Origin of the sequence: Jeotgalibaca sp. MA1X17-3, from assembly GCF_021513155.1 — a bacterium.
Taxonomy (GTDB): domain Bacteria; phylum Bacillota; class Bacilli; order Lactobacillales; family Aerococcaceae; genus Jeotgalibaca.
The window spans coordinates 1,800,277-1,857,947 of record NZ_CP090983.1; the positions used below are offsets into that span (position 1 = coordinate 1,800,277).

General features: G+C 35.4%; 53 protein-coding genes, 3 pseudogenes and 2 other annotated features (1 of these 58 running past the window's edge). Of the genes and pseudogenes, 10 read left to right on the top strand and 46 right to left on the bottom strand.

Annotated features, from left to right (window positions below; translation table 11 throughout):
* The 9 genes from LZ578_RS09045 to LZ578_RS09085 all read right to left on the bottom strand — a co-directional run.
* A protein-coding gene (locus tag LZ578_RS09045) for a YqeG family HAD IIIA-type phosphatase (protein ID WP_235144845.1) crosses the window boundary here: on the bottom strand, positions 1–345 show its 5' portion. 183 nt of this gene lie to the left of the window's left edge; the window shows 345 of its 528 coding nt (coding positions 1–345); its start codon is at positions 343–345; the stop codon falls past the left edge of the window.
* Positions 346–585: 240 nt separating this feature from the next.
* Positions 586–1,452: a homoserine kinase gene (thrB, locus tag LZ578_RS09050; protein WP_235144846.1), complete on the bottom strand. Its 867-nt coding sequence runs from the start codon at positions 1,450–1,452 to the stop codon at positions 586–588.
* 36 nt (positions 1,453–1,488) lie between these two features.
* Positions 1,489–2,298, bottom strand: a complete 810-nt coding sequence (locus LZ578_RS09055; protein WP_235144847.1) for a homoserine dehydrogenase — start codon at positions 2,296–2,298, stop codon at positions 1,489–1,491.
* Positions 2,262–2,762, bottom strand: a complete 501-nt coding sequence (locus tag LZ578_RS09060) for a hypothetical protein (RefSeq protein ID WP_235144848.1) — start codon at positions 2,760–2,762, stop codon at positions 2,262–2,264. The genes LZ578_RS09055 and LZ578_RS09060 overlap by 37 nt, the downstream gene beginning before the upstream one ends.
* A 194-nt stretch (positions 2,763–2,956) precedes the next feature.
* Positions 2,957–3,187, bottom strand: a complete 231-nt coding sequence (locus LZ578_RS09065; protein WP_235144849.1) for a YkuJ family protein — start codon at positions 3,185–3,187, stop codon at positions 2,957–2,959.
* A gap of 119 nt (positions 3,188–3,306) precedes the next feature.
* Entirely contained in the window at positions 3,307–4,173 is an 867-nt protein-coding gene (locus LZ578_RS09070) for an NAD(P)-dependent oxidoreductase (protein WP_235144850.1), read from the bottom strand.
* A gap of 40 nt (positions 4,174–4,213) precedes the next feature.
* A complete protein-coding gene (locus LZ578_RS09075) occupies positions 4,214–5,485 on the bottom strand; it encodes a glycosyltransferase family 4 protein (RefSeq protein WP_235144851.1) in 1,272 nt (423 codons plus the stop codon).
* A gap of 153 nt (positions 5,486–5,638) precedes the next feature.
* Entirely contained in the window at positions 5,639–7,369 is a 1,731-nt protein-coding gene (gene ptsP, locus LZ578_RS09080) for a phosphoenolpyruvate--protein phosphotransferase (protein WP_235146438.1), read from the bottom strand.
* A complete protein-coding gene (locus tag LZ578_RS09085; RefSeq protein WP_235144852.1) occupies positions 7,369–7,635 on the bottom strand; it encodes a phosphocarrier protein HPr in 267 nt (88 codons plus the stop codon). The genes ptsP and LZ578_RS09085 overlap by 1 nt, the downstream gene beginning before the upstream one ends.
* A gap of 417 nt (positions 7,636–8,052) precedes the next feature.
* On the opposite strand from LZ578_RS09085, the gene LZ578_RS09090 reads away from it, so the two are divergent.
* Both LZ578_RS09090 and LZ578_RS09095 read left to right on the top strand, forming a co-directional pair.
* Positions 8,053–10,260, top strand: a complete 2,208-nt coding sequence (locus LZ578_RS09090) for an ATP-dependent Clp protease ATP-binding subunit (RefSeq protein WP_235144853.1) — start codon at positions 8,053–8,055, stop codon at positions 10,258–10,260.
* 127 nt (positions 10,261–10,387) lie between these two features.
* A complete protein-coding gene (locus tag LZ578_RS09095; protein ID WP_235144854.1) occupies positions 10,388–10,681 on the top strand; it encodes a DUF1827 family protein in 294 nt (97 codons plus the stop codon).
* A gap of 57 nt (positions 10,682–10,738) precedes the next feature.
* Here the strand turns inward: LZ578_RS09095 and LZ578_RS09100 are convergent.
* From LZ578_RS09100 to LZ578_RS09120, 5 genes and pseudogenes are all read right to left on the bottom strand, one after another.
* A pseudogene (locus tag LZ578_RS09100) lies at positions 10,739–12,267 on the bottom strand (peptide chain release factor 3).
* 328 nt (positions 12,268–12,595) lie between these two features.
* Positions 12,596–13,957 carry a hemolysin family protein gene (locus LZ578_RS09105; RefSeq protein WP_235144855.1) on the bottom strand — a complete coding sequence of 454 codons (1,362 nt, stop codon included), beginning with the start codon at positions 13,955–13,957 and terminating at the stop codon, positions 12,596–12,598.
* 47 nt (positions 13,958–14,004) lie between these two features.
* The gene (locus tag LZ578_RS09110; protein WP_235144856.1) at positions 14,005–15,435 is read right to left on the bottom strand and encodes a bifunctional UDP-sugar hydrolase/5'-nucleotidase; all 1,431 of its coding nucleotides are present in this window, start codon (positions 15,433–15,435) and stop codon (positions 14,005–14,007) included.
* Between the two features lie 241 nt (positions 15,436–15,676).
* A pseudogene (locus LZ578_RS09115) lies at positions 15,677–17,005 on the bottom strand (FAD-dependent oxidoreductase); the annotation flags it as partial.
* A gap of 217 nt (positions 17,006–17,222) precedes the next feature.
* On the bottom strand, positions 17,223–18,344 hold the full coding sequence (locus tag LZ578_RS09120) for an AI-2E family transporter (protein ID WP_235144857.1): 1,122 nt from the start codon (positions 18,342–18,344) through the stop codon (positions 17,223–17,225).
* A gap of 233 nt (positions 18,345–18,577) precedes the next feature.
* Here LZ578_RS09120 and LZ578_RS09125 point away from each other — a divergent pair, with 233 nt between their 5' ends.
* Entirely contained in the window at positions 18,578–19,015 is a 438-nt protein-coding gene (locus tag LZ578_RS09125; protein WP_235144858.1) for a GNAT family N-acetyltransferase, read from the top strand.
* Positions 19,016–19,076: 61 nt separating this feature from the next.
* Here the strand turns inward: LZ578_RS09125 and mgtE are convergent, their stop codons facing one another.
* The 5 genes from mgtE to LZ578_RS09150 form a co-directional block, all read right to left on the bottom strand.
* Positions 19,077–20,417 carry a magnesium transporter gene (gene mgtE / locus LZ578_RS09130; protein ID WP_235146439.1) on the bottom strand — a complete coding sequence of 447 codons (1,341 nt, stop codon included), beginning with the start codon at positions 20,415–20,417 and terminating at the stop codon, positions 19,077–19,079.
* A 25-nt stretch (positions 20,418–20,442) separates the two neighbouring features.
* Complete coding sequence (locus LZ578_RS09135) at positions 20,443–21,363, bottom strand: RluA family pseudouridine synthase (protein ID WP_235144859.1); 921 nt, start codon at positions 21,361–21,363, stop codon at positions 20,443–20,445.
* 154 nt (positions 21,364–21,517) lie between these two features.
* Entirely contained in the window at positions 21,518–22,474 is a 957-nt protein-coding gene (locus tag LZ578_RS09140; protein ID WP_235144860.1) for an NAD(P)-dependent oxidoreductase, read from the bottom strand.
* Between the two features lie 29 nt (positions 22,475–22,503).
* Positions 22,504–23,334, bottom strand: coding sequence for an NAD kinase (locus LZ578_RS09145; protein ID WP_255763856.1), 831 nt, complete (start codon positions 23,332–23,334; stop codon positions 22,504–22,506).
* A 17-nt stretch (positions 23,335–23,351) separates the two neighbouring features.
* Positions 23,352–23,987, bottom strand: coding sequence for a GTP pyrophosphokinase family protein (locus LZ578_RS09150; protein WP_235144861.1), 636 nt, complete (start codon positions 23,985–23,987; stop codon positions 23,352–23,354).
* Positions 23,988–24,243: 256 nt separating this feature from the next.
* Between LZ578_RS09150 and LZ578_RS09155 the strand changes: the two genes are divergently transcribed.
* Positions 24,244–24,825 carry a CYTH domain-containing protein gene (locus LZ578_RS09155; RefSeq protein ID WP_235144862.1) on the top strand — a complete coding sequence of 194 codons (582 nt, stop codon included), beginning with the start codon at positions 24,244–24,246 and terminating at the stop codon, positions 24,823–24,825.
* Between the two features lie 270 nt (positions 24,826–25,095).
* Positions 25,096–25,794 (top strand): DsbA family protein, encoded by a 699-nt coding sequence (locus LZ578_RS09160; protein ID WP_235144863.1) that lies wholly within the window; start codon positions 25,096–25,098, stop codon positions 25,792–25,794.
* Between the two features lie 91 nt (positions 25,795–25,885).
* Here LZ578_RS09160 and pepF read toward each other — a convergent pair whose 3' ends face one another.
* Together pepF and LZ578_RS09170 are read right to left on the bottom strand one after the other, a co-directional pair.
* Entirely contained in the window at positions 25,886–27,700 is a 1,815-nt protein-coding gene (gene pepF, locus LZ578_RS09165; RefSeq protein WP_235144864.1) for an oligoendopeptidase F, read from the bottom strand.
* Positions 27,701–27,919: 219 nt separating this feature from the next.
* Entirely contained in the window at positions 27,920–28,942 is a 1,023-nt protein-coding gene (locus tag LZ578_RS09170) for a competence protein CoiA (protein ID WP_235144865.1), read from the bottom strand.
* Between the two features lie 141 nt (positions 28,943–29,083).
* Here LZ578_RS09170 and LZ578_RS09175 point away from each other — a divergent pair, with 141 nt between their 5' ends.
* Complete coding sequence (locus LZ578_RS09175) at positions 29,084–29,794, top strand: helix-turn-helix domain-containing protein (RefSeq protein WP_235144866.1); 711 nt, start codon at positions 29,084–29,086, stop codon at positions 29,792–29,794.
* On the top strand, positions 29,701–30,642 hold the full coding sequence (locus tag LZ578_RS09180; protein WP_235144867.1) for an IS3 family transposase: 942 nt from the start codon (positions 29,701–29,703) through the stop codon (positions 30,640–30,642). Before LZ578_RS09175 ends, LZ578_RS09180 begins: the two co-directional genes overlap by 94 nt.
* A 131-nt stretch (positions 30,643–30,773) precedes the next feature.
* On the opposite strand, the gene LZ578_RS09185 is transcribed toward LZ578_RS09180, so the two are convergent.
* Positions 30,774–31,424, bottom strand: a complete 651-nt coding sequence (locus LZ578_RS09185) for an adaptor protein MecA (RefSeq protein ID WP_235144868.1) — start codon at positions 31,422–31,424, stop codon at positions 30,774–30,776.
* Between the two features lie 282 nt (positions 31,425–31,706).
* Positions 31,707–32,108, bottom strand: coding sequence for a transcriptional regulator SpxA (gene spxA, locus LZ578_RS09190; protein WP_235144869.1), 402 nt, complete (start codon positions 32,106–32,108; stop codon positions 31,707–31,709).
* Between the two features lie 390 nt (positions 32,109–32,498).
* Between spxA and trpS the strand changes: the two genes are divergently transcribed.
* Positions 32,499–33,491, top strand: coding sequence for a tryptophan--tRNA ligase (gene trpS, locus LZ578_RS09195; RefSeq protein WP_235144870.1), 993 nt, complete (start codon positions 32,499–32,501; stop codon positions 33,489–33,491).
* Positions 33,492–33,593: 102 nt separating this feature from the next.
* Positions 33,594–34,502 (top strand): DUF368 domain-containing protein, encoded by a 909-nt coding sequence (locus LZ578_RS09200; RefSeq protein WP_235144871.1) that lies wholly within the window; start codon positions 33,594–33,596, stop codon positions 34,500–34,502.
* 60 nt (positions 34,503–34,562) lie between these two features.
* Here the strand turns inward: LZ578_RS09200 and LZ578_RS09205 are convergent, their stop codons facing one another.
* The 21 genes and pseudogenes from LZ578_RS09205 to pepA all read right to left on the bottom strand — a co-directional run bounded on the left by LZ578_RS09205 (position 34,563) and on the right by pepA (position 55,197).
* Complete coding sequence (locus LZ578_RS09205) at positions 34,563–35,108, bottom strand: O-acetyl-ADP-ribose deacetylase (protein ID WP_235144872.1); 546 nt, start codon at positions 35,106–35,108, stop codon at positions 34,563–34,565.
* A 29-nt stretch (positions 35,109–35,137) separates the two neighbouring features.
* Positions 35,138–36,145 (bottom strand): lipoate--protein ligase, encoded by a 1,008-nt coding sequence (locus LZ578_RS09210; protein WP_235144873.1) that lies wholly within the window; start codon positions 36,143–36,145, stop codon positions 35,138–35,140.
* A 31-nt stretch (positions 36,146–36,176) separates the two neighbouring features.
* On the bottom strand, positions 36,177–36,917 hold the full coding sequence (locus LZ578_RS09215; RefSeq protein ID WP_235144874.1) for an MBL fold metallo-hydrolase: 741 nt from the start codon (positions 36,915–36,917) through the stop codon (positions 36,177–36,179).
* A gap of 124 nt (positions 36,918–37,041) precedes the next feature.
* Complete coding sequence (locus LZ578_RS09220) at positions 37,042–37,416, bottom strand: hypothetical protein (protein ID WP_235144875.1); 375 nt, start codon at positions 37,414–37,416, stop codon at positions 37,042–37,044.
* 86 nt (positions 37,417–37,502) lie between these two features.
* Positions 37,503–38,492 (bottom strand): NAD(P)/FAD-dependent oxidoreductase, encoded by a 990-nt coding sequence (locus tag LZ578_RS09225; protein ID WP_235144876.1) that lies wholly within the window; start codon positions 38,490–38,492, stop codon positions 37,503–37,505.
* Positions 38,493–38,675: 183 nt separating this feature from the next.
* On the bottom strand, positions 38,676–39,035 hold the full coding sequence (gene rplT, locus LZ578_RS09230; protein ID WP_235144877.1) for a 50S ribosomal protein L20: 360 nt from the start codon (positions 39,033–39,035) through the stop codon (positions 38,676–38,678).
* Positions 39,036–39,092: 57 nt separating this feature from the next.
* A complete protein-coding gene (gene rpmI, locus LZ578_RS09235; protein ID WP_235144878.1) occupies positions 39,093–39,293 on the bottom strand; it encodes a 50S ribosomal protein L35 in 201 nt (66 codons plus the stop codon).
* Positions 39,294–39,317: 24 nt separating this feature from the next.
* On the bottom strand, positions 39,318–39,839 hold the full coding sequence (gene infC, locus LZ578_RS09240; RefSeq protein WP_235144879.1) for a translation initiation factor IF-3: 522 nt from the start codon (positions 39,837–39,839) through the stop codon (positions 39,318–39,320).
* A gap of 25 nt (positions 39,840–39,864) precedes the next feature.
* Positions 39,865–40,001, bottom strand: a sequence feature (ribosomal protein L20 leader region).
* 56 nt (positions 40,002–40,057) lie between these two features.
* Positions 40,058–41,248 carry an amidohydrolase gene (locus tag LZ578_RS09245; protein ID WP_235144880.1) on the bottom strand — a complete coding sequence of 397 codons (1,191 nt, stop codon included), beginning with the start codon at positions 41,246–41,248 and terminating at the stop codon, positions 40,058–40,060.
* A gap of 29 nt (positions 41,249–41,277) precedes the next feature.
* Positions 41,278–43,211 (bottom strand): annotated as a pseudogene (gene thrS, locus LZ578_RS09250) (threonine--tRNA ligase).
* A gap of 64 nt (positions 43,212–43,275) precedes the next feature.
* Positions 43,276–43,513: a binding site (T-box leader), on the bottom strand.
* 49 nt (positions 43,514–43,562) lie between these two features.
* Positions 43,563–44,489, bottom strand: coding sequence for a primosomal protein DnaI (gene dnaI / locus LZ578_RS09255; RefSeq protein ID WP_235144881.1), 927 nt, complete (start codon positions 44,487–44,489; stop codon positions 43,563–43,565).
* On the bottom strand, positions 44,489–45,934 hold the full coding sequence (locus LZ578_RS09260; RefSeq protein WP_235144882.1) for a replication initiation and membrane attachment family protein: 1,446 nt from the start codon (positions 45,932–45,934) through the stop codon (positions 44,489–44,491). Before LZ578_RS09260 ends, dnaI begins: the two co-directional genes overlap by 1 nt.
* Before the next feature lie 2 nt (positions 45,935–45,936).
* Positions 45,937–46,467, bottom strand: coding sequence for a transcriptional regulator NrdR (nrdR, locus tag LZ578_RS09265; protein WP_235144883.1), 531 nt, complete (start codon positions 46,465–46,467; stop codon positions 45,937–45,939).
* Between the two features lie 77 nt (positions 46,468–46,544).
* Positions 46,545–47,150, bottom strand: a complete 606-nt coding sequence (coaE, locus tag LZ578_RS09270) for a dephospho-CoA kinase (RefSeq protein ID WP_235144884.1) — start codon at positions 47,148–47,150, stop codon at positions 46,545–46,547.
* Entirely contained in the window at positions 47,147–48,004 is an 858-nt protein-coding gene (gene mutM / locus LZ578_RS09275) for a DNA-formamidopyrimidine glycosylase (RefSeq protein ID WP_235146441.1), read from the bottom strand. The genes coaE and mutM overlap by 4 nt, the downstream gene beginning before the upstream one ends.
* 90 nt (positions 48,005–48,094) lie before the next feature.
* On the bottom strand, positions 48,095–50,743 hold the full coding sequence (gene polA, locus LZ578_RS09280) for a DNA polymerase I (protein ID WP_235144885.1): 2,649 nt from the start codon (positions 50,741–50,743) through the stop codon (positions 48,095–48,097).
* A gap of 190 nt (positions 50,744–50,933) precedes the next feature.
* On the bottom strand, positions 50,934–52,265 hold the full coding sequence (gene murC, locus LZ578_RS09285; protein WP_235144886.1) for a UDP-N-acetylmuramate--L-alanine ligase: 1,332 nt from the start codon (positions 52,263–52,265) through the stop codon (positions 50,934–50,936).
* A 301-nt stretch (positions 52,266–52,566) separates the two neighbouring features.
* Positions 52,567–53,067, bottom strand: coding sequence for a hypothetical protein (locus LZ578_RS09290; RefSeq protein WP_235144887.1), 501 nt, complete (start codon positions 53,065–53,067; stop codon positions 52,567–52,569).
* A gap of 36 nt (positions 53,068–53,103) precedes the next feature.
* On the bottom strand, positions 53,104–53,718 hold the full coding sequence (ytpR, locus tag LZ578_RS09295; RefSeq protein WP_235144888.1) for a YtpR family tRNA-binding protein: 615 nt from the start codon (positions 53,716–53,718) through the stop codon (positions 53,104–53,106).
* 23 nt (positions 53,719–53,741) lie between these two features.
* On the bottom strand, positions 53,742–54,080 hold the full coding sequence (locus LZ578_RS09300) for a thioredoxin family protein (protein WP_235144889.1): 339 nt from the start codon (positions 54,078–54,080) through the stop codon (positions 53,742–53,744).
* A 40-nt stretch (positions 54,081–54,120) separates the two neighbouring features.
* Positions 54,121–55,197 carry a glutamyl aminopeptidase gene (pepA, locus tag LZ578_RS09305; protein ID WP_235144891.1) on the bottom strand — a complete coding sequence of 359 codons (1,077 nt, stop codon included), beginning with the start codon at positions 55,195–55,197 and terminating at the stop codon, positions 54,121–54,123.
* A gap of 212 nt (positions 55,198–55,409) precedes the next feature.
* Here pepA and LZ578_RS09310 point away from each other — a divergent pair, with 212 nt between their 5' ends.
* A complete protein-coding gene (locus LZ578_RS09310; RefSeq protein WP_235144894.1) occupies positions 55,410–55,778 on the top strand; it encodes a PepSY domain-containing protein in 369 nt (122 codons plus the stop codon).
* 57 nt (positions 55,779–55,835) lie between these two features.
* On the opposite strand, the gene trmB is transcribed toward LZ578_RS09310, so the two are convergent.
* Together trmB and LZ578_RS09320 are read right to left on the bottom strand one after the other, a co-directional pair.
* Positions 55,836–56,492: a tRNA (guanosine(46)-N7)-methyltransferase TrmB gene (trmB, locus tag LZ578_RS09315; protein WP_235144897.1), complete on the bottom strand. Its 657-nt coding sequence runs from the start codon at positions 56,490–56,492 to the stop codon at positions 55,836–55,838.
* A gap of 105 nt (positions 56,493–56,597) precedes the next feature.
* The gene (locus LZ578_RS09320; RefSeq protein WP_235144899.1) at positions 56,598–57,398 is read right to left on the bottom strand and encodes a phosphotransferase family protein; all 801 of its coding nucleotides are present in this window, start codon (positions 57,396–57,398) and stop codon (positions 56,598–56,600) included.
* Positions 57,399–57,671 lie beyond the last annotated feature (273 nt).

Genomic DNA, 57,671 nt, shown 5'->3' on the forward strand with positions numbered 1-57,671 from the left:
TACCATGACACACTGCTCTAGTGGAAATCCAGCTTGCTTTGCCGCTCGAAAATAAGCACGACGAGACGGCTTTAACGCACGTGGTACATAATGTAAATCAAGATGCTTGGCTACTTTTTCCACACGATCTCCACTATTATTGGAAATAATCGTAATGGATATATCATTTTCTTTCATTTCTTCTAACCATACTAGTAATTCTTTTGTTCCTAATGGATTATTCCAGGCGATTAAGGTGTTGTCAAGATCGACAAAAACTGCCTTTATATTGTGCTTACGCAACTGTTCTGCTGATATCTGATAGACGCTCTCCACCATCCATACCGGTTTAAATTTACCTAACATATATACCCCTTTTTCTACAAATAAAGAAAAGGTCAGCTCCGAGATAGAACTTCAATCCTTGAAGCTTTTTTAAGTACACCTCAAATAGGAAAGAAACCGTCTGCTAACTCTTCTCTTCACGATATTTAATTGATCACGAACACTATATTGTATATTAATTATAAAGGTTTGGCAAATAATTACAAGAGAACCTACCGGTTTATTCAGACAGTCTCTAGGAAACTATTTTCTCTACCTTTTTTAAACAAACATACTTCCCATCCGCTCTATTGTTGTTTGAAGAAGTGTATAATCCGGATAAAGCTCTTGCACTCTTTCTTTGAATACAGGTATTTTATCTACAGGTAATAAAGTCAAAACGGCTGTACCCGCACCACTAAGATACGTGCCGTATGCATGTTCTTCATGGGCTATTCCGCGTATTTTATTTAATTCAGGAATAAGCTCCGAACGATATGGTTCATGGAATAGATCTTGTTCCATTAGGAATCCAGCCTGGACCAAATCTCCTTGATGAACGGCAGAAACTAATACATTCGCAATGCTACTCCCTCTTGTTGATTCGCTAAAGGGTAAAGAACCTGGTAACACAGAACGACTTTCGGTTGTCAGAAGCTCCCGATTAGGAATAGTAATCAGTAACCCAGCTTCCGGAAATGTTGATTGGGTCCAAATAACTTGTTCGCCAAGCATGGTTCCTACTGTGAAATCTCCTAAAATAGCTGGTAGGATATTATCAGGATGACCCTCTATTTTAGCTGCAAATTGAATTTTTTCATCTTTTGTCATTTCTAAGTTTCCTATATGATTCGCCAGTTCAATACCAGCTACAATCGCAGCAGAACTACTTCCTAAACCACGTGCAGGTGGAATATCAGATTTCATTAATAACTTATGAGGTGTTAAATTTGGAGCCAATTTCAAGGCGGTCTGAATCACTAGATTAGTATCATCTTGGGGAATTGCTTTTCCTAACTGATGTTCAATCTCCCAGTACTCTACCTCTTCTATTATTTCAACGGTTAAATAAAGGGAAACAGCTAGTCCTAGAGAATCAAATCCAGGACCCAAATTTGCTGATGTTGCAGGAACTCTTATCATTACCATATGCTCACTTCCTTCTTTCATTAAATAAACAAAAAATTATATAATAGAGAAAATAGCTTCTAGTCTATAATGTGGATCCAAAGAAAAAGTGTTTTCTAAATCTATCCATTTTTCTCGTGGGAAGTCCTTTACGGTAATATAAACGTTTTTTGTTGAATCATTTTCAGTAGATAAAGAAGTCGCATCCCAGCCCATTAATTGGAATCGATCTAATAAGTAATGAGTTTCCTTATCTGCTTCTTCTTTTCCTTTAAAACGAATCACAATATTGGAAAAAACACCATTGTTTTCTAATTTAGTAGTCTGAGATTGAAAAACTGGATTTTCACTTTGGATCTTCCGGTTCTTGTCTTTGGCAAGAGAAATAATATCAGAAACTACACTATTCGCTGTAGGGAATCTACCAGCACCAGGCCCATAGAACATGGTTTCTCCAACTGCCTCGCCCTTTACGTAAACAGCATTATTTTCATTTTTCACAAATGCTAATGGATGTTCTAACGAGACAAACATCGGTGCGACTTCAGTCCAAATTTTTCCGTTCTTTATTTCTGAAAGAGCAACTAATTTAATCGTACCATCCAATTGTTCAGCAATAGAAAAATCCAAGGATTGAATATGAGTGATACCCGTGATATCCATTTCCTCTAATACTGTTTTTTTACCAAAAGCAAGTTGCGTTAAGATAATTATTTTACGTGCTGCGTCAATCCCTTTTACATCTGCGGTGGGATCACTTTCAGCAAATCCTAAATTTTGAGCCATCTCTAATGCTTCTTCATAAGATAAATGATCTTCCTTCATTTTGGTCAACATAAAGTTACTCGTTCCATTAATGATCCCCATAACCTTTTGAACGTGGTCACCTGTAAAGCTATCAAGTAAGGCTTGAATGATTGAATTCCCCCTCCAACACTAGCTTCAAATCGTAATCCTACTCCGTTTTCTGTTGCAGTTTTAAGGAGTTCATCTCCCGCTACAGCAAGTAAATCTTTATTCGCTGTCACTACTTGCTTTCCTGCACGGAGAGATTGGGTAATGTATTCTTTTGCAAGATCCATACTACCCATTACTTCTACTATGATTTCAATGGACTCTTCTTGGAGAACCTCACTAAACTGATCGGTCAGAGGTATTCCTTTATCCAGTGAAGATTGATGTTTTTCTATATGATTCACCAATATTTTTTTCACTTGAAGTTCACAACCAATTGCTTCTTCAATTTTTTCTTTATTTCTGGTAAGGAGGTCATAAACTCCTTTTCCTACTGTCCCAAAACCTAGTAAACCAATATGAATTGCTTTATTCAATAAAATCCTCCTCCTTTTATATCCGTTCTTTCAACATGTCTTCATTGAATCATATCATATTTAGATTGTTGACTTCCAATCGATACATCCTCTTTGAAAATGTCTTTTTATTTTAAAAGAACGGAGAAGGTACTGGCATTACTTCCCAGTACCTTCTCCGTTTATCTCTATTTTTTTAACTGAAAAGAAGATTTTTAATCTTGCAATAATTCATAAATTTCAATTGCAGTTAAGTCTAAGTCATCAAACTGATACACTTGATTGGTCGCATGCTCTTCCAATTCAAAAGATTCAGTTTCACGATTGTATTTGACAACACAGCGTTCATCTCCACTTTTTTCAAAGCGTCGAACTTCTATTTCTCCGTTGTCTTCCATCATCACTTCTAGTCGTCGGATGATTGCAGATAGTTGTGAAGGTTTCATAATTTTTCCCCTTTCCAGACTGACTTCTAATATATTCTAGCATTTTTTCTTCTGAATAACATCATTTTATACTGAATATCAGGGAAGAAATAAAAAACTCTTTCAACTAGTAAGACAAATTAACTCCACCATAGTTTAATAAGTGCTTGGGTACCGTCATTTTCGTTACCAGCATCTGCTAATTTTATATATAAATCTTTTGCTAACTTTGTTCCTGGTAATTCAATTTCTAGTTTGTCTGCTTCTTTTAAAGCAATTTTTAAGTCTTTTATGAAATGTTTTACAAAAAAACCAGGTGAATAATTTTCTTGTAGAATACGTGGAGAATAGTTCGTCAGCGACCAATTCCCAGCACTTCCTGCACCGACTTGTTCGATTACTCTTTCAATATCTAATCCAGCTGCTTTTGCATAAACCATTAATTCGGTCATACCAACCATCGTACTTGCTATCATAATTTGATTAGCCATTTTTGTATGTTGACCACTACCAGCCGGTCCTTGTAACATCACCTTACTTGAAAAAGTTTCTAATATTTTTTCCACTTTTTCAAAAGCACGTTCGTCTCCCCCAACCATCGTAGTAAGTTTGCCGTCCTTCGCTCCTTTATCTCCGCCAGAAACCGGTGCATCCAATGTAGCTGTCCCTGTCTTTTTTCCAGCTTCATGAATCTTAATAGCCAAACTCGGAGTGCTGGTCGTCATATCGATTAAAATATGATGATCATCTACCATAGAAAGAATTCCCTCTTTTCTAAAATATGTACTTTCTACATCTTTTGGATAGCCTACAATCGTAATGATTACATCCGTATTACGAGTGATTGCAGCTGGGCTATCTTCCCAAATAGCTCCCTCTTCCACTAATGGATCTGCTTTACTTTTTGTACGATTGTATACGTGGACAGGGTACCCTGCATCTAGTAAGTGTCGAACCATGGAAGATCCCATGACACCCGTACCAATAAAACCAATTTTTTCTAACATATGCTCACCGATTCCTTCCAAATTTGTTAGTTTCAGTATATCACTTTCTAGCTGTGCTCCAATAAAAATCCACTCCGATAAAAAACGGAGTGGATTTTCTATTTGCTTTTTTTCTTAATTTTAAAATGAAGAGGAAAGCTTTTTTCTCTTCTAAAATTGTTTGAAAATAATAATTTTCAATGATTTTACGATAATAGCTAATAACTTTAATTCCAAAGGTTCTTGATGAAATTTCTTCCATTAACAATAATCTTTCTGTTTGATCTAATTGTTCATGATCCTCTTGTAGTCGTCCAAGAGTTTGCACGATGCAATCACCAAATTCCTCATCTACCTGGAACAACGAACCAAGAATAGGATTGCGAATAATCTCTTCTAAATAATCATTTCGTTTAGCAACGATAGGACAGCCATTCACAATACTTTCTAAATACGTCAATCCTTGTGTTTCACTTTCAGAAGCATTCACAAATAGATTTGCCATTTGATAATATTCATGAACATGTTCATTTTTAACTTCACCTATAAATATAATAGAATCTTCTAGGTTCGTTTCCCTCACAAGCTCTTCTAGATCCTCACGAGCTGGTCCTTCACCTACAAAAACTAGTTTTGCATTTGGATAATGTTTCAAAACGGTAGGAAAAGCACCAATTATTTTTTCCAGCCGTTTTTCATGGGCAAGACGAGAAAGAGATAACAAAACAACATCTGTTTCTGACAGTCCTAATTTTTGACGAATGTCCATTTTTGCTCCAGGATTTTCTTCTGGTAAAGGTACACCGGTAGGAATCACTCTAATTTCTTTATAAATATTATAAGATGCCAGTTTATTTTTCATCAGCTGACTGGGAGCAATGACTCCCATCGCACCGTTGCAAAACATACGCGAAACTACTTCTACACTCTTCGGCTTCAAGACTTTCCCTTTCGCTATGTAGTGAAGATATTTTTCATACATCGTGTGGTAGGTGTGAACCGTAGGAATATTCAACATATGCGCAACATATTTCCCCGCTAATCCCATGCTAAACTCCGTATGCGTATGAACAATATCAATATGGTACTTCCTCGCTTCTTTTAGTGCTTTTCCAAATCCTTTAATTGCGATTCGTCGATCTTTAAAAGAAAGGAGAGGGATACTTGTTAAACGGACAATATTTTTTTCGTTTGGATCCGCCTTAGGATCAGTCGTAGTAAATATAATCACTTCATGTCCATGAGCTTCTAACTCTTCCTTTAAAATACGAATGGAAGTCGATACACCACTCACTTGAGGAAAATAAGAATCTGTAAAAAAACCTATTCTCATTTTTAATCCACCTTCTTTTTCTGAATAATCTCTTTTTATCTATTATAAAGAACGGACACTTCTTTGTCATTAGCCCAAAGTCTTAAATTAGTATAGAAACCTATACAAAAAAACACTGCCATCAGATTTCCTAAGGCAGTGTTTTAGTGTTTTTTATACGAGTAGTTCTTTCATGTTATCTACTAATTCAATAACTTCTTCTACTGTTGTACATTCATTAATAGCCTTATCAGCTAATTTTTTCATTTCTGTTGAATCAAGTTTACTCATTAAACTACGTGTTTTTAGGACACTAGAAGCACTCATCGAGAATTCATCTAGACCTAAGCCTACTAGTAATGGCACTGCAGTCTGGTCTCCTGCCATTTCTCCACACATGCCTGTCCATTTACCTTCTGCATGAGAAGAATCGATTACATGCTTAATAAGGGTCAAAATAGACGGGTTATATGGTTGGTACAGGTAAGAAACTTGTTGGTTCATCCGGTCAGCGGCCATTGTATACTGAATAAGGTCGTTGGTTCCAATACTAAAGAAGTCAACTTCTTTAGCAAATTGATGAGCCAAAACAGCTGCTGCAGGTATTTCCACCATAATTCCTACTTCAATTTCTTCTGAAACAGCTATGTTTTCTTGAATAAGTTTTGCTTTTTCTTCTTCAAGAATTTTCTTCGCTTCACGGAATTCATTTAAAGTAGCAATCATTGGGAACATAATCCGTAATTTCCCGAAAACAGATGCACGCAATAGAGCACGTAACTGCGTACGGAACATTTCTGGTTCTGCAAGACAGATTCGAATCGCACGGTAACCTAAGAATGGATTCATTTCTTCCGGTAATTTCAAGTACGGTAATTCTTTATCGCCACCAATATCCATCGTACGAACTACAACTGGTTTTCCATCCATGCCTTCTAAAACTTCTTTATAGGCGTTGAATTGTTCTTCTTCTGTTGGAAAATCAGCAGAATCCATATATAGGAATTCAGTACGATAAAGACCAACTGCTTCAGCACCATTTTCAATTACGCCAACTAAATCTTTTGGTGTACCGATATTTGCTGCTAATTCAATATGTTTTCCGTCTTTTGTAACCGTTTCTGCATTTTTCAGCAATTTCCATTCTTCTTTTTGCTGTTCAAATTTAGTACGTTTTTCATCATAGCTAGCTAGGGTTTCTTCATCTGGATTAATGATGATGTTTCCACCTAAACCATCAATAATGACCATATCTCCATCACTGATACCTTCTGTAACAGTTTTCGTTCCTACAACTGCAGGAATTTCCAATGAGCGAGCCATAATAGCTGAGTGAGAAGTTCGTCCACCGATGTCCGTTACAAAGCCTTTAACAAAGTCACGATTCAATTGCGCAGTATCACTTGGTGTTAGGTCTTTTGCCACAATAACGACTTCCTCTTGAATAGAAGAAGGATTCGGAATTTTAACTCCAAGCAAATGACTCAATACACGTTCAGTAACATCACGAATATCAGCCGCACGTTCTTGCATATAAGGATTGTCTTCCATTGACTCAAACATATTTACAAACATACCCGTTACTTCCATCAATGCTTGTTCTGCATTTACTTCGTTAGTTGTAATGTTTGTTTTAATGCTATCAATTAATTCAGGATCAGATAGAACCATGATATGAGCATCAAATACTTGTGCCTCTTCGTCCCCTACAGTTTCCGCTACACGATCACGGATTGCTTGAATTTCTGTTTTAGAAATTTCTAGACTATCATTGAAACGATTTATTTCTCCTTCAATATCAGAAACGCTTTTCTTTTCAAAAGATAGGTCAGGTTCAGTTAACAAGTAAGCTTTACCTATTGCGATACCATCACTGGCAGCAATTCCTATTATTCGACGTTCCATCATTCTGCCAGGCCTTCTTTTTGTAAAGTCTCCACAATTCCAGCAATTGCTTCTGCTTCATCTGCACCTTCTGCGGAAATGGTTACATCTGCTCCTTGTCCAACGCCTAATGACATTACACCCATGATTGATTTTAGGTTAACAGATTTTCCTTTGTACTCTAAATTAATATCTGAATTGAATTTGCTTGCTGTTTGAACAAGTAGTGTTGCTGGTCTTGCGTGAATACCAGTTTCTGCGATAATATTAAATTCTTTCTTTTCCATTATAATTTGTCCCCTTTTAATATGAATTTGTAAAGAATATTCTTACAACTTCGACAATATATAACAATAGATACGTTCATTTCTCTAATCTGTTGAAATCAATTGTCTCATTGCATCAAAAATAACCCTTTCACAAAATAAGATTACCATTTTTTCTTGATAAGGACAACTGTTTTAAACCTTTCCTTCATATTGTTTTTTTTAAAATGAAAAGAGAACGTTTTTTTTCTAAAAAATGGTCAATATACAACTATTAACTAGTTTTTTAATTTAATAAAAAGTTTAAATCAAAAGACTTGAAAGTCAAAATAGGTCAGTGTATAATACAAGTCATAAGGTCAGTATTAGTCAGGTATGTCAACCTTTTTGATAACTGATCAAAAAAATATATATAAAAAGAGAAAGGATGTTTATCATATGAAATGTATTAATTGTGGAAAAAATGAAGCATCCATCCATTTATATGCAAGTATGAATGGGAAGACACAGAAAATTGATCTGTGTCAAAACTGTTACCAACAATGGAAAGCGATGCAAAGTAAAGATCATTCACATACATTTTTTAATTTATCGCCGGGTAACCCTTCTTTTAATTTCAATGATTTTGAAAATAGAATGAGACAATATCAAGAAGAACAACTTAAAAGCCAGTCAAATCAACCTTCCTCACAAGCAACTAGCTCCGGAAAAGGTGGTAATAATGGTGGTGAATTACTCAACAAATATGGAGTAAACCTTACTGAATTAGCTCGTCAAGGTGCTATCGATCCTGTAATTGGTAGAGATAGCGAAATTACTAGAATTATTGAAATTCTCAATCGACGTAGCAAGAATAACCCTGTACTCACCGGTGAAGCTGGTGTTGGTAAAACAGCAGTGGTAGAAGGTCTTGCTCAAAAAATTGTTGATGGTGAGGTTCCTCATAAACTTCTAGATAAAGAAGTGATCCGTTTGGATGTTGTATCTTTAGTTCAAGGCACCGGAATTCGTGGACAGTTTGAAGAACGGATGCAGCAATTGATGGACGAAGTACGGGAAAACAAACAAATTATCTTGTTTATTGATGAAATTCACGAAATTGTAGGAGCAGGAAGCGCTGAAGGAAGTATGGATGCAGGTAATATCCTAAAACCCGCTCTCGCTCGAGGTGAAATACAATTAATTGGTGCAACTACTTTAAATGAATATCGTAAAATCGAAAAAGACGCTGCGCTAGAGAGACGTTTCCAACCAGTCCGAGTAAGTGAACCAACGCCAGAACAAACATTAATTATACTGAAAGGCATTCGTCCGAAATATGAGGATTATCATAAAGTTAGTTATTCGGATAAAGCTCTAGAAGCTGCAGTAAATCTTTCCCATCGTTATATACAAGATCGCTACTTACCTGATAAAGCAATCGATTTATTAGATGAATCGGGTTCAAAAAAGAATTTAACTATGAAAATAGTTGATCCAAAAGAAATTGATGAACGAATGGCTGTAGCTGAAACTGAAAAACAAGCAGCTCTTCATGCAGAAGATTACGAAAAAGCAGCCTATTATCGAGATCAAATCTCTAATCTTAAAAAAATGAAAGAAAACCCACAAAATTTAGATCAAGAGCTAACGGTTACTCATCAAGACATTCAAAAAATTGTTGAAGTTAAAACGAATATACCTGTTGGTGATTTATTAGAAAAAGAAAATGAGCAATTACGCAACTTAGACAAAGACCTAAAACAACATGTAATTGGGCAAGACGAGGCTGTGGACAAAGTAGCAAAAGCCATTCGTAGAAATCGAATTGGATTTGGGCGTAAAAACCGTCCTATCGGTAGTTTCTTGTTTGTTGGTCCAACAGGAGTTGGTAAAACAGAACTTGCAAAACAATTAGCAAATGAAATGTTTGGTACAGAAGATTCTATTATTCGTTTTGATATGAGTGAATATATGGAAAAACATGCTGTTTCCAAATTAATTGGGTCGCCTCCGGGATATGTAGGATACGATGAAGCTGGACAACTAACAGAACAAGTTAGAAGAAATCCATATAGCATTGTCTTATTAGATGAAATTGAAAAAGCTCATCCAGATGCGATGCATCTATTCCTCCAAATTCTTGAAGATGGTCGTCTGACCGATTCTCAAGGTCGTACTGTAAGTTTCAAAGATACGGTAATTATCATGACGAGTAATGCAGGAACTGGGACAAAAGAAGCTAACGTTGGATTTGGTGCCGCACTATCTGGTAAAACAAATTCCGTTTTAGATCGTTTAAATAATTATTTTAAACCTGAGTTTATTAATAGATTTGATGCGATTGTTGAATTCAACTCGCTTTCTAAAGAAAATCTGTTTTCTATTTTGACGCTCATGTTAGAAGAACTAAATAACGTGTTAGTTGATAAAGAAATTCACATTACGGTCAATGATGCAACTAAAGAGAAACTGATTGACCTTGGCTATAGTACAACCATGGGTGTAAGACCTTTACGTCGTATCATTCAGGAACAAATTGAAGACCAAGTAGCCGATTACTACTTAGATGATCCTCATACAAAAAATATTAATTTTGATGTTGATGACAATGGTTCCATCATTATCGATGAACGAGTTACCCAACCAATAGAAAAAAAGGTATAAACATATAAAAGAGCAATCTTTTTAATAAGATTGCTCTTTTATTGACATTAAGACGCTTTCTTCCTTTCACTATTTGAACAAAAAGGCTATAATAGATTAAAATCCAATAAAGTTTGAGGTGTTTTCTATGAAACTAATCGATGTAACGAACGGCCATGCTGAACTTGTCAGAGAACAACTATCAAATACTGACGCCTCTTTTGTTAAAGTATACTCACTAGGGCAAACAACCGTCATATATACAGGGGCTCCCGCTCATGAAGATATTATCCTGCTTAATCGTGATCGTAGAATTAAACAAAATGAAATTGACTTTGTTTTAAATAAACTAATGCAATTAACCGCTGATGAAGTCGAAGTCATGCACGGGCATAACTTTGTAGAGTTATCCTACATAAGAAATCAAGCTTCACTTACCTAGTTCTTACTGTATACAAAAAGCCTTCCAAATTTTGGAAGGCTTTTTGTTATACGCTGATTATAGTAAAGCTCGTAATTTTGTTTCTGGATATTTATCTTCAAACCAACGAAGTGCAAATTGATTCTCAAATAAGAAGACTGGATGATCAAAACGATCTTTACATAGTAGATTTCTACTAGAAGACATATTCGTATCCAAGTTCTCAGGATCAATCCATCTAGCAATTTTAGAACCTAGTGGCGTCATTTCTACTTCTGATTTGTATTCATTTAACAAACGGTATTGGAATACTTCAAATTGTAATTGACCTACAGCACCTAGTATAAATTCTTCTGTATGGTACGTTTTGTAAAGTTGAATGGCTCCCTCTTGCACTAACTGCTTTACCCCTTTATAAAAGGATTTTTGCTTCATAACGTTTTTAGGAGTTACTTTCATAAATAATTCAGGTGTAAACTGAGGTAGTTCCTCAAAGTGAATCTTATCTTTACCCACATAAAGAGTATCTCCAATTTGAAGATTTCCAGTATCATACAGACCAATAATATCTCCAGCCACGGCCGTCTCAACTTGGCCTCTAGAGTCTGCCATAAATTGAGTTGTATGAGATAATTTCATTTTCTTACCCGTCCGAGCAATGGTTACATCCATCCCTGGTTGAAACTCCCCGGAGCAAATACGCAAGAATGCAATTCGATCTCGGTGAGCTGGATTCATATTCGCTTGTATTTTAAAGATAAATCCAGTCAAATCTTCTTGTGCTGGATCAACCAACTCCCCTTCTTCCGTTTGATGAGCACTCGGATTAGGGGCAAAGTCGATAAAGGCATCCAAGAATGTATGAACTCCGAAACCAGTCAAAGCAGAACCAAAGAATACTGGAGTCAATTCTCCTTTAGCAATTTTTTCTTCTGAAAACTCATTTCCAGCTTCATTTAATAACAAAACATCTTCAACGGCTTGTGTATAAATGCTAGAAGTAGTAACCGAGTAATCCCCTTCGATTTCCCCCTCTTCATTAAGTGGTAAAAAGTCATTGTCTTCATTTTGTTCTGGATGAGTCAATTCAACTCGATGATTATAAATATCATATAGGCCAAGGAGGTTTTTTCCCATTCCCATAGGCCAATTCATTGGATAAGCATCTATTTCCAATACTTCTTCCAATTCAGTAATTAAATCCAATGGTTCTAACCCATCACGGTCCATTTTATTAATGAATGTAAAAATGGGAATACCTCTCATCCGACAAACCTTGAAAAGTTTCTTTGTTTGCGGTTCAATTCCTTTTCCGCTATCAATCACCATCACGGCACTATCGACAGCCATCAAGGTTCGATACGTATCTTCTGAAAAATCTTCGTGTCCAGGAGTATCCAAGATATTGATTTGATAACCAGCATAATCTACTTGCATAACGGAACTCGTTACGGAAATTCCCCGTTTCTTTTCGATTTCCATCCAGTCTGATTTTGCAAATCTTCCTGATTTTTTCCTTTTACCGTTCCTGCTTGACGAATTGCTCCCCCAAATAATAGTAATTGTTCTGTAATCGTTGTTTTACCAGCATCCGGGTGAGAAATGATGGCAAATGTTTTTCTTTTTTTACTTTACTTTCTAGTGTTTGTTTCATAGGTATTCCTTTCTTCTCTTACTGTATTGGTTATGAACGTTCTTTCATTAAAAAATCGAAAGAAGCATCTACTTATAGACTAAACTTCCTCACTTACTTGACAGATTAAAAAATATTCCATCTATCGAGTGGCCTTTGTTATTATATATGAAAGCAATCTTTCTAACAAGGACTAGCGAAGCAAGATTAGCAATTGGAGCATCAATCCACATAAACGGCGCCGATTAATCAGCACCGCCTGTGTACGTCTTCTACCGTTATTTGTTTTATAGTGCCCATTCTTACCTTTTTGTTTTTTCTTCGACAACCAGACGCTCTTGAAATGTTTTAGCTGAGTTTTCTAAGTACGTAACACTTATTTTAGCTAGTCTTTTATTTTCAAATTCTAACGTTGCTATTCGAAGCCCTTCTTTTTCAATACTCATCCCTTCTCCATTATCAAGAAAATCTCCTAATTCCGTTAATAAGTATCCAGCAATGGTATCAACCAGTGTTGATTCAAGATGAGTTCCAAAGAAATCATTAAAACGATAAAGAGGTGTTGTACCGTCTACTTCAAAGTAGTTATCCTTTTTCTTTTCAATTAAAACAAAGCTCTCATCATACTCATCTTGGATATCCCCTACTATTTCTTCCAAAATATCTTCCAGAGTAACAATTCCTACAAAACCTCCATACTCATCATGTAAAATTGCTAATTGATTGTGGCTTTTCTTTAAAAATGCCATTAAATCTTCTGTCGTAATCGTTTCTGGAACAAATAAAGGGTCATTCAAAATCTTCCGAATATTAATTTCTTCGAAGGAAGTACTTCTAGATTCTTTTAATAAGTTTTTTAAATGAAGGACTCCAATAATTTCATCCTTGTCATCATCATATACTGGAATTCTCGTAAAGGGAGAATCTAAAGCTGCTTGTATATTTTCATGTGTAGAATCTTTTACATCTAGCATAAAAGTATCGGTTCGTGGAACCATCACTTCACGTGCAAGCTTATTATCCATCGCTAGTACACCTTTTAGCATGTTGAATTCAGCTGCTTCAATCGTTCCTGCTTCACTACTTCTTTGCAATAACCCTCTTACTTCTTCACGTGTATACATGTCTTGATCATCATTAAATTCAATCGGTACAACACGTTCGAGTAGTCTGGTAGAAAATGAAAGAGACCGAATAAAAGGCTTTAATAATTTTTGTATCAAAGAGATTGCTCCCGCTCCTGCATAAGCAATCTCCTCTGGACGTTGCATAGCAACCTGTTTGGGATAAAGTTCTCCAAAGACCAAAGAAACATACGATAAAATAAAAGTAACAGCTATCAATGCAATTTGTTGGCTGCCAGCAAATCCTTTAAAGTATGGTTGTAGCTTTTCCACAAATGTACTCGCTGCTGCTGCACTGGAAAGAAAACCCGCAAAAGTAATGGCTACTTGGATAGTTGCTAGGAAATCATCCGAGTTATCTAACAAGGCTAATACTTTTCGTGCTTTCTTATCTCCTTTAATTGCTTCATTAGCTACTTTGTTTTTATTGAGCGATACAAAAGCAATTTCTGACGAAGCAAAAAAAGCATTGATTAAAGTCAGCACAACGATTAACAACAGTTGCCCTATCAGCTTCTGATTACCGGGGTCAACATTCATATATTCCTTTTCTCCTTTTAACACTACGTTTTCGTTTTATAAGACTACTAAATGTTTGTGAATGTATTTTTAAACTCACTTTGATACGCTCCTTTTTCTTTTAAGAACTGTATCATTGCTTGAATGGTCTTTATTTCTGTAAAACGATGATTCTGACCATATTTTTTAGGAACCCCTTGCTTTGTTATATAAGCAGCTTGGTATATTTTATCAAAAATAACTTCCTCATCATCTATAAATAGTTTCATAACTCGAGTTCCTTTAGGATTTTCCACTTTTAAATACGTATGAATACCACTAGCTCTTTTCACATAGCCGCCCATCTGATTAAATGGATCTTTAGCATAGGTATTTTCAAGGTTTTCTTCTATCATCTGATAGATCTCTGAACCTGTCAATTCTACCAATGATATGATTGGATTCATCGGAACCATCTGATACAAATCCCTCATTGTTATAGAACCCTTCGAAATAGGTGCACCATATCGCCAACCATTTGAAAAAGCAATATCTGCATTTGTAGTATGTATAATTGCTTCTAACAAAAATTGATCCATACTACTTTCAGAATTTAAGCCTCTGAATAAATCGACTTCCGTTTGACCAATCATTTGGTCTAGGTAATCTGTATACGGAGAAACTGCTGCTTCAACTAGTTTTTTTATTTTTGGGTCCTCTGGAATAGAATCATCAATTTGTAACAATTTGTATCTTACTACTTTAACAGATGAATCTATTGTCATTTCTAATATACCGACAAAAGATCCTTGTGACCCCGATTGGATAATGGTTGTTTCACCAACCTGGATACTTTTCTCCATTCGATTATGCGTATGACCGCTTAAACAGATATCAACACCCTCAACCTCACTCATCAATTGATGATCTTGTGGAAATCCTAGGTGTGATAAAACGATAATGACATCCACTTTTTGTTGTTGAAGTTTTTCGATATATGTAGGTAACTCTTCTTTTCCTAACGTAAAATAAATCCCTTTACTAAAAGAGTCGGGCATGGTTTTATCAACAATATTACAGGCAATCCCAATCACTCCAATGGATAATCCGCCTATCTCAAAAATACGATAAGGATCAAATACTAATTTATTTGTATCCTCTTCATAAACATTAATTGCAAGAATAGGATAATTCAATGCTTGAGAAATGTTTTTTAAATTTTTAGGCCCATATCCAATATCCCAATGAAAAGTCATTGCTTGAATACCTATTTCATTTAGAATAGGTACCATATTCCAACCTTTTTCTTGGACAACTTCATACGTTCCATGAATAGTGTCCCCATTGTCTAAAACAATAGTAGGTCCTTTTTGTTTATATTCTTCAATAATTGTTTTTATACGAGCATACCCACCAGCTTCGGAAAAAGAAATTCCTTCTGCTGAAAAAAAAATTTCATTGTGAGGTTTTAAGTAACCATGAGTATCATTTATTTGAACAACAGTAAGGTTTTTAGACATATTTTCTCCTCCAAAAACATCTTTCACTTAGTGTATCACAGCAACGAATAGAACGATAACAAATCATTCACAAAAGGATAAATGGATCATAAAAAATAGAGAGGTTGGACAAAAGTCCAACCTCTCTATTTAGTATAACTTTTAAATTTTACTCGATGATATTTTCAGTAATTTGGTCTGCATGTTCGGTAGCAGTATTGAAACTCTCAACATCCACTACATTTAATTGATCTTCTTGAACTAGAGCTTTTTGTGCTAGCAAGTTCAAGTAGTTCCAAGGACGGTCAAAATGAGGTTGGAAGAAGAAGTCTACCAATGCCAAATCTTCAATCGTCATTCTATTTTGAATAGCTAAAGAAAGAGTATTTGCTGATTGAGTAATATCATATTTAGACATTACTTGACCACCAACAATACGTGTTGTTCCTTCTTCGTATACCAATTTCATCAATATTTTTTCATTTGTTGGCATGAATTCTGGACGGTAGTAATCTTCAAATAGGACAGATTTGGTTTTTAAACCAAAGTTAGCTGAACTAGAATCAGTTACTCCTGTAGAACCAATGTTATATCCAAATAGGTGAAGACCAGAAGTAGATTGTGTACCACGGTATTTCATTTTTGGACCATTGATATTTTTACCTACAAGGAAGCCCATACGTACAGCATTAGTAGCTAATGGAATATAAGCATGTCCGTTGTTTGGATTGTAATTCACTGCACAGCTATCTCCTGCAGCATATACATCTGGTACACTTGTTTGCATGTAATCATCTACGATGATTGCTCCATTACCTAACATTTCAACTTGGCCTTTTACAAGTTCGGTACTAGGACGGAATCCTACACAAAGAACGATCATTTCTGACTCGTACTCTCCACCACTTGTAACAACAGTTGTTCTGTCTCCAGCTTCATTGTCTTTAAATCCTTGAACCATTTCATTCAATTGAATTTTAACACCGTGATTGCCGATTTCTTCTTCCAAAACTTCTGTAAATTCAGGATCAAGATATTTATTCAAAATACGATCTAGACCATCAATTAACGTTACGTCTTTTCCATCATTAGCAAATGCTTCTACAAGCTCGATACCGATGTATCCTCCGCCAACAACCGTAATTTTTTGTTTGTCTGTTTTACGTTCGATGATTTCTTTTGCTTGGTTATAGTTTTTACAAAGTACTACATTTTTACTGTTGATTCCGTCAATTGGAGGAATGATTGGCCAAGAACCCATTGTTAGAACTAATTTGTCGTAGGAATCTTCGAACTCTTCACCAGTTGTCATATTTTCTACAGTAACTTTTTTAGTTTTTGTATCAATATTGGTAACATTATGTTTCATGTTCACGTCTGCGCCTAGAGATTTCAATTCCTCTGGATTAGAATAAAACAGTCCTGCTGGATCTTTTACAACTCCACCTACATATAAAGCAATTCCACATGATAAAAAGGAAACATTATCGTTTCTTTCATATACCTTCACTTCTGTGTTTGGGTTTTCTGAAAGAATTGTTTTTACTGCAGATGTTCCTGCATGTGTACATCCTACTACTATAACTTTCATGGTAAATCCTCCTAGAATTAATATAATATATAGTAAACAAATCAACAACATACTTTTCAAGCATTTTACTGCAAGGAATAAAGCGCCGATTCGATTGACTTATGATTTTTTGCACAAACTAACTGTCAAGTTCTGTACCCTATGATTATAAGGCTTCAAAAATAAAATGCAAACAATACGTTTCAACTGTACTAAGAAAATAGTCAATAAAAGCAATTTATTGACTATTGAAAGGGATTTCCCTCTTCCATTTGTCTACTTTTCTGTTTCTGAATAAATTGGTAAACATGCATAATGACGGTACGAATGACCGCATAAGCAGGAATTCAACTAACATGCCTAATAATCCAAACATTTTTCCAGCAACTAGTAAAATAATAATAATTGTTAATGGATGGATATCTAAATTTTTCCCTAAAATATTTGGTTTTAAAATATTTGCATCAATTTGTTGGACAAGCAATACAATAATACAAACCCAAGTAGCTTTTAAGGGGGAAATCGTTAATGCTATCAAAACAGCTGGAATTAATCCAAAATATGGCCCAATATACGGGATAATATTGGTAACTGCTGAGAAAAGAGATAAAAGGAAACCGTACGGTAAGCCAATAATTAGATAACCAATAAAAGTTCCAGTACCAACTAACAGGGATATGACAGCTTGACCACTGATGTAATTCGCTATGGTTATATTCATATCATGTAAAATGTGAAGAATATCCGTTCTATATTGATTTGGAAAAACTTTAATAATTCCTGAGGATAGTTTTTCTCCATCTTTTAACATGTAGAACAAAAGAAAAGGGATTATAAAAAGTAAAATAAAGCCATTCGCTAATGTTGTTAGTAATTTCCCAATACTACTGGTTAGTCCCGATAAAAAACGCGTTAATGTATTTTGAAAATCATTACCTAATTGTGTGATCTGATTTTCTAAGTGCAAGCCTTGAAGCCATTCCTGTTCCATTAATCTATCATAATAATCAGAGAAAAATTCAAAAATAGTCGGAAAGTTTTTTATAAGCTCCGTTATTTGTGTAATCAAATAAGGGATTAATGAACCAAATGTAAGGATCGTAATGATGATCAGAAAAATTAACACAGCCACAATTCCCCAAATTCGTTTGATGGAAAACTTTTCATTCAATAGTCCTACTAAGGGTTCAAAAATATAATAAAGAAATCCTGCAATAAAAATTGGAAGATATAAAGTTTGTACGAAAGTACCTATTGGTGAAAAAATAAAACTAATCTGAGTGGAAATAAATATTAAAGAAGCAATAACTAATAGCCAGATAGACCAAAACATTAGGTTTTCCTTTTTGGTTTTATTCATATCTTAGCGGCTCTTTCTCTGATAATTTTTTGATTTTATTTATAATCTTAGCCTACTCCTTTCAAAATGAAAAATATTACCTTCAATTCCTAGTATAGAGGAATCCAGATGATTTAACATCAAAATATAATTGTTTTTTTCATAACTTTTATTCAATCTTCCTTATTTTGTATTAACAAATCACTTTTTAGAACGTATAATTAAAATCATCTAAAAAGAAAAGGAGGAATCACATGTTAACTTTCGATTACACGCTCGATACCAACTCTCCCATCTACAAAGATTCATTGCAAATACGCAGAACCGTCTTTATTAGTGAACAACATGTGGATCCCGCTATTGAAATAGATGAAAAAGAAAGTCTATGCATCCATCTTGTAGCTTATAATCCGTTAAAAAAAGCGGTTGCGACTGCTCGTCTCTATCCTGTATCTTCTACTATTTTAAAAATTCAAAGGGTTGCGGTGTTAAGAGAAGAGCGTAAAAAACGGTACGGGGAAGAACTTATGCAACAAATAGAACTAATCGCTCGTGAGAAAGAATATACTACACTCATTTTAGGTGCTCAAAATCATGCTCTTCCTTTTTATGAACGCTTAGGATACTCCATCATTGGAGAAGAGTATGAAGAAGCAGGTATTCTGCATCATGATATGGAAAAAATTTGCTAGTTTATATGCAAGAAAGCCTCAGATCCCTCCTTTTTATGGAAGGGGTCTGAGGCTTTTTACTTTAACCAACGATCATCTCTAAAAAATATTGAGCAATATTAAAATAAATCAACACACTAGTCAAGTCACTGAAAGTAGAAATAAAAGGTCCACTTGCAACCGCAGGATCAAATCCAATTCGATCCATTAATAAAGGAATGAGACTCCCTGCTAAGTTTGCTACCGTAATAGCTGCTAACATGGAAAAACCAATAATACTACCTAAAATAAAGTTATTCTGCCAAATCCCAATAACAATCGTAATCGTAGCTCCCGTCACCACTCCTGAGATGAGTCCTGTTTCCAACTCTTGCAACAGGACTTTCCCCCAACTTCTACTCTCAGAGTCCGCATTTCCTAATTTTCGGACTGCTACTGCTAATGATTGTGTGCCCGCATTTCCAGCAGTTCCCGTAATTAAGGTAACAAATACAGATAGAACTGCTGCATTAGCAATTAACTCCTCGTATTGACTAATCAAGCTTGATGTACCCATTCCTAAGAACAATAGAGTAATAAGCCATGGTAAACGTTTAGAAGCTGCTATAAAGGGGTTAACTGTCGTTTCATCGACATCAACTGCAGCTAGTCCAGAATAATCACTGGTATGTTCTTCATGGATAACGTCTAAAATATCATCGACCGTAATGATTCCTAATAAAATATTGTTTTCATCTATTACGGGCAAGGCTAGAAAGTCATAGTCTCGTGCCACTCTAGCAATATCCCCTTGATCTTCGTCCACGTTTACAGTAATAATACGATCACTCATAATTTCAAAAATTAACTTGTCATCTTCATGGACGATTAAATCACGCAGAGAAAGAACTCCAACAAGTTGTCCTATCTCTCCTACTACATAAATATAATAAATTGTTTCCGCATCGAAAGCTTTGCTTTTTATATAAGCCATCGCTGCACGAACCGTTTGATTTTCAAAAACAGAAATAAATTCCGTCGTCATAATGGCTCCGGCTGTTTCATCTTTATAATCAATAACTTCACTAATTTCGGCTGCTTCCTCTGGATCCATTAAACGTAAATATTTAGGAATTAAATCGGGATTCAGTTCTTTCAACATATCAACTGCATTATCCGTATACATTGAACCTAGCATATCTGCAGCATATTGTTTATTCATTTCAACAATGTACTTTTCAATTGATTCCACATCTTCTTCTAGAATTTCAAACATATTAGCCATCTCTTGTGGAGATAAATAGTTATACATTTGTATTCTTGTTTCAGGTGTAAAACGTACGTACATTTGTGCTTGATCATATAAAGGATACGATAAAAAGATTTCTCGGAACGATTTCATATCTTCTAATTGCAAGATGGTTTGAAGTCGTTGTGTTTCCATATTTATATCAACATCATATTGTGGTTCACTCACTATCTCTTCCTCCTTGTTTTTCTTGTTTGATGATCCATTCTTTAAAATCTTCTGGAAATGGAGCCTCAACCGTCACTAATTTTTCGGTAAAGGGATCAACAAAAGAAAGTTTCGTACAGTGCAAAGCTTGACGTTGCATAACGGGATCCAACGTACCACCGTATAAGTCATCTCCTAGCAAAGGAGCTCCCATATGAGTGAAATGTACCCGTATTTGATGGGTTCTCCCCGTGTGCAATTTAACACTTGCTACAATTCCTTCTTGATATTTCTCTTTTATCCAGTATTCCGTTAGGGCTTCTTTACCACCTTCTCGTACCATGCGAGTAATAATCGAATCATCTGTCCTTCCGATAGGGGCATCAATGACCCCATGCACTTCTTCTAAGCTACCTGGACTAGAAAGAACTGCCGTATACATTTTATCAATGGTTTTATTGCGAATCATCTTATCCATCTGTGAATGTACATAGCCACTTTTAGCAAAAAGCATCGCTCCTGTCGTATCCCGATCTAATCGAGTAACGATATGAATCACTTGGTCCACATAGTTTTGAGTCTTGTAATACCCTTTTACTCGATTAGCCATTGACAAGTGAGGATGTTGCCGAGAGGGAATGGATGCAACACCCGAAGGTTTATTCACAATTAGAAAATGTTGATCTTCATATAGAATTTCAATAGGAATATATACGGGAACAGTGGTTTCATGCTCTCCTTCATCAGGAATCAGTATTTTTACATGGTCTCCTTTTTGCATATGGGCCAAGACATTTCTTTCTTCACCATTTAGCCATATAGTACCGCCATGATATTTTATTTTAGCTAATAATTTTTTCGAGATTCCTTGTTCCCTTAAAAAGTTTTTTAGTAGTCTTTGTTGCTCGCCTTCGTACTTCCATTCATAAATCACTACGTGTACTCCTCTTTATTTATCCAAAAATTTTTCTCCCTAATCATATAGGAAAGTAGAGAATGGAACAAATAATATCTAGTTTTGGTCAATAAAAAACCTGCAGAATATTCTCCGCAGGAAAATTATTGATTATTTTTTCATTGATTATTGATTAGTAATTTCTTTCATAACTAATTTTATTTACGCTTACTTTTCCTTCTGTAACATAGGATATCGCATTCGGCTCCATAACAGCAAACAATGCATCCCTAAAATGTTCAACGGATCCAGAAATATGTGGCGTGATCAATATGTTCTCATGATCCCATAAGGGACTTGACTCATTCAAGGGCTCTGTTTGAAAAACATCTAAAGCTGCAAACGATACCGTTCCATTATTTAACGCTTCAAGTAAATCTTCTTCTACTACAGAAGTTCCTCGTCCAACGTTAACAAATTGAACTCCCTTTTTCATTTTTTCAAAAAGATCTTTAGAAAAATAATTTATTGTTTCAGGTGTTTGAGGCAAGATGCTTACGATAATATCACCTTCACCAAGAACTTCTTTCAAGCGTTCTTGTGTAATCGTCTGATCCGTTTCTTCAATTTCATTACCACTACGATTAACACCTATCGTCTTCATACCAAAAACTTTTGCTAATTTACCAAGCTGTCTCCCAATTTGCCCCGCTCCAACAATAATCATTGTTTTACCATACAGTTGTTGGATCGATACATCTTGATTCCAATCTTTATTTTCTTGGTTTTCCACTACTTTTGATAGGCTACGCATCTGATAAAGAAGTATTCCGATTACATGCTCACTAATGGTGTATTTATGAATACCAGAAGCATTTGTAAGAATAACCCCTTTTTCACGAAAATCAGAAAGAGGAACTGAATTGACCCCCGCTGAAATTACTTGTACCCATTTAAGTTTAGGAAATTTACCCTGTTTCCATAACTCAGTCATTTTTTTATTCCAATGAAAGATGACTTCTACGTTTTCCAAATCAGAGACATCATGATAATCTGTAGAAACTTGATATTCTGAAAAAATTTCTTTTAGACTTTTCATTTGTTCTTCTTTTAGTTCTTGGTTGAATAAGACCGTTTTATTTTCATTCAATGATATTTTCTCCTTCCTTTTGCAGGTTGTTATGAATGCTCTTGAAAATTCTTTTCATCACGATTCAATGCTCCAATAAATGAATTCTCAACACGATTCCAAAAATGTGTATGGCGGTAACGAGCAAAATGTACTCGCTCTCTAGCAATTCGGTAAATAATTTTCTTTATTTTCCTATTCGGAAAAGTAAGATTATCAACGGAAAGAATGAGGCCATCTCCTTGAATCGGTTTAATGACAATCCATTCATCTTTTGCAATAATCATAGGAGAACTAAGAGTACGATACACACGATTATTGAGAGATGCCATTTCTGTTAACTGAATAGCTTCCGTCCTTGGGTGAATAACCGCACCACCTAAGGACTTGCTGATCCCCGTAGAGCCTGTTGGAGTAGACACACAAACACCATCTCCTCGAAACGTTTCAAACAGCTCACCCTTAACAAAAATTTCACAGACCATCGTTCCATCAAACTTTTTTAATACCGCTTCATTCAATGCAATGAATGTTTCTGATTCTTTTTCATTTTCATATTCAACTCTCACATCTAATAATGGATAGCTAACACTTTCACCTTCGTCACGCTTTAAACTTTCAAATAACTCATCTAGTTCGTAATCACGCCAATCCGTATAGAATCCCAAGTGACCTGTATGGATCCCTACAAATCGAACTGTGTTGAGAAGATGTTGGTATTTATGAAAAGCAGACAACAACGTGCCATCTCCACCAATCGTAACGACTAGTTGAGGGTTTTCTTCATCAATTTGAATGTACGCTTTTTTACATTTTTTAAAAAATTCTTTTGCCAACTCAACAGAAGGTTTGCTATCATTATGAACCACTGCTACTCTCACCTGAGCAACCCCCCACTCTAATTTTTCTTTTTGTCCGCAAAATATACTTGCGCTTCTTTTACTTCTTCTCGAATTTCAGACATTTCTTTATCTAATAACGAGGCAGCTTCTGCAGCACGAATTAAGCGGGCATGAAGTTCTTCTGGGTACTCCCCACGATATTTGTAGTTTAGAGAGTGCTCAATAGTTGCCCAAAAATTCATAGCTAAAGTACGTATTTGTATTTCACAAAGTACTTTTTTTACATCCATTCCACGTTGAACTGGATACTCCACTACCATGTGGTAAGAACGGTATCCGCTTTCTTTTTTATTCGTTACGTAATCCCGTTCAATAACAATTTCAAAGTCTTTACGGGCATGTAATAACTTCACTACTTCATGAATATCCTCAACAAACTGGCACATAATCCTAATACCGGCAATGTCTTGGATATCTTCTTCCAATCGATCTAGAGAAATTTCACGTATTTCAGCTTTTTCTAAAACACTTTCTTTTGTTTTTACCCTACCTGTAATGAATTCAATAGGAGCGTGATTATTGTTCTCCCGATATTGTTTGCGAATTCCTTTTAGCTTTACCTTCAACTCTTCTACAGCTTGTCCGTAAGGTGCTAGAAATGCATTCCAATCTGTAATAGGTTCATTTTTCATATATAATCATCCATCCCTACTATCATTAAAGTACACCATTATCTTATCATACTGGAAGAACATTCTGAAACCTTCCGTCTAGTATTTAAAGAATTTTATTTTCATTCTCTAAATCTTTTATCTATTCTCTTTTACTAACTGATATGTCAAACCTATGCTACAATATCAATAGTAACGATTACTACAAGTTTTTTTTACATACAAGCATTCTGCACTTATAAAAAATTATATGGATCCAAGAAAGGATGTGGCTCCTTTGAGTCAACAAATTGAAAAAGAATTCAAAAACCTACTAACTAAAGAAGAATATGAAGAATTACTAGCAAATCTTCAATTAAACGAAAACGAAGCCATTCAACAAACGAATATTTACTTTGACACGACTACTCAACAGTTGAAGAATCAAAACATGGGTCTTCGGATTCGCCTTTTTGATGACTATGGTGAATTAACATTAAAATCTCCTATCTCTGAAAATGAACAATTAGAAACAACTGATGAACTAAATTTAGAAACTGCTACAGTAATGGCAGATAAGGGAATCATAACTCTAGAGGGCCATGTGGCTGATAAATTAGCTGAGTTCGGGATAAAGATTAGTGAACTAGAACCTATAGGAAAACTCTCTACCCTTCGATATACCTTTCCAGGTGAAGGAGGAATGTATTTTTTAGATGAGAGCTACTACCAAGATCAAAAGGACTATGAACTAGAATTTGAAACAGAAGATGTGGAAAGTGGGAAATTTCAATTCGAACAATTTCTTGCGAAGCATCAAATTAAAAAAAGAAAAGCTATAAAAAAAATAGCAAGAATGCTGAATTATCCTAATAAGTAATCAAAAATGGAACAGTTTCGCTATCCTTTTGGAAGCGACTGTTCTATTTTTAAAATTTGACTATATTGTGAACAACATGGTAAAAAGTGAGTCTATTTTCCTGTTCAGATTTTACAAATATTCACTCTAGAGTGTATACTTATCTTGTATTCTTTAAAACAACAGTTTATTTTGAATAGAATTTATAAAGTCGTTTCATTTTAGCAGAGCCTTTATTTTTGCTACACTATGAATAACAAGAAGATGTCGGGTTTAAGAAGAAGGGATAATATGTATAGACAACAAAAGAAAAATGCCACTCCCATCTCTTCATCACAACAGATCTATGAACTGTATTTATTTGTAAATCCAATCGGTCTTAAGTGTTATCGTACCGAGCAGGAAGTTTTACGATTCATAGAAGATAGGGAAGATATTAAGATTCATTTTCGTTTTATAACTTTCCATAACTTCAATACTGTAACTCAATATATGAAGAGATTGAATCTCCCACCTAATAACTTACAATTAAGAAACCAAATGTACCATTCGATTTATGATGCCTCTTTGGCTTATAAAGCAGCTCTCATGCAAGGTAAAAAACGTGGAAGAAACTTCTTGTTACTATTGCAAAAAGAACTAACTACAAACCCCCGAGAATACGGGAATGATTTACTTAGAGAAGTAGCAATTGATGCAAGATTAGATGTAGAAATGTTTTTTGAAGATAAAAAGTCTGGTTTCGTTAAGAGCAGTTATGAGGCGGATCAACACATTGCACAAGAAATGAATATTCAATGTAATCCTTCCTTAGTTATTTTTGATAACTATAATCAACAATACGGAGTTTTACTTGAAGATACGATTACATATGATTTAATCGAGGAAGCCTTTAATCATTCAGATGCATTATCTAAAAGTAAAGACTTATTGCTTATGAATGAAAATGTTCGAATGATTGGAAAAGAATATCTTCGTGTAATTAAATAATAAAGGAACTGTCTTTTTAATATGACAATTCCTTTATTGCGTTTATAGACAAAAACGGCAACTACCTGGAAAGGTAACTGCCGTTTTTTCGTTATTTAGTTTTAGAAATTAATTCCTCTAGTTCATTCAAGCGAGATTCAAAGACTTTCATTGCATCTTTCAAATAAGCTGATGCAGTCATATCAACGCCTGCTTTTTTCATTACATCAATTGGATACGCACTGCTACCTGACTTAAGATAGGTCAGATACTTATCAAGTGCACCCTCTTCTCCATCTAAAATCCGTTTAGATAAAGCCGTTGCTGCAGAAAAGCCCGTTGCATATTGATACACATAATAATTGTAATAGAAATGAGGAATACGAGACCATTCCAAAGCAATTTCAGGGTCTTTTTCAACACTTGGTCCATAATAGCGTGCATTTAAGTCTCCATAATAGTTAGTCATAAATTCTTGCGTCAATGGAACTCCTTCTTGAGCTTGTTGATGGATATAATGTTCAAATTCTGCAAACTGTGTTTGGCGGAAAATAGTTCCTTTGAATCCATCAAGATAATGATTCAATACGTAGATTCTTACTTTAGGATCTGTTTGAGTTTTTAACAAATAGTCCGTTAAGATATTCTCGTTCGTAGTTGAAGCAATTTCTGCTAAGAATATAGAATAATCTCCATATGCATATGGTTGACTATTTCGAGTATGATAACTGTGTACACTATGCCCTAATTCATGTACTAGTGTATATAGATGATTTAAAGAATCTTGCCAGTTCATCAAGATATATGGGTTCGTATCATAAGAACCAGAAGAATAGGCTCCACTTCTTTTTCCATCGTTTTCTAACCAGTCAACCCAACGATTTGAAAAAGCTTCTTTCAATACTTGTTGGTATTCTTCCCCTAATGGTTCCAAAGCCTTTAAGGTTTCTGCTTGTGCTTCTTCAATTGTATATTCAATCGGAGCTTTACCAGTTAGCGGTGTGTACATATCATACATGTGCAATTGGTCTACATCCAATAGTTTTTTACGCAAATCAACATACCGATGAAGAAGAGGTAAATGATCATTCACAACTTCCAACAAAGTATCATATACTTTTTCTGGTATTTGGTTTCCAGACAACGCTGCTTCTCTTGCAGAACTATAATTTCTTACGCGAGCTTGATAGTTATGTGACTTAACATGAGTAGATAGAGTAGTTGCAAATGTATTTTTTAACCCTTCATATGTCTTATAAAGGGTTTTAAAAGCTTCTTCTCGTACTTCCCGATTAGAACTTTCCATCAGCTTACCAAATAAACCATGTGTTAATTTTACTTCATTTCCGTCTTCGTCTTTTACATTTGGAAATTCAAGGTCGGCATTGTTCAAAACAGAGAATGTACGACTTGGTGCTGAAAATAATTCAGATGCACCTGCAAGTAACTCTTCTTCACGTGCACTTAATACGTGTTCTCTTTGAGCAGTAAGACTATCCAGTAAGTGCTCAAATGCACCCAATTCTTCATTTTCTTTTAAATACTCTTGCAAGGTTTCTTCTGGAATTGCCAATACTTCAGGTTGGAACCACGAAGAAGCTTCACTCACTTGTGTTAAAACAGCAACTGCTTTGTCATGAAGTGTTTGATAGTGACTATTCGCAGTATCTTGATCATTTTTTAAGTGTGAATACACATAAACACGTTCTAATTTTTGATTCACATTTAATAATGTTTTGAGCCCCTCTAAAAGAGCATCGCTACTTTCCCCGATGCTACCTTGTAGTTTTTTCATTTCTTTTCCTAATTCACTGACAGCCTTTAAATCCGTTTCAAATGCCTCGTCAGACTTATAAATTACACTTAAATCCCATGTCATTGATTCAGGAACTTCATTTCTTTTTAAATTCTGTTTTACTTCGGCCATTAAAGTGCCTCCTTTATGATATTTCGTTCATTACTTCCACTTAATATCTTACCATATCTTAATCTTTTTTAAAGTTCATACATCTCTTTGTTCATTTATTTATTATTCTTTTTAATTTTTTTCTGTTGAGTAGCCATAGTCCTCCTCCAATAACGATTAGAATTCCTTCCTCAACTAATTCATTTACAAAAAGAAGCAGTGGTTGAATAAACATTTCATCTAGAACAAAACCCATCGGTCGTACTTTGATGATCTGATTTTCTTTACTCTGCTTAAAAAATAAAAAATCATCTCGGTATTTACTATTCCATCTTGCTCCAAATCTTGCAGCATAAAGAGAAAGGCATATTTCCAAATATATCCCGGTGTCTGCCAATAAACTGACTTTATCGGATAAGTAAATAAAAGATCGGGCAACCCCTGTACGGTTTGTCTGTTTAAGTAAACTCTTTCCAGGAATGCTCTATGAGATTCATCTTTTCTATAAAGAAGAAATATTTTTTCTGAGGGCTTCATCATTTTTCGTGTTTGACTCTTCCTGGTTGTTAAAAATTGTTCTTTCTTTATCCTCTCTCCTGTACACTCTTCCCAAAACTCAATGAAATTTAGTTTTTCTAGCGGCTCTTTTTCAACTAGATATTCCAATTGATCCCATTGATTAAAAGTAAAATCTCGATAACGTAATAACAACCCTTTGTGGCTATCCAGACACGTTAGACAACAGCCAAAATTTTCTGACCATATAAAAAAATTAGTTTGCTTATCCTTTAGCCGAGTACTAGGGATATAATCTACCCCGCAAATCCACAACACTTCATACCCAATCGAACGGTATCCTTCCGTACGCTCTTTCAATTTTTTTAAGGAGATAGGGCTACACTGATATTCTATAGCAATTTTTTTACTCTCAGTGAGTGTGACTAGTAAATCAGGTCGTTGTTGAAGTGTTGGCAACCACGCCTCCATCTCTACAGACAAACCTTGGCTTTTACACCATTCCCATAGTTTTATTTTTCCTGTTAAGTGAGCATGTGTCTCTCCTTCTGAAAAAGAATGACAATCTGACTCTCGATAATGAGAAAAATGAGCAAGCTTTTGCTTTCCATTTTTAAGAAATATTCTCTCCTTACATCCTGGACAAAAAAAGGTAGAATCTACTTGTATACCTTTTGAATTTTCAAGTTCTACGCTATATTCAATAGCATTTATTCTTTTACCATTTTGTAATTCTGCATAGAGCACCTAAATCCCCTCCTAGGAAATAGATACGTTAAAAAAGTTCATATCCTTTTAGACAAAATAAAAAAGCAACTAAGAATTTGATAAGCTCCCTTCAAAGTAGACACTGTAAAAAGCAAACTACTTTGAAAGGGGCTTTTTTCTATGGCTAGAAAACATACCGAGGCAGAACTGTTACATTTCATTGGTTTACACCTGAAGGGTGTTCCTTATCAAACGCTTGTCGATCAGCACCATCTAAAACTATCTAACACCACTTTTATGAATTATGTCCATCGGTACCAGGACCATGGCATGGAAGGGATCCGCTACCAAAAGAATTACCGCAGTTATTCGAAAGAATTCAAGCAGAAAATTGTGGCTGAATATCTACAGACGGGTTACGGCTTTTCATACTTAGCCATTAAATATAACATTCCGTCGAAAATAACGGTAAATAAATGGGTAAACCGGTATACTGAAGGAAAAGAGAATGAGACGTATTCTCCGAAATCTGAGGTGTACCACATGACGGGTATCAAAAAAACATATGAAGAAAAATTAAAAATTGTAGAAGACTACATCGACAATCGCCTGACTTATCAGGAAGCAGCGGAGAAAAACCAGGTAAGTTACAATAACATTTATTCCTGGGTGAACAAATACAAAAAGCATGGACCGAAAGGTCTGGAAGACAACCGGGGCCGCGGGAAGCCCACAGAAATTCAAACAGCGGAAGAACGTTTGAAAGCAGAAGTAGAGACACTCAAAGCTAGAAACAAATGGCTGGAGATGGAGAACGATGCTTTAAAAAAGCGCCGAAAGATCGCTGGGAGTCTCAAATCTCAGGAGTCAGACAAGAAGCGGAATATCTGACTATTGAAGAATTAAAGCATAAATATCCGATTACCCATCTTTGCGATATACTGGGCATTGCCAGATCGAGCTATTACAAATGGCTGAAACGTGAGCCTTCAGAAGCCGAATTGAAGCGCCTAAAATTAATGCGAGCGATTAAAGAGATCCATGAGGCTTTTGGAGGAATTTACGGCTACCGGAGAATGACCATCTTTCTAAACTTCTTTAGAAGAGCAGAAGTGAATCACAAATGTATCCATCGCTTAATGAAAATCATGGGGATAGCAGCAGTCATCCGTCGGAAGAGAAAGAACTATGTGCCACACAAGGCCGTACATGTAGCGGAGAATCTGTTAAACCGTCAGTTCCACGCAGAGCATCCCATGGAGAAGTTACTGACTGATGTCACGGAGTTTCGGTTGACCAACGGGACGAAACGTTACCTGAGCGCCATTTATGACCTTGGGTCAAAGAAAATCGTGGCTTATAAAACCAGTCACCGCAATGACAACCCGTTAGTACTGGATACACTAAAGCAGATTTTGGGTGATATAAAGCCTGAAACCACCCTGATCCATAGCGACCGCGGTTCCCAGTACACCTCCCATGCTTTTAACCAGACGATTAAAAATCACGAGATCATCCATAGTATGTCCCGCGTCTCGAAATGTATTGACAACGGCCCTATGGAAGGCTTTTGGGGTACGCTCAAGGTGGAGATGTTTAACCTGGATACGTTTGACACATCAGCGTACTTAGACCAGAAAATCAAGGCATACATCGCGTTCTTCAATAATGAACGCGTCACTTTGAATATGGGGTTAACGATTCCTACGGAAGAGAAGATTCTACAAATGATTGCATAAACACTACAAAAAAGACCACACATTTTTACATGCATGGTCTAAAACAATTTGTTTTTTTACCTGTCTACTTGACAGGGGGCAGTTCAATTTTCTCAGCTACTTTTTTATTGAATATATATTTAGTTTCCTAGTTACTTAAAGAAGTGTCGCGCTGTTTCTAACGCATTTCCCTTCATGATCACTTTTCCGTATTCTCCTAAGACTTCTGTTGCAATGTCTGACTCTTCAGCAAATTCAAGTGCTATCGCAATTTCATTTTCTAAATTCGTCTCTGTCATTTTGTCTATAAAGAATACAATAGAAAGATAATATGCTTCCTCATAGTAATAAAGTGTAGATAACCCACTTTCTAAAAAGAATCTCTTGGATACTTCTAAGAAGTATTCAAAATCAGAGAATTTCAACATAATTTCTAAAGGACCTAAGTCATTTTCATCTTTATTCAACTTTTTATCTTTTTCACTTAACTGTGATTGCTTTTTCATATAATCAATAACATGTTCTAAAGCACTATCTTCTCCTTCAAAGGAGTCGAGGTCTTCACCATGACCTTTACTGATGAACAATTCCAGTCCATTTCCATTCGGCAGTACTTGAAAAGTAATTGCATCTGTTTCGTGAAATTGATCATCAACGTCTACCTCTTCTAAAATACTATAAAAGAAGTTTTCAATCTGCTTTTGATTCCCCAAAAGATCTAAAAAGGTAATCCCTCGTTCTTCTAAATCTGAATTCTCAATCAAAACACGGATTGTATTTTCGTTAATATTTTCCATTTCCATGATGCCACACCTCACTTTTATTCCTATTTCTTACTTCTATTGTAAATCAATTGTATGAATTGTAAAGGTAAACCTCTGAACTAGAGATTAACTACAACATTCTTAGTTTTTTCTATCCCACTAATTGCAACGGTTCATAAGCTATAATTATACGTCGAACACTCTTAAAAGGCAATTTTTCTGCTTACTATTTAGAAGTGGGGAAAATTACTACTAGCTTAGGACATACGGAAAAGACACACCTGCTGAAAGCTAGATGTGCCTTAATAAATAAACTAAATATTAATAGAAATTTGCTAATTCTTGAGCTCTTTGAAGTTCAATCGCTCGTACTTCTCTTGGCAAGAATCTACGAATTTCATCTTCATTATAACCAACTTGCAATCTCTTCTCATCAAGGATGATTGGACGACGTAAAAGTCCTGGATTCTCTTGGATTAGTTTGAATAATGTATTCAAAGGCAAATCATCGAGATCCACATTCATTTGTTGAAATGCTTTTGAACGAGTCGAAATGATTTCTTCAGTTCCTTCTTCAGTCATTTTTAAGATTCCTTTAATTTCTACCTCGGTTAAAGGTTCAGAAAAAATGTTGCGCTCTGAATAAGATATATCGTTTTCTTCTAGCCATGCGCGAGCTTTACGGCAAGAAGTACAGCTTGGTGAAGTATATAGAGTTACCATACTGGATCTCCCCTTTCCTATAAGCAATGTACTTATCTTTATAGCTTTCATTATCTATATATTGAATTATACCTTACTTTGTGAAATAAAGCCACCCTTTTTTTAAAGTTATTTCGATTTATGTACATATATCGTTCAAAGTTTCATATGTTTTTTTGTTGAAAAATAAACGAAAGTGTTGATTCAATAGTATTGTTCATACTTTTCATTCTTTTTAAATTTTTATAGTTAGTAATAATTACAATCTAAAGGAGTCTCATTTGTAATATTTGTTATAAGTTTTTAATCTTGTAACATTGTTTTCACTTCACAATCTATTGTTAAAAACGGTGTATTCCCTTGCTCAAATAAGCTATAATAAGAAAGTAATGAACAGGAGAGTGATTTAGAGTGAAGAAAAAAGTTTTTTCAGGTGTTCAACCTAGTGGAATACCTACAATTGGGAATTATATAGGTGCGATGAAACATTTCGTTGCTTTACAAAACGAATATGATTGTACTTATTGTATTGTGGATCAACATGCAATTACGGTTCCTCAAGATCCAAAGATACTAAACGAAAGAACCAGAGGCCTAGCAGCCCTTTACCTAGCTTTTGGTATTGATCCAGTTAAATCTATTATATTTATCCAATCAGAGGTGCCTGCACACGCACAAGCGGCTTGGATCGTTCAGTGCAATACGTATATAGGCGAATTGGAACGGATGACCCAGTTCAAAGATAAAGCTGGCAAGCAAGAATCAGTATCAGCTGCCTTACTGACGTACCCACCTCTGATGGTTGCTGATATTATTTTGTACAATACAAATATTGTCCCCGTTGGTGAAGATCAGAAGCAACATATGGAATTAACTAGAAACTTTGTTCAACGATTCAATAACAAATATGGTGCAGGAGAAGATTTACTTGTTCTTCCAGAACCTTTTATTCAAAAAGAAGGTAGCCGAATCATGAGTCTACAAGAACCTACTAGTAAAATGAGTAAATCTGACACTAATAAAAAAGGCTATATTTCTATTTTGGACGAACCTAAAGTAATTATGAAAAAAATAAAGAGTGCAGTTACTGACTCTAGTGGTATCATTGAATACGACAAAGAAAACAAACCTGGTATTTCAAATCTTTTAACTATTTTCTCAGCTTTCAGTGGAAAAACCATAAAAGAATTGGAAGCAGAATTTGCAGATAGTGGGTACGGAAATTTTAAAGAACAACTAGCAAATGCTGTTATTTCAGAACTAGAACCCATTCAAAATAAATATTATGAGTTGCTTGAATCAGAAGAACTAGATATTATTTTGACAGAAGGTGCAAACCGCGCTTCTGCTATTGCAAACACAACGTTATCTAAAATGGAACAAGCAATTGGATTAGGAAGATAAAAAGATTCACTGAAAAATAGGCTTTAACAGAAGACAAGCCATCTTTTTGATTTCCTATTTTTTCAGATTGAACACACAATCATAATGAGGTGGCTTATAAAAATGAATTATCTATGGTTAACGATTAAAGGCATGTTAATTGGTATTGCTAATATTATCCCCGGAGTCAGTGGAGGTACAATGGCTATATCGTTAGGTGTCTACGACGATTTAATTTTCTCCATCGCCAATCTATTAAAAGATTGGAAAAACAGTTTACGAATTCTTGCTCCCATTATCATAGGGCTCGCAGGAGGAATTGTCGCTTTTTCTTACTTAATTGAACTATTACTTAGCCAGTATACACTTCCAACTGCATTAGCGTTTATTGGATTAATATTGGGAGGAATTCCAATATTATGGTCTTCTCTAAAAGAATCACTTCGAACTAAACAGACTACTTTGTCTTTCAAACACCTTCTTGTATTTTTAGTTTCCTTTGCATTAGTTGCAGGAATGGCATTGATTCAAGAAAGTGATGCAAGTCTTTCTTCTTTCGACTTTACTTTTAGTAATGTTATCCTTCTCTTCTTTATCGGAGTGATTGCTTCTGCAACAATGGTTATTCCTGGAGTAAGTGGTTCATTGGTTTTGATGGTGTTAGGATTCTACTACAACATCCTTAACACGGTAACAGATTTTGCAAATGCACTTCGTACCTTAGATTTTAACGGGTTATTGTATGGGGTTGGACTGCTCCTTCCATTTGGAATTGGAATTCTGTTAGGAATCTTTTTCATCAGTAAATTAGTCAGCTATTTATTTAAAAATCTTCCCGTAATGACTTATAGTGCTATTTTAGGATTAGTATTAGCTTCTCCGTTGGCTATTTTAATCAATACCAATGCCCTCAATCGTCTAGAAGAACCAAACGGGGGAATCTTTATCATCATCGGTATTGTATTGCTAATTGGCTTTGCGTACGTAACATACGTATTAGGTAAAACAGATGAGCCTAAAAAAATTAAATAAAACAAAAAAGTTTCAGAAACAAATAAAATTGTTTCTGAAACTTTTTTATTTTGAACTTTTTTAAAAAAATTCGTTATATAATTTTTGATAGATGGTTTCAGCTTCATGATCAAATACTACAAAATAAACTTTTTCAATATCTTGAAAAGATGCTAATGAAAGCTGCTCAACTACCGTATGAAAAGCAATCGTTGCAGCCTCTTTTATTGGATAACCATATATTCCTGTACTAATAGAAGGAAAAGCAATGGTTTTTACTTTTTTCTTTATCGCTTCGTTCATGGAGTTTTGATAACAACTCTTCAAAAATTCCGGTTCTTGATGACTTCCATCTTTGTAAATTGGACCTACCGTATGGATAACATACTTGGTATCTAGACGATATCCCTTTGTTGTCTTCGCCTCACCCGTATTTGCACCGCCAAGTTTTTTGGTTGCTTCTAATAACTGAGGTCCGGCAGCACGATGGATCGCTCCATCTACACCACCCCCACCTAATAAACTTTTATTTGCAGCATTTACAATCGCATCTACATGCAGTTGGGTGATATCCCCCCGCACAATCTCTATTCGATTTGCTATTTCTTCCACTTGAAAGGGTTCCATTTTCTAGTTATTTTCCTTTCCTTTTTATATTAAAACAAGGAATCAACAATTTCTTCAGCTGTTACATTTCCAAAATATTTTTTCAAGTCAAGGTTACTTAGAACAGCCTTTACATCTTCTTTCGTATATTTCGCTCCAATAAGAGCCTCTTCCACGTCAGCAATTTCTCCTAGTCCAAAAAAATCTCCATAAATTTTAGAGTGGGAAATTTTACCTTTAGAAATATTAAAATGAAAATCAATACTTCCGATTGCGAATCGTTTTAACGTTTCGATTTCAAATTTGGGTGATTTTCCGTAGTTCCAATCCCAATTATTAAAATATTCTTCACGAATTTCGTATACTCGTTTCCAATCTTCCTCTGTTAACTTATATTCCTTCACATCTTCTCGTTTTTCTACTTCAAAGATGTGTAGCAACATCAAATCACGGAACTCTTCTGTAGATAAATCTTTATATTGCTCATCTAAGAACGGTTTGATATTCGTTACACGGCTCCGAATGGATTTTATTCCTTTAGATTCAATTTTGTCCTTTCTTGGCTTCAATGCATTTGTAATAGCATCCAAATCGGAATCAAATAAGATCGTTCCATGAGCAGTCATCCGTCCATTAGTAGAATACATGGCGTTACCAGAGAATTTCTTCTCCCCAATGGTTAAATCGTTCCGTCCTTTGAGAGCCGCATCTTTAACACCAACACTATGTAAAAACCCGATAACTGGCTCAGTAAATTTAGCAAAATCTCGGAATGAGTTGCCATCGTCTTCTGTAATAAAGCAGAATGAGAAGTTCCCATGATCATGATAAACGGCTCCTCCACCTGACATACGTCGAACAATATGAATGCCATTTTCTTCTACATATTTCTGGTTAATTTCAGCAATCGTATTTTGATTTCTACCGATAATGATAGATGGCTCATTAATATAAAAAAGTAAAATAGGTTCATCCATTGCTTTCTCTTTCAATAAATAAGTTTCTAAAGCAATATTTACACTTGGATCAAATTGATTTTGGTTGTCTACGAAATACATTTTATCGACTCCGATCTTTTCTATACATTTTTTATATGCTTATTTTTTTACCTTGCACTGCTAATGACACAGGTACAGGCCCTGCTGCGGCTTGTGTTTCTTTCAAAAGTTTCTGCCAATCTCCTTCTGGTGGAAGGTGAGTCAAGACTACTTCTTTTACATTTGCCGACTGTGCAAGCGTACCAACTTCCTTAGAAGTCATATGAATAGGTGGATGTTCTCCTTCTTGAAAGAAATTTGTATCTGCTAATAGTAATTCAGCATTTTTTGAAAAAGGAATAAATTCTTCCATATAACCAGAATCTGCTGTGAAAACCAGCTTCTTATTTGTTTTTATTTCAGTAATTTGTAAAGCAAAGCATGGGACCGGGTGAATGGTTCTCAAAAATTCAATATGAAAAGGCCCAATTTCTATTTTTTCTTTTCCACTATAATTCACACCCTTTGTAACTTCAGGATGTGTGCGTAATTTGTGTAACTCAGATTCTGCATGCCCATAAATCGGCAACACACTTTTTTCTTTTTTATCAAACCGTTCTTTTAAAAGAAAAACATGTTGTAAAACACCTAAATCTGCAATATGGTCCGGATGATAGTGAGTGAGAATAACGGCATCAATGTCTAAAGGATCCATTTGTTGTTCCAAAGCAAGTACTGCATTGCTTCCCACATCAATCAATAAGTGAAAATGATCCGATTCTAATACGTAAGAACTTGTACCAATCCCTTTACTTGGATATCCTCCCATAAAACCTAAAATAGTTAATTCCATCTTCCTACTCTCCTTTCCTTTATATTTGTTGTTAGAATTATTATAACATCTTCTGACAAGAAGCTCCTCCCCAAAAAAATAACTCTCTAGATTTCTAAAAGAAGAAATCTAGAGAGTTGTTTTATTACATCTTTGTTGAAGTGGACTGGAGTAAGGGACTATTCGTTCGTTCTCTCATGTAGGTAATGGCTGCTTGAGCTAACTCTTTTCCTTCTGCAATTGCATTAGGTAAGCCATACCCTCTCAGTCCATTCCCACCTACAAAAATTCCACGTTGTCTAAAAAAGTTATCTAATCGATATGTATTTCCCTCCAGAACCTGCCGATCTTCTGGTAGTAAATGTGGTATCGCATGCTGCCAACGAAAGACCCGTGCAAAATGATAACTTCCTTCTAATCCCATAATTTGAGTCAATTCTTTTTCAATAATAGAAAGAATTGTTTCATCATCTAATTGTATCAACGTCTCCTCTTGACGACGACCAAATTCAACTAACAAATAATCATACTCAGAATCTTTAAAAGAAGACCATTTCCGATTTAGTATAGTAGTCTTCGTAATATGAAATGAACTTCTTTTAGGAATTACAAAACCATACCCCTTTGGAAATTTAGTAATCGTTCCTTTTTAAATTGAAAAAGAATCGTACACATACTGGAAACAATTGGTTTGGGAATGAGTTCTGATTCTTTCCATCTCTTATCTAGAATTTGATGGGATTCTGTCAATGGAATAGACGAAATAACACTTCCTACTCGAATTTCTTCTGTTTCATTAACTTTTAAGAGTACAAGACCTTGATCCAACATTTCCATTCCCGTTACTTGCTTTCCAGTCTCTATATACGCTTCTGTTTGTTGTTTTAAACGATCTACAAAAACTCTCATCCCATTCAATAAGTTAAATTCGTTTCCAGGCTTATCTTTGTAGGGTTCAATTTTTTCTTTTATATTATTTAGTGGTTCATCTGAATATTCAAATAAATCAATTAAGTTTGGGTCAAAAAAATTAGGTGGACATAACTCCATAGACCCATATATATTCTCTGGATAATGTGGATAGGCAATAAAGGTGGCTGCCTCTTTACAAAGACGATACTCTAAAAATTGACTAGTTGAAATAGAATATGTTTCACTCTTTTTTTGTTTATGAAAAGATCCATTGATGATCACTTTTAATTTATCATGTAAGGTTAATCCACGATCATGTAAAAAACCTGTTCTACGAATCGGAACTCCATGATAGGTTGGTTTTTCATTATAAATAAAATCGTGTCCATTATATCGATCAGATTTTCCGCTGATGCTGTATTGAATTTCTGCAGATAATCCTAGTTCCTCTAAAAAAGGACGAATATCTTCTCTACGAATATCAAAACTGGCTGCTCCAACATCAATCGAATGACCTTCCATTTCAATAGTTTTCACCATACCGCCTATTTTATTACGTCTTTCTAAAAGAATAAAATTAAAAGGTAATTTTTCTTTTTGGATCGCCTTGTTGATTTCATAAGCGGCTGTTAATCCACTGATGCCACCTCCGATAACAGCAATTCTATTTTTAGCTCGTTCCATTTAGTGACCTCATCTTTATCTGTATTTTAAAATATTTATCCTATTTCAAATTATCATACTCTAAGTTCGATAACAATGATGTGGACAGTTTATGACAATTATTTTAAAAAAACTAAAAGAATAGTTATCTTGCTAATAAACAAAAAAGTCCCTTTCCTATAAGGAAAGAGACTTTAATATGAATTAGTTATTTAAAGCAGCTTTTGCTTGTTCTGCAATTGCAGTAAATGCTTTAGCATCATGAACAGCTAAATCAGCTAGCATTTTGCGGTTCATTTCAATTTCAGCAAGTTTCAAACCGTGAATCAATGTGCTATAGCTCATTCCGTTTAGACGAGCAGCTGCATTAATACGAGTAATCCACAATTTGCGGAAATTACGTTTTGTCTGACGACGATCTCTGTATGCGTACATATAAGATTTCATTACTGCTTGTTTTGCTGTTTTAAATAATGTATGTTTTGAACCATAATACCCTTTAGCAAGTTTTAGTACTTTCTTGCGGCGTTGACGGGTAACTGTTCCACCTTTAACACGTGGCATGGTAATTCCTCCTTATGAGAACAATTTGTTCTCTCCTGTATAATTAGTTAGTTTTTATTATTTCATTTGTGACAATTGTTGGCTAATACGTTTCATATCAGATTCATGAACCATTGATGGTTGACGTAACTGACGTCTTTGTTTCTTTGTTTTTCCGTGGAATCTATGACTTGTAAACGCGCTGAAACGTTTTAGTCCGCCGTTACCAGTTCTTTTGAAACGTTTAGCAGAGCCACGGTGTGTTTTTTGTTTTGGCATTTCTCTTTCCTCCTAAAGTTTTCGTTATTTCTCTGTTTTTGGAGCGAGCATTAGGAACATACTTCTGCCGTCCATTTTTGGATATGTCTCGATTGTTGAAAGCTCCTTTAATTCGGATGCTAAACGATCAAGAACTTTACGTCCAATGTCTTTATGCGTAATTGCTCGTCCCTTAAAGCGGATAGAAGCTTTTACTTTGTCACCATTTTCCAGAAACTTCTGTGCATTACGCAGTTTAGTTTGGAAATCATGTTCATCAATGGTAGGACTCAGTCTTACTTCTTTAACGTTTACCACTTTTTGGTTTTTACGAGCTTCCCGTTCACGCTTTTGTTGGTCAAAACGGAATTTACCATAATCCATAATACGGGCAACTGGCGGATTTGCATTTGGTGATACTAATACTAAATCCAAGTTTGCCTCTTCTGCTAATCGAAGTGCGTCAGCTTTCGATTTAACTCCTATTTGTTCACCACTGCCACCAATCACGCGAATTTCGCGTGCTCGAATACCGTCATTCACCATCATATCTTTAGCTATGGTCATTCACCTCCATAAATTTTGAGAGAAAAGTGCAAAAAAATGGCGGATCCCATGACCCGCCATTACAAACACCACAATAGACTTCACTGTGGAAAACTTGTATCTATCTAGCCCAAGGACGCATTCGTCAACTTAGGCGAGAAGCGGGTGCTTCTGCTTTCATTTCTCAACTTTTATAGTATACAAGGTTCCTTGCTATTTGTCAAATCATTTTTATTTTTTTATTGCATTTCTAATGCAGTCAAAGCAATATCACCAACGGCTTTTGCTGCTACTAATAAAGCTTTTTCGTTTACATCAAATTTCGGATGATGATTGAGGTATACTTCTTTTGCTTCCGGTTTGCAGCCGACATTAATAAAGCAACCAGGGATTTTTAATAAGTATTGACTGAAATCTTCCCCACCGGTAGAAGGCGGTGAATCAATTGCTTGAGTCATATATTCTCCAACACCATGGTCTTCAAGACTTTTTATTGCTTTAGCAGTTTGTTCAGGATGATTATATACAGGCGGATAATCCCAAAGAAATTCCACTTCTGTTTTGACATCAAAACTCTCTTCCAAACCTTTTACTAATTTACGAAGTTCTATTTCAATTTTTTCACCCACTGAAACATCCATGTATCGGGCATCTCCACGTAAAATTAAGTTGTCTTTAATTACATTACTAGCACCTGCCCCTTCAAATGAACCAATGGTGACTACAGCCATATCATATGGGTTCACTCTTCGAGAAACGATGGTTTGAAGATTCATCACTAAGGAAGAAGCTGCTACAATCGCATCATTAGCAGTATGAGGCATAGAACCATGCCCACCTTTTCCTTTTATCTTAATAGATAGATCACTACAGCCAGCAAAAGCCCAGCCACTTGTATAGAATACTTCTCCCACATCATGTGTTGGAAAGAAATGAATTCCATAAATTTCATCGACATCATCTAATAGCCCAGAATCAACAATACTTTTTGCTCCCGCTGGTGCCATTTCTTCTGCATGTTGGTGAACAATTTTAATCGTTCCATTCCACTGATCTTTCAACTGGATCAAACAGTCCGCTAATACCATCATATAGGCAGTATGTCCATCATGACCACAAGCATGCATCACTCCAGGATTTTTTGAAGAAAAAGGTAAATCGGTTTCTTCTAGAATTGGTAAGGCATCAAAGTCTGCACGTAAAGCAATTGTTCTTCCAGGTTTTTTACCTTGTATGTCTACTACGATTCCATACCCATTTCCTACATTACGATGGACTACAACATCTTTTCCTTCATAATAGCTAGCAATCGTATTGGCTGTTTCTTTTTCTTGAAACGAAATTTCTGGATTTTCATGAAAATGGCGACGAAGAGAAATCATTTCTTCTTCTTTTTCAGAGAGTAAGTTCATTAATTGTTCACGTATCATTCAATCATCCCTTCCTTTTATATCATCAATTAACTGAAGTTTTTTATTTCTGCATCCACTTGCTCTAAAAACTCAACGAGTGGGAATGTATTGGTTTCTTTTGAACCATAGCGACGAACCGTTACCGTTCCTTCTTCCAGCTCTTTATCACCAATTACTAGTTGATATGGAATTTTTTCGGTTTGAGAAGCACGTATTTTATATCCCATTTTCTCATTGCGTTCATCCACGTTTACACGCATTCCTAATTGGTCCATTTGAGTTTTTATTTCATAGGCTTTATCTGTATGCATCTCCAAATTAACGGGAATAATCGTTGCTTGTACAGGAGCCAACCACGTTGGGAACGCACCTTTGTACTCTTCTATTAAGTAAGCAACGAATCGTTCTAGTGTAGAAATAATCCCGCGGTGAATTACAACTGGTCGATGTGTGTTTTCACCATCTTCTCCTACGTACGTTAGATCAAAACGTTCGGGTAGAAGGAAATCTAACTGAACAGTAGATAGTGTTTCTTCAATACCAATCGCAGTTTTCACTTGAACATCTAATTTAGGACCATAGAAAGCTGCTTCGCCAATGGCTTCAAAGTATTCCATTCCCATTTCATCCATTGTTTCCTTCAGCATCGCTTCCGCGTTGTTCCACATATCATTGTCATCAAAATATTTTTCAGTATTATTTGGATCACGATAGCTTAGACGGAAACGATAATCTGTAATATCGAAATCTTCATAAACCCCAAGCATCAATTCGATTACACGTTTAAACTCATCTTTGATTTGATCCGGACGTACAAATGCATGAGCATCATTCAAAGTCATTTCACGAACACGTTGCAGTCCAGATAGAGCACCACTCTTTTCATAACGGTGCATCATTCCTAATTCAGCGATTCGAATAGGTAATTCCCGATAACTGTGTATATCATTTTTGTAAACCATCATATGATGAGGGCAGTTCATTGGACGCAATACGAGTAATTCACCATCTCCCATATCCATCGGTGGAAACATATCTTCATGATAATGATCCCAATGTCCTGATTTCTTATAAAGCTCCACATCCGCCATAATAGGCGTATAGACATGCTGGTAACCTAAGCTAATCTCTTTATCAACAATATATCGTTCAATCGTACGACGAATGGTAGCTCCTTTAGGTAGCCAAATAGGTAACCCTTGTCCAACTGTCGAGTTCGTCATAAATAAGTCTAGTTCTTTTCCAAGTTTACGATGATCACGCTCTTTTGCTTCTTCTCGTATTTTTAAGAATTCAGCTAAATCTTTTTTGTTGAAGAAAGCTGTTCCATAGACACGTTGCATCATTTTATTATCTGAATTCCACGCCAGTATGCTCCTGCTAATGAAAGTAGTTTGAATACTTGAATACGGCCGGTTGTAGGAACATGGACACCACGACACAAATCAGTAAAGTCATCTTGCGTATATACAGTCAGAACTTCGTCTTCTGGTAAATCATTAATTAATTCAACTTTGTAAGGATCTTCTTTAAATAATTCTAATGCTTCCTCTCGTGTTACGGTTCCACGAACAATAGGATAATTAGCCTTTACAATATTCATCATTTCTTTTTCTACCAATGGAAGTTGTTCCTCAGTAAGTTGTTCAGATTTATCCGTATCATAGTAGAAACCAGTTGCGATAGCTGGACCTACTCCAAAATGAATTTCAGGGAAAAGTCGTTTTAAGGCATGTGCCATCAAGTGAGCGGTAGAGTGACGCAAGATTCCTAATGCATCCTCATGCTCTGGTGTAATAATTTCCAAATCACCATCTGTTTCTAACGCTTGATGATAATCGATCAATTCTCCATTAAATTTACCTGCTAAACCTTTTTTAGCTAGGCTTTTACTGATACTTTGTGCAATTTCTTGAACACTGCTACCTTTTTCAAAACTTTTCTTGTTTCCATCTGGAAATGTAATTTCTATTTCTGACATCGAATTCTCTACCCCTTTATTTTTTTATAAAAAAAATCCCATTTCTGAATACAATTGCATTCAGAAATGGGACGTAATGTACGTGGTTCCACCCAAAGTTTAGTCTTCTTTTTGATATATAAATCATCAAAAAAATTGACTCTCTTAGTCGCTATAACGGGCAGCCCGGACTTTTCTATTCCTTATATTCTTCAAAAAGTCTCTCAAAAGTGGTCCAATAAAAAGTACATTAGGATGTCTCAGCCGTCCATCCCTCTCTTTAAATGAAATCTTTTTATGGGTGTCTTTCTCATTGATTTGTTTTGTTTTTAATATAGCTATTAAACCATTAACGTGATCAAAAAGCAAGGATCACTCTTGTAAACGACGATTTTTCCCGGTCATTTTAACTTGTTTAGATAAATACAGAACGCGCTCCATTAACCTCTTTGCTTTAATCGGCTCATCTTCTCCACGATTCCCTACTCGGAAATGCTCTTCTAATTCTTTAAAATTAAGATTAGAAGAAAAGAAAGTAGGTAGCTCCTCTTGCATTCGATACTGTAAAATAACTCCTAATACTTCATCTCGTACCCAAGTAGAGTTAATATCTGCTCCAATATCATCTAGCATTAATACTTCTGCTTTTTTGATAACATCTAATTTTCCAGAAACGGAATTATCCGCTATGGAAGCTTTCATCTCTTGAGTGAAAGTAGGGTAATGCATCAAGGTTGTAAGATGTCCTCGAAGAGAAAGTTCATAGGCAATCGCACCTAGTAAGTATGTTTTCCCTACTCCAAAAGGTCCATAAAGATACATTCCACGGTGATGGGCATGGGGTTGATCGGCATAGCTTTCAATAAAATCAAATGCAAAGTCTAATACCTCCATACGATCACTCGTCTTTAAAAATTTATCCATCGTAGCAGAACGAACATCTTTGGGAACGTTAATCGATTGAATACGTCCACGTAACTCTCTTTCTTTTTCTTTCTTAATGGTTTCAGCGGTCGGTCGGTAAACTACATCGATATATCCAGCATTTAAAGCTAAATGAGGCTCATATCCAGGATTTTGACCGATTTTCCCTTGTTCCAATTTATTTTTCTCATTTAAAAATTCATATAATTTTGAATAACTATTTGAAATCATTTCTTGAGATAGGAGTTCTTGATGCTCATCAAAAAATGCTTGGATGGCTGGATCTGCATGAACCGACTCAATCATCTCTTGATATTGTTTACTAATTTTGGGATCACTCATATACTTTCGAAATCCCTTTCCAACATGGTCCATCATTTATCTCCTGCCTTTCCAGCATCTCTAAACTTCTTCAAGCGTTCATTTAATTTTTCTTGTACGTCATCTGGGAGTAACTCTTCTGAATGAACAGCATTTTCTCCCGTAGCCCATTCCGGTAGTTTCTCAATTTTTCGAACTACATTTTTACCATAATAAGTGGCAGTAGAACGTTTTTCTTGTCTACGTTCTGCACTAGCTATTTTCTCTCCAACAAATTGTTTTGATTTTTCAATCGCTTGTTCCGGTAGCTCCACATTAGATTGAGTCCAATCATTAGCAATTGCCTCCGCTACCCCTTTGCTCATTGTAGGTTTTTGTTGAATCACTAACATATAATAAATCAACATATTTAAAACAGCTGGACTAATACTATGTTCATCAAGAAGAACTTTTAATAGTTTCTTTTCATTAGCCGTTACCGTTCCTTTTTTCTGATTTTTTATATCAGTAATAAATTCAATCGGACTAAATCGTTCACTCATGCTAATTAACTTGATTTCTTTTTCTGTATACCCAGATTTTTTAAGTTCTGCTTTGCGGTCAACTGATTTTGATTTAGTTTTTTCAATTTCTTTTTCAACTTTATCTTGTACTTTATGACCGGAAGACCCTTTCCTACCATAAGCTTCTGCAACTTCATTCTCTAATTCTTTTCTATCTACAATGCCGGTCTCTAAATTAGTAGCACGAAGAACAAAGGATGAGATACCCATTTCATCAATTCCATACAAGGTATGCAGCACTGTAATTGTCTTCTTCAACTCTTTTGTGAGGGCTCCTTCGCTGAAATATTCTTTTTCTAGAAGTTGTTCTAAAAAAGAAAAATCAAAGGAATTTTCTTGAATTTGAGGTACGTTCCCTTGTTGAGAGCCAATCAATTGCAGACCACTTTCTGAATGATTCTGAGAAATTTCTCCCTGTTGTTGATAAGAGTTTTCTGAAAAATCATAGACACTTAAAAATGATTTCGTAATGTCTTTCAAGTTCTTTTGATTTCTTTTTTGAATACTAAATCGTTCTTGCAAGGCCAACAACTTTCTTTCCCCCACTCGATCGAGTAATAGGAGACGTAAAAGATCATCTTCAAAGAAGTGTTTGCTACTTACGGGAGGACAAGGTTCATAGACATACTCTTTGTCTGTGCCTTCTTGCATATAGGTCTTTAAAAGACCAATTCCTTCCAAACGAACCCTCGCTTGGTAAAATTCAGGAATTCCCATTCCCAGAAGAGAAAATAATTCCGAATGTAAATGTTCTCTACTACGTGATGTGTGTTCATCTACCTCGGAAAGAAGGGTCATATAAAGGCTATACGCATGAGAACCAATAATTGGTTGGTAGAGGAACGTTATTATTTTTTTGTCTATATCAGTAATAAAACAATTTTGTTGAATTAAGAAAGAGTCTTTTGGACTCAAACTTTTCCACGGATAACTCATTTCTAACGACCCTCTTCATTCAATGGTAAATCTTTTTCATTATTTTCTTTAGGAAGTTCTTTTTCTGGTTGTTCACCATTCATTTTCTTTTCCATATTTTTTAATTCTTCTAAAAACGTTTTTCGGTCTGAGAATTGACGGTATACACTAGCAAAACGAATATAAGCAACATCATCAATCATTGCCAACTTATCCATCACATATTCTCCGATTTCCATACTAGGAATCTCATTTTCTCCTAGAGCACGAATTTCTTTTTCTACTTGGGAAACGATATCTTCTAACTGCTCCAAAGCAATTGGACGCTTTTCTGAAGAACGAATTAAGCCACGTAACAATTTTTCTCGATTAAATTCTTCACGTGTTCCATTTTTTTTGATAACGAGGAGTGGCGTTTGTTCAATTCTCTCAAAGGTCGTAAACCGATGATGACATTTTTCGCATTCTCTTCTGCGCCGAATAGAATTACTTTCTTCCACCGGACGGCTGTCTACAACTTTTGAACCGTTGTACTGGCATTTAGGACATTGCATCTTTTCGACCCCTTTCTACATGGTTTTATTAACGTTAGTATAGCATATTTCCATGCCAAAAAAGTCTATTTCCTTGCTTATTCCAGTAAGCTAGCATTTTCTTTCAGCCAAGAATCCAATTGGAGATATGTATCTTCAATACTTCCACTATTATTAATCAAAATATTGGCTTTTATTCTTTTTTCTTCTATTGGCATTTGAGTGTGGATTCGATCTTCAGCTTGTTCTAGCGTAAGTTTATCTCTATTCATCAATCTTTGGATTTGCAATTCTTTTGGCACGTACACTACCATAACTAGATCACAATCTATTTGATAGTTTGTTTCATACAATAGTGGAATATCCCAGACAATAAGTGGAATCCCTTCTTCAGTGAGTAATTTCGTTTTTGTTTGGATCCATTCTCGTATCAAAACATGTACGATCGAATTCAATATGTGTCGTTTTTCTTCTTGAGAGAAAACAAGTTCACCTAATCGTTTTCGATTTAAAGAACCATCTTCCAAAAGGATCTCTTCACCAAATGCTTCTACTATTCTTCGTAAACCTTCTGAATGCGGCTTGACAACTTCTCTTGCACCAACATCCGCATCTACAACAGGAATACCTTGTTCTGCCAGATAGTTAGCGACGGTTGATTTCCCTGTAGCAATTCCACCAGTTAATCCAAGTATAAATGTCAAAGAGGGGTCCCCTCCTTATCAATAGGAGTGTATGGTTGACATTGAGGGCAAAAATGCGTTCCTCTTTGAGCTACTTTTATTTTTTCAATTGGTGTTCCACAACGAGGACATGCTTCATTCTTTTTTCCATATACATGAAGGGATACTTGAAACTCGCCTGCTTCGCCTAGTGTATTTTTATACGTTCGTATCGTAGATCCACCTGCTTGAACGGCACGACCAATTACATCAATGATCGCATCATGTAACTGTTTGACTTCTATTTTTGTTAATGTATTTGCTGGTTTGAGTGGATTAATTCGTGCTTCAAAAAGGGATTCATCTGCATAAATATTACCAACTCCCGCAACAACTTGTTGATCTAAAATGGCCGCTTTGATCGTTCGTCTAGTTTTAGACAGGGTCTGTTGAAAATCACTTGTACAAAATCTTTCTGGTGTTGGTTCTGGCCCTAGTTTTCTAATAGGTTCGTATTCGTCTTGCTTGTCAATTGGAACTAATGTAAAGCGACCAAACTTGCGGACATCCAAGTAACGTAAATCTCTTCCATCTGTAAGGTGAAAAACAACATGCGTATGCTTTTTATATTCCTCTTTCCTACTCGTAACTTCATATTTCCCTTCCATCCGTAGATGAGAAATCATAGCCCAATGATCTAACAAAAAGATTAAATATTTTCCTCTTCGTTCAATCGTATGAATCTTTTCGCCCTTTAATTTCTCTGCAAATTTTTGTGATGAAAATGGTGGAGTAATCATTCGACTCCAAAAAACATCAACGTGTTCTATAGTAGACCCTGCCACTAATGTGTTCAACCCTCGTCTTACCGTTTCAACCTCTGGTAATTCTGGCATCCTTTCTCCCCCTTTACTCGGTTCAGAATAAAGAGAAGGAAGCAGGAACGTATTTGATGTTCCCATTCTTCCTCCTCTTTTTTTATTCTATTATGCTTCGTACCAACTATCTCCGTATCCACTTTCTACAATCAAAGGTACTGTTAAGGAAACAGCTTGTTCCATTACTTCAGGAACTAATTTTTCCAAAATAGGGATTTCTTCTGCGGGACATTCGAATATTAGTTCATCGTGTACTTGTAAAAGCATATTTGCTTGTAGATTTTTTTCTTTTAAAACTTCTTGCATACGAATCATTGCTACTTTAATGACATCCGCTGCGGAACCTTGTATAGGTGAATTGATAGCAGTACGTTCTGCAAAGGAACGCAAATTAAAATTACTACTATTAATATCTGGTAAATATCGCCGACGATGGAATAACGTTTCAACAAATCCAGTTTCCTTTGCTTCCTTAACGATAGATTCCATATACCTTTTAATTCCTGGGTATTTTTCAAAATAACGATCGATAAATTCCTGAGCTTTTTTACGTGTAATTCCTAAGTTTTGAGAAAGTCCATAGTCACTAATTCCATAAACAATTCCAAAGTTTACTGCTTTTGCCTGACGACGCACATTTGCGGTAACTTCTTCTGGATCACTAATTCCAAAAACTCTCATAGCGGTAGAACTATGAATGTCTTGTCCTTCAATAAAAGCTTCTTTCATGTGGTCATCTTCTGAAATATGCGCTAAAATTCTTAATTCAATCTGAGAATAGTCAGAAGCAAATATTTTCCAGCCCTCTTTTTGAGCAACAAAAGCTTGACGAATCTTTCTTCCTTCTTCCATTCGAATCGGAATGTTTTGTAGATTCGGTTCTGTTGAACTTAGTCGTCCTGTTTGGGTTAGCGTTTGAACATACATCGTATGAATTTTACCCGTTTCTGGTTTGATGCACTTCAATAAACCTTCTACATACGTTGATTGAAGTTTTGCTAACTGACGATAATCTAAAATCATTTGAGCAATAGGTGCTTCACTGCTAAGTTTTTCTAGAACGTCAACGGCTGTTGAAAAGCCGGTCTTTGTTTTTTTAATCGGCTTTAGTCCCATTTTTTCAAATAAAATGACACTTAGTTGTTTAGGTGAATTTACATTGAACTCTTCTCCTGCTTCGATATGGATGTTTTTTTCCATTTCTAACAGTCGTTCTGAGAATTCTTCTTTCATAATTTCTAAACGTTCTGGCTCTACTTTGATTCCCGTAATCTCCATGTTTGCTAGCACTAGGGCCAAAGGAAGTTCCATGTCAAAGTATAAATCTTGTTGATTATTTTCTTTTAATTCATCAATTAGTTTTTGATTTAGTTCTAGAATTGCTTTTGCTTTACGAGCTACGTGCTTAAACAAAACTTCTTGTTCAGAAGGAACAGCTTTCTTTGCTCCTTTTCCATAAATGACTTCATCAACAGATACATCAAAATATCCATGTTCTTGTGCCACTAAAGCCAAGTCACGACCACTGTCATTCGTATTAATCGTATAAGAAGCAAGTAACGTATCAAACTCAATCCCTGAAATTTCTATTCCGGCATAATGCAACATTACAATCGTTCGTTTTGCATCATATACCATTTTTTTCTTAGTTTGATCTTCAGCCCACTCTTTGAACGCTTGACTTTGGAAAACTACATCTGGTTCGGCTACATAAAGATGTTCTTTGTCTCCCCAACTAATCCCCACGATGGTTCCATAATGGTAATTGTTTTCCAACATTTCTACGTATAGAGACATTTCATCACTAAAATGTTCTGGAGTAATGGTATCTACTTTTGTGTACGTAATTTCATTAAATTCTTCCGATAAATCATCCTCACTAAGATCCAAATCTTGTAAAAAGGTACGGAAATTCATTTCACGATAAAAAGAAACTAATTTTTCAGTATCTCTTTCTTCCAAGGCTAATGAATCCAAGGTTGGTTCAACGGGAGTATCCACATCAATGGTTGCTAGTTTTTTACTTAAAAAAGCATTTTCTTTATCAGCAATTAAATTTTCTTTCATTTTACTTTTCTTCATACCATCGACATGTTCATATATATTTTCTAGTGAACCATATTCTTTTAAAAGCTTCAGTGCTGTTTTGTCACCAACTTTACGAACACCAGGATAATTATCCGATGCGTCACCACTTAGCCCTTTCATATCAATAATTTGCAAGGGTTCAATTCCAAATTCTTCACGAATGGATTCTGGTGTATAAGCCTTCAAATCGGATACGCCTTTTACGGTGATATCTACCCGAGTCTTTTCAGAAGCAAGTTGCGTTAAATCACGATCTCCCGTAATAATAACAACTTCAAACCCCTCTTTTTCTGCACGTCTCGCATAGGTTCCAATAATATCATCTGCTTCATAGTTCGCAAGCTCATAGCTTTTACCACCCATTGCATCCACAAGAACTTTAAAATAAGGCCATTGTTCTGCAAGTTCAGATGGCATTTTTTGACGGCCACCTTTATAATCTTCGAAAAACTCCGTACGAAAAGTAGTTTTCCCTGCATCAAAAGCAACTAAAAGGTGAGTAGGTTTTTCGGTTTCAAATAATTTTTCCATAATTCGGTTAAAGGCAAATAGAGCATTTGTATGCAATCCATTTTGATTTTTAAAGCGGTTTAAATCTAGTAGTCCATAAAAAGAACGGAAAGCAAGGCTACTTCCATCTAATAACAATAATTTCTTATTCTCTGACATGTTTCCAACATCCTCACTTCTATATCACTATTCTTGTCTATCTATTGTCTCTATTCTAACAAACCTTCATATTAATGGAAAGCCACGGCAAAAGATGATTGATTTTTAAAAAATATCATCCTATCCTAGTGCACGTTAGGTAGCACCGGGACAGGATGACGGTTAAGTTTTTTAGCTGTTATTATATTGGTTAGCTCATTCTTTTAGTACTGTAGCTTAATAAATCTTCATATGCCGTTCCAAATTTTTGAACATCTCCAGCACCCATAAATAAAACGACTGCATTCTTATGCTTTAAAAGAGGACTCATATTATTTAGCTGCAGAACCTCAGCACCTTTTGCGATTTTACCTGCTAAGTCTTCAATAGAAACTTTTCCAGTTTGTTCACGCGCTGAAGAGAAAATATCACAAAGATAAACGGAATCCGCTAAGTTTAATGCCTCTCCAAAATCATCCATTAACGCAATAGTACGTGTAAATGTATGGGGTTGAAAAACCGCAATAATCTCTTTATCTGGATATTTTTGAGTAGCAGCATCAATCGTTGCCTTAATTTCTGACGGATGATGTGCGTAGTCATCAATGACAACCATATCTGCAACTTTTTTCTCCGTGAATCGTCGTTTCACTCCACCGAACGTTTCTAGCTGTGCTTGTACTTGCTCTTTATCAATTCCTTCTAGCCAACAAAAAGTAATAACCGCAATGGAATTTAAAATATTATGGTTTCCATAAGAAGGAATTGAGAAATGTCCATATTTTTCACCTTTGATGTATACGTCAAAGGAACTTCCTGATGTATTTTTTACGACATCTCTTACAAAAACATCATTATCTTCAGAGAACCCGTAAAAAATAATTGGATAATTTGAACTTAGTTTTCGCAAGCAAGGGTCTTCTCCGCAAGCAATGATCCCTTTTTTCACTTGAGATGAGAATTCATCAAATGCATGAAATACATCCTCAATATTTTTGTAATAATCAGGATGATCAAAGTCAATATTCGTTATAATCGCATAGTCTGGTGAGTATGCAAGAAAATGACGACGATATTCGCAGGCTTCCAACACAAAGAATTCAGCGTCTTCTCTACCAAATCCTGTTCCATCCCCAATTAGATAACTAGTTGGTTCAATCCCACCTAAAACATGTGCCAATAATCCAGTTGTACTGGTCTTTCCATGAGATCCAGTAATTCCGATACTTGTATAATTTTTAATGAATTCACCAATAAAATTATGATAACGAATGACCGTTAATCCCATTTCTTTTGCCTTTACAATTTCTTCGTGGTCATCAGAAAAAGCATTCCCAGCAATTACTGTCATTCCAGGTTTTATATTTTCTTTGTCAAAAGGATAAATTGTAATTCCTTTATCATCCAATCCTTTTTGAGTGAAAAAATATGTTTCTACATCTGAACCTGAAACTTTAAAGCCTTTTCCGTGCAAAATCATTGCTAATGCACTCATTCCAGATCCTTTAATCCCAACAAAATAATATACCTCTTCAAAAGTCATTGTTTTCCTCCACCTATTTCCAAAACAGCCACCCGTTTATATGTGTTCTAATCTGTTTATCTATTTCATTTTTATCTTTTAATTTTCAATTGAGTACCTGTTATCCTTAAAAAATAGTGATTCTTTTTCGCACAAAATTCATCACAAAGTATATCATGTTCCCATCAAAAATAAAACAAATACGGGCAGAGAGTCATTCCTTTCATTCTCTTTTAAAAGAGAATCTGTATCCTATTCAACGATTTGGAAAGATTCGTTTCATATCATACGAGAATCAATAAACGAAACCATTTATGTATATTTATCTAGTTTCTACAGGGGTATTCTCCAAAAAAATTAGTTCTTCTGTCGGAACCATAAGCTCTTGTTTAATTTTTTCGTAATCAACTACCTGCTTTTTCCGTTCAACAAAGTCTGTTTTCCATAATGAAGGGACTTCTGTAACTTTAAATGGTCGACGACTTCGATAGTAAGAATATGATTTACTATCACGCTTTTCCATATCTGCACGCCGTTTCCCTTCTGTGAAATGACTACTTTTAGGACGTTCATTTTTTTCTTGATGTTGTGAAAATCTTTTTTGATTGTGTTGAATAAACGGTACGGCTGAAGTTGCATCTAGGACACTTTCTGCTATAAAAGGTGAGTTCGGTTCTGATTGGTTGACCTCGTTAGGAAATGGATCATTTGTTTCCTCAGAATCACTTACCAAATAGTTTGGAAAAGATCTTGGAGGTACAGGCTTCTTGTACTGTTTTTTTTCATTATTTAAAAAATCACTTTGATATTGTATTGGTTTCATTCCGTTAACTCCCTTCTCAAGCAGTTGTGTTTGCTCTTATTTATTGGTGAAAGGTTTTCCAGTTTCGGCTTCAGCATCTAATACTAGAATCCCTTTTTTACCTGTTGGGTTTTCTACTCCTAATTCTTTTGCAGAGCAAATCATCCCGTAACTCTTCACCCCTCGTAATTCACCAGGCCAAATAATCATTCCATCAGGCATAACCGTTCCTGGTTTCGCTACAACAACTTTTTGACCTTTTTTAATATTAGAAGCACCACAAACGATTTGTAATACTTCTCCATTTCCTACGTCCGTTTGTGTGATATTCAAATGATCTGAATCTTCATGTGGAACGCATTCCAAAACATGACCCACCACTAATTTAGGTTCTAAATCCATCGTAATTAAATCAGGAAAACCAGCAATTTTGATTAAATTATTAACTTCTTCCGTTTCTTTATCACTCAAGAAGACTTGGCCATTTCCAGTCGGAGTAAACGTATCCGATATAGAAAACAAGTTATACGCACCCGTTTCGCCGGTTTCTTGATTGAAAATACGAGTAACAGCCCCTACTGATTTGGTTGCTACGAACTCTCGAGGGATTTGATTTTTGGTTAGTAGAAGGGTATCCCCTACTGAATCTTTATTATAAAAACTTAGCCACATTAGATGTTTCTCCTTTTGTTCCATTATTTGTTTTCTAATCGAATGTTATCATTTACTTGATTTAAAAAATCTTCGATTTCTTCTTGATGCTTTCGGTTTGGAGAAACAAATCTACCGACTTGTTCTCGTTCATGAAAGACTACAAAACTTGGTATTCCATTGACATCTAGCTCATTGGCAAAATCTAGGAATTCATCGCGATCTACTTCTACAAAAGTAAAGTCTTCGAAGCGTTGCTCGATGGCAGGAATAAATGGTTTGATATAGGTACAATCTCCACACCAAGTTGTCGTGAATACGAATACTAATTTTTTTCTAGTTTTTAATTCTGCTATTTCATTTTCATTAGTTACTTTTTTCATAGTACATCCTCCTTCAAATATTTTCTCTTTTTTTATACATTTAGTTGTTATTCATAATGGTTTCGTATGTACTTCGATCAAGCGTTTTTGCTACTTGAATAACCATTTCTTTTGCTGCTTCGTAATCATCGATTTGGAACATCGTTTGATGAGTATGAATATAACGTGCACAAACACCGATAACAGCACTAGGGACACCGTTATTCATCACATGAGCTGCTCCTGCATCAGTTCCACCTTTTGATACAAAGAACTGATAAGGAATATCATGCGTGGAGGCTGTGTCTAACAAGAACTCACGCATTCCTCTTAATGTAATCATTCCTGGATCTTGAATACGTAAAAGGAATCCTTCTCCTAAATGACCATAGGTACCTTTTTTAGTGGTCAAATCATTCGCAGGTGAACAGTCTACAGCAAAGAACAAATCAGGATCAAACTTATGTACAGCTCCTTTTGCTCCACGTAATCCAACTTCTTCTTGCACATTTGTTCCAGCAATCAGAGTATTCGGCAGCTCTTCACCTTTTAAGGCTTCTAGAGCTTCTATAAGCACCGCATTTCCATATCGATTATCCCATGCTTTAGAAATAATTTTTTTCTTATTAGCAGTCAAAATTGTTTCTACATCCGGTACAATCGTATCTCCAGGTACAACTCCAAATTCCATTGCTTCTTTTTTTGAATCAAATCCTGCGTCAAAAAGAATATCTTCGACTTTTACATCATTCTTGGAAGATGAACCTCTTAGAAGATGGGGTGGTACAGAAGAAGAAATAACAGGAATATCTTGTGTTCTTGTTTGAAGAGTGAATCGCTGTGCTGAAACCACATAAGGATTCCACCCTCCTAAAGGTACTACTTTTAACATTCCGTTATCTGTAATTTGACCTACCATAAAGCCGACTTCATCCATATGAGCCGCAATCATAATTCTTGGAGCATCTTCTTGTTTACTTTCACGTATACCAAAAATACCGCCTAATCCATCGGTTTCGATTGAATCTACAAGTGGCTCCATTTTTTCACGCATGTAATTACGAACATTACGTTCACTTCCGCTTGTCCCTTGTAATTCTGTTAACTCTTTAATTAATTGAAATGTTTTTTCTTCCATTCATTTATTGAATAACTAAAATTTTTTTAGCTATTCTTCCCCCTCTGCGCCGGTATTTTAATCTTTCACTACGTTTATTATACCGAAAGCAAAACAAAGGGGCAATATTACTGTTTTTTAAGAAAAGTATCTTTTCTAACATTGGTACGTGTATCGAATTTTATGATATACTATTTTTAGAAGTAAACGGAACCATCATGGAGGGACTATATATGTTTGAAAAATTGTGCATGAAGAAAAAGAATTTGAATCTGTCAGATAAAGAACAAATTTGTGCAGGAATCCTGTTTGCATCTGGAATCGCAATTGGCGCTAGTGTGACTGCACTTATTTACGAAAATCAAAAAAGAGTAGACGGCGACGAAATATTGGAAACGGTTAAAAAAATGTTTCTAGTAGATGGACCAATTGAGGGTTCATGGATTGAACTTCATCCTGTTCCTTTAACTCGCTTTTCGTCAGAAACGGAAGTCTATTACGGTGGGATTTCTCGTAAAGAAAAAGAAAATGATGACTTGGTTCAGTATGAATTTATTGCTGATTCCTATACCGGAACCATTCTTGATATTTATAAACTTTAATTTAAAAAAGCCAAGTAAAACAGCTACCTGTTTTGCTTGGTTTTTTATTTTAACTTCTTATTTAATTTCTTTCTTCTTTGGAAAATGCGCTTCTACTCGGTAAATTCTTTGACCTTTTGAAGAAAATTTTTCTTCATATTCTGTACGGACATTTCCTTCGAAATCTGACTCATGTAAGTTCAACCACACTTGGTCCAAAATCATTCCATATTGTGAAAAACTAGCCAGTGAAAATTCGAATAGTCCTTGATTATCTGTTTTAAAATGAATTTCGCCTTCCGGCTTTAAAATTTGTTCATAATTCTCCAAAAATACACGGTGAGTTAGTCTTCTTTTATCATGACGTTTTTTCGGCCATGGATCAGAAAAGTTTAAATAAATTCGATCAACTTCACCCTGTTCAAAATAATCGTCCACATTTCCGCCATCTGTATTTAAGAGTTTTACATTTGTTAGTCCTGATTCAATAATTTTATCTAGAAGCATAACGGCTACACTCGTTTGTTTTTCAATACCAATGTAATTGATTTCTGGATGTAATTGCGCCATCCCCACAATAAATTGGCCTTTTCCTGAACCAACTTCAACTTGAAGAGGACCCGCTTTCTTAAAGGTACTTGCCCATTTTCCTTTTAATTGGGTTGGTTCCGTAACTACAAAATCTGGATATTCAGCCAATCGATCTGCTGCCCATGGTTTATGTCTAACTCTCATTTTTTCTCCTCTTTCATTTTCCATTTCTATATTTAAATAGATTTTTATTTTAGATGTTCTTTTACAAAAAAAGAAATCCTACGCCTATAATCAGTCGGAATAGGATTATTCATTATCTGTATGTAATCTGTTTTCATACGTTTCTTTCATCAAAAGAATTTGTTGATTCATTTTCTTACTTTTTCCTTCTTGATGATACCGTTTGGTAAGGAGCAAGCCATTAACTAAAGTGTACCACTCCATACACATCGTTGTTTGTGGAGTGGCTTCAATACCATACTCCTCTAACCACGTACCCCAATCTTTCCGATCGACATATTGAATCAAGAGCATCGCAAGATCAGAAAAAGGATCAGAAATCTTAACCATTTCCCAATCAACCAAGTACAGCCGCTCGTTCTTATCTAGCAAAAAGTTTTTCCGATTCAAATCACCATGACAAACAGAGTATTGGAACCCTTTAATATAAATAATCGTTTCGGTAAGATATGTCTCAATTTCACTTAGGAATGTATTCGTATTTAATTCTTCGCTTAAATTTTCTTGATATTGTTCTAGGAATGTTTCTGGATCATATACCTCACCTTTTACTTTACGTAACATATTTAAAAGATGATCTGATTGATGAATCCTTCTCAGAATGTTACTAATTTCAACCGACTGCATTTCTTTTGCGGTCAAAACTCTTCCGTCTAACCATTCCTGGGCAGTTAAAACATCACCATTTCCAACTCGTTTTGTCCAAATGAGACGAGGAGTAATCCCCTCAACTGAAAGCGCAGCTAAGAAGGGAGACGAGTTGCGTTTTAAAAACACTTTCTCTTCTTCCCTGATTCCCATATATGCTTGCCCTGTGTCTCCTCCGATTGGATGCAAACGCCATCCGGAATCCATTTTATAGTCCATCTGATTCATTCCTTACTCATTCCTTGGTTGGTGCATATTTTTCTTTTGATTCATACTAGTAGAAACGAAAGTGACTTTCCCTTTTTATAACTCATTAGAGGAAAAGTCACTATACTTTTGTCAAAAGTAGCTATTTTTATTATCATTTTATCTTTTTAGCCTAGTCTTTTCTAAGAGAAGAGATACTCCCAGATATCGTATTTATATTTTAGGTTTATTTATGCGTTCCGTCAAGGTAAACATCCTGTTCCTTTTTAACTCTACTAGAAAGGA

Excerpts from the sequence above, each read along its gene's own strand:
- LZ578_RS09160 (WP_235144863.1), top strand. The coding sequence starts at position 25,096 with ATGTATAGACAACAAAAGAAAAATGCCACTCCCATCTCTTCATCACAA.
- LZ578_RS09225 (WP_235144876.1), bottom strand. The coding sequence starts at position 38,492 with ATGGAACGAGCTAAAAATAGAATTGCTGTTATCGGAGGTGGCATCAGT.
- LZ578_RS09300 (WP_235144889.1), bottom strand. The coding sequence starts at position 54,080 with ATGAAAAAAGTAACTAATGAAAATGAAATAGCAGAATTAAAAACTAGA.
- ptsP (WP_235146438.1), bottom strand. The coding sequence starts at position 7,369 with ATGGAACGTCGAATAATAGGAATTGCTGCCAGTGATGGTATCGCAATA.
- LZ578_RS09095 (WP_235144854.1), top strand. The coding sequence starts at position 10,388 with ATGAAACTAATCGATGTAACGAACGGCCATGCTGAACTTGTCAGAGAA.
- LZ578_RS09200 (WP_235144871.1), top strand. The coding sequence starts at position 33,594 with ATGAATTATCTATGGTTAACGATTAAAGGCATGTTAATTGGTATTGCT.
- LZ578_RS09210 (WP_235144873.1), bottom strand. The coding sequence starts at position 36,145 with ATGTATTTCGTAGACAACCAAAATCAATTTGATCCAAGTGTAAATATT.
- polA (WP_235144885.1), bottom strand. The coding sequence starts at position 50,743 with ATGTCAGAGAATAAGAAATTATTGTTATTAGATGGAAGTAGCCTTGCT.
- LZ578_RS09070 (WP_235144850.1), bottom strand. The coding sequence starts at position 4,173 with ATGTTAGAAAAAATTGGTTTTATTGGTACGGGTGTCATGGGATCTTCC.
- LZ578_RS09215 (WP_235144874.1), bottom strand. The coding sequence starts at position 36,917 with ATGGAATTAACTATTTTAGGTTTTATGGGAGGATATCCAAGTAAAGGG.
- LZ578_RS09125 (WP_235144858.1), top strand. The coding sequence starts at position 18,578 with ATGTTAACTTTCGATTACACGCTCGATACCAACTCTCCCATCTACAAA.
- LZ578_RS09180 (WP_235144867.1), top strand. The coding sequence starts at position 29,701 with ATGGCTGGAGATGGAGAACGATGCTTTAAAAAAGCGCCGAAAGATCGC.
- LZ578_RS09310 (WP_235144894.1), top strand. The coding sequence starts at position 55,410 with ATGTTTGAAAAATTGTGCATGAAGAAAAAGAATTTGAATCTGTCAGAT.
- nrdR (WP_235144883.1), bottom strand. The coding sequence starts at position 46,467 with ATGCAATGTCCTAAATGCCAGTACAACGGTTCAAAAGTTGTAGACAGC.
- spxA (WP_235144869.1), bottom strand. The coding sequence starts at position 32,108 with ATGGTAACTCTATATACTTCACCAAGCTGTACTTCTTGCCGTAAAGCT.
- pepA (WP_235144891.1), bottom strand. The coding sequence starts at position 55,197 with ATGGAAGAAAAAACATTTCAATTAATTAAAGAGTTAACAGAATTACAA.
- LZ578_RS09105 (WP_235144855.1), bottom strand. The coding sequence starts at position 13,957 with ATGAATGTTGACCCCGGTAATCAGAAGCTGATAGGGCAACTGTTGTTA.
- thrB (WP_235144846.1), bottom strand. The coding sequence starts at position 1,452 with ATGGTAATGATAAGAGTTCCTGCAACATCAGCAAATTTGGGTCCTGGA.
- dnaI (WP_235144881.1), bottom strand. The coding sequence starts at position 44,489 with ATGGACCATGTTGGAAAGGGATTTCGAAAGTATATGAGTGATCCCAAA.
- LZ578_RS09260 (WP_235144882.1), bottom strand. The coding sequence starts at position 45,934 with ATGAGTTATCCGTGGAAAAGTTTGAGTCCAAAAGACTCTTTCTTAATT.
- LZ578_RS09320 (WP_235144899.1), bottom strand. The coding sequence starts at position 57,398 with ATGGACTATAAAATGGATTCCGGATGGCGTTTGCATCCAATCGGAGGA.
- LZ578_RS09175 (WP_235144866.1), top strand. The coding sequence starts at position 29,084 with ATGGCTAGAAAACATACCGAGGCAGAACTGTTACATTTCATTGGTTTA.
- mutM (WP_235146441.1), bottom strand. The coding sequence starts at position 48,004 with ATGCCAGAATTACCAGAGGTTGAAACGGTAAGACGAGGGTTGAACACA.
- LZ578_RS09245 (WP_235144880.1), bottom strand. The coding sequence starts at position 41,248 with ATGATACGTGAACAATTAATGAACTTACTCTCTGAAAAAGAAGAAGAA.
- mgtE (WP_235146439.1), bottom strand. The coding sequence starts at position 20,417 with ATGGAAACACAACGACTTCAAACCATCTTGCAATTAGAAGATATGAAA.
- ytpR (WP_235144888.1), bottom strand. The coding sequence starts at position 53,718 with ATGTGGCTAAGTTTTTATAATAAAGATTCAGTAGGGGATACCCTTCTA.
- LZ578_RS09120 (WP_235144857.1), bottom strand. The coding sequence starts at position 18,344 with ATGAATAAAACCAAAAAGGAAAACCTAATGTTTTGGTCTATCTGGCTA.
- rplT (WP_235144877.1), bottom strand. The coding sequence starts at position 39,035 with ATGCCACGTGTTAAAGGTGGAACAGTTACCCGTCAACGCCGCAAGAAA.
- LZ578_RS09185 (WP_235144868.1), bottom strand. The coding sequence starts at position 31,424 with ATGGAAATGGAAAATATTAACGAAAATACAATCCGTGTTTTGATTGAG.
- LZ578_RS09085 (WP_235144852.1), bottom strand. The coding sequence starts at position 7,635 with ATGGAAAAGAAAGAATTTAATATTATCGCAGAAACTGGTATTCACGCA.
- pepF (WP_235144864.1), bottom strand. The coding sequence starts at position 27,700 with ATGGCCGAAGTAAAACAGAATTTAAAAAGAAATGAAGTTCCTGAATCA.
- infC (WP_235144879.1), bottom strand. The coding sequence starts at position 39,839 with ATGACCATAGCTAAAGATATGATGGTGAATGACGGTATTCGAGCACGC.
- LZ578_RS09290 (WP_235144887.1), bottom strand. The coding sequence starts at position 53,067 with ATGAAACCAATACAATATCAAAGTGATTTTTTAAATAATGAAAAAAAA.
- trmB (WP_235144897.1), bottom strand. The coding sequence starts at position 56,492 with ATGAGAGTTAGACATAAACCATGGGCAGCAGATCGATTGGCTGAATAT.
- LZ578_RS09075 (WP_235144851.1), bottom strand. The coding sequence starts at position 5,485 with ATGAGAATAGGTTTTTTTACAGATTCTTATTTTCCTCAAGTGAGTGGT.
- LZ578_RS09055 (WP_235144847.1), bottom strand. The coding sequence starts at position 2,298 with ATGGGGATCATTAATGGAACGAGTAACTTTATGTTGACCAAAATGAAG.
- rpmI (WP_235144878.1), bottom strand. The coding sequence starts at position 39,293 with ATGCCAAAACAAAAAACACACCGTGGCTCTGCTAAACGTTTCAAAAGA.
- LZ578_RS09110 (WP_235144856.1), bottom strand. The coding sequence starts at position 15,435 with ATGTCTAAAAACCTTACTGTTGTTCAAATAAATGATACTCATGGTTAC.
- murC (WP_235144886.1), bottom strand. The coding sequence starts at position 52,265 with ATGACTTTTGAAGAGGTATATTATTTTGTTGGGATTAAAGGATCTGGA.
- LZ578_RS09205 (WP_235144872.1), bottom strand. The coding sequence starts at position 35,108 with ATGGAACCCTTTCAAGTGGAAGAAATAGCAAATCGAATAGAGATTGTG.
- LZ578_RS09065 (WP_235144849.1), bottom strand. The coding sequence starts at position 3,187 with ATGAAACCTTCACAACTATCTGCAATCATCCGACGACTAGAAGTGATG.
- LZ578_RS09150 (WP_235144861.1), bottom strand. The coding sequence starts at position 23,987 with ATGAAAAATGAACCTATTACAGATTGGAATGCATTTCTAGCACCTTAC.
- LZ578_RS09090 (WP_235144853.1), top strand. The coding sequence starts at position 8,053 with ATGAAATGTATTAATTGTGGAAAAAATGAAGCATCCATCCATTTATAT.